This is a genomic window from Brevibacillus sp. (assembly GCF_003521185.1).
GTDB lineage: Bacteria > Bacillota > Bacilli > Brevibacillales > Brevibacillaceae > Brevibacillus > Brevibacillus parabrevis.
The window spans coordinates 1-53,103 of sequence record NZ_DOTK01000038.1 but is presented as its reverse complement, the minus strand read 5'-3'; the positions used below and the strand labels follow the sequence as shown (position 1 = coordinate 53,103).

Here is a 53,103-nt window from a genome sequence, read left to right as displayed (position 1 = left end):
TGGCGGAAGCTTTGTGCCGCCGCAGCTTCAGGAAGTGCTGGATTATTTGGCGGAGCAGTTTGAGAAGTACAAGGACGATCCCGAATTTAACGAAGAGTTCAAGTATTACCTGAAAGAATACGTGGGGAGGGAAAATCCGCTGACCTACGCCCGTCAGCTGACAGAAAAGCTCGGCGGCGCGAAAATCTACTTGAAACGCGAAGATTTGAACCATACAGGTGCACATAAAATCAACAACGTCATCGGGCAAATCCTGTTGGCAAAGCGCATGGGCGCGCATCGCATTATCGCGGAGACTGGCGCGGGGCAGCACGGTGTAGCTACCGCCACAGCTTGCGCGATGTTCGGCATGGAATGCATCATTTACATGGGTGCAGAGGACATGAAGCGCCAGTCCTTGAACGTGTTTCGGATGGAGCTTTTGGGGGCAAAAGTCATCGGGGTGTCCAAAGGACAAGGCCGACTGAAGGACGCCGTCGATGAAGCGCTGAACGACCTCGTGGAAAACTACGAAAATACGTTTTACTTGTTGGGCTCCGCTGTAGGGCCGCATCCATTCCCGACGATGGTCAAGCACTTCCAGGCGATCATCAGCGAGGAATCCAAGCGCCAAATTTTGGAGAAGGAAGGTCGCCTGCCTGATGCCGTGATCGCTGCGGTAGGTGGCGGAAGCAACGCAATCGGTGCGTTCGCGCATTACATCGACGAGCCTTCCGTGCGCTTGATCGGCGTCGAGCCTGATCAGGCACCGACTTTGAACGAAGGGGTTCCGGCAGTGCTGCACGGGTTCAAATGTCTGGTGCTGCTCGATGAACAAGGGGAACCGAAGAAGACGTACTCGATTGCAGCCGGTCTGGATTACCCGGGAATCGGCCCGGAGCACAGTCAGCTCAAAACGAGCGGACGAGCCGAATACTACACAGTGACGAACGAAGAGGTGCTGGCAGCTTTTCAGGAGCTGTCCAAGGCGGAAGGCATCATCCCAGCGCTGGAGAGCGCCCATGCAATTGCCCATGCCCTCAAGCTCGCCCCGACGCTTTCGCGGGAGCAGATTTTGATCGTCAATCTCTCGGGTCGAGGCGACAAAGACGTCGAGCAAGTGTTCCGTCTGTTGAACGAATAGTTGCCCATATAAAAGAAAAGAGCAGCCTTCTTCCAGCGAAGAGGCTGCTTTTTTATAACAACGTATCTATAGCGTTTTGACGATGGTCACGCTCATCCAGTCTTTGTCGTACAGGTTGATCTCAAAAGGAGAAGCGACCTCTGAGCCGTCCTCGTTGGTCAGGATGCGAATGATCGGCCGATTGACCGCGAGCGGATTGACCCGCGAGACGACCCCTGTATGCCCGGAACTGAGCAAGACGGTAGAGGAGATCGGAAAAATCGCGACATGCTGCAAGAACAATTTGAGCAGGTCGAGGTCAAAATACGTGTTCCCCGAAGCAAACAAATACTCGGTCGCATCGCTCGGCGAGTAGCTTTTGCGAAAAGGACGCGGGGAGATCAGCGCATCGTACACATCCGCGATCGCGACAATCCGCGCGTATTCGTGGATGTTTTTTTCACAGAGCTGACGGGGGTAGCCTGTCCCGTTGTAGCGCTCGTGGTGTTGCAGCGCACAGTGCGCGGATACGACAGAAATATTGTGCTGGCTGCGCAAAATGTTGAAGCCGTCTTCCGTGTGGTATTGCAGGCGCTGCCGTTCTTCGACGGTCAGTTCCTTGCGCAAGCTCCACAGTTCCTTTGGCACCTGCGTCATTCCGATGTCGAACAGCAGAGCGCCAATCCCCAGCTCCATCATTTGCTGCTGGTTGTAGCCTTTGGCCAGACCGACGACTCCTGCGAGCACAGCAACGTTGACGGCGTGGTGAAAAAAATAGCCGTCCATGACATGAAGATTGGACAAATTGACCAAAACGTCTTTGCGGCTGCTCAAGTCCTGCATAATTTCCCGGAACACCTTTTGAAAGGTGCTCCCGAAATCAGGAAGGGATGTGCGGCGCTTGATCTGCGGCTGATCCATCAGCGTCGTCATTGTTTTGTAGACGGTATCGACGGCTTCTTTGCGCGTCTCGTCGCGGATCGTGTCTTCGGGTATGATGTCTTCGGTGCGCTTGTCCTGAATGTAGAGCGTATCAATCCCCAATTGTTTGAGACGTTCAATGTAGCGTTCAGTCAGTTGTACACCCAGACCTAAGAGGACGTTTCCGTTTTCCTGAAAAATGCTTTTGGCAATGATATCTCCCGGCTTTACTGAAGTAATATGCAATTTTCTCACAACGAAAGCCCCAGTCCTTTGTCGATAGAATGTAAATAGTCCTGATTTTCAGTCACATCGTATAGTCTAATTCTATCATATGGAAAGACCGGGACACTACCGCTTCCTGTCACTTCGCCAAATTGTCGTTTTTTTCCACTTGTTACTGCTCGGCGGCGCGGTCGGAGCGGGTAAACCAGCGGAACGGATTCAACGACCAGCGCGGCTCGTGACGGGCGTAGCGCTCCTTGCGACGAGTCAGGCGCTGCTGCATCAAATCCATTTCAAATGTGACGCGGCGCATCTCCAGGCGCAATGATTCCTGCATTTCCTCGATATCCGCGATCTTTTGCAAAATGGTCGATTGCATGCTGTTCAAAGACGACAGCTGCGTCAGTTCCTGCTGAAACTTCACCAGCGTCTCGTGGACGGCAAGCTCCATTTCCCGCATGCCGGACTCCACCTGGGTGCCCGCACTGAAAGCTACAGCCGTTTCTTCCGCGCTGGCGCACTCCTCGACTGCCAGCATTTCTTCCGACAAACGGCCTTCATCTATGAGCTGTCGCTGAATTTCTTTCAGGGAGCTGTTTCCGCTATCTTTGCGCTCTTTTACTTCTCGCAGCAGGGCGAAGCCTGCTTCACTGATCAAATAGTGACCCTGCGGATTTTTCAGACGTTCCTTGACAGGTACGAACAAGTCCAGCCAGTTGCGCAGCGTACGAACGTGCACGTCAAGGCGATCAGCTACCTCTTTCGAAGCCATCCAAACTTGTACATCCATCCCGAATCACTCCTTTTTCCCCTGGGTATTCCCGGTGGACTCATTATAGCACCATTTTTTTCCGGGTAAGAGAGAATCGACAAAGGTTCTAAAAAGTAGTGGCATTTCGTCTGATTTGGACAGACCGTTGTTTTTTGTCACAGAGTCGCGAGCAGGACGAAATGGCTGCTTCCACTCATAATGGCCCGGACAGGCGCGTACATATGGAGGGAATACACGTCCCATACTCATGCGGGATGAGGAGAGGACTGGATGATGCAACCTGTCTTTTGGGTAGTTTTGCTTGCGGCCGCGCTGGCAAGCTGCGTGGGCGGACTGTTGCTTTGTCTGCGCGTCTGGTCGCAAAAGGCATTGTTCGCCATGATCAGCGCCGGAGCGGGCCTGCTTTTGGCGATTACGTTTCTGGACTTGATGCCGCACGTGCTCCAGGGCGCGAATATGCGGATGATGCCGTTTGTGCTCGTCGGTTTTGCGGCGATGTTTGCCCTGGAATTGCTCGGGAAAGCCGGAGGAGAAATCGGTTCGACAAGCATCATCGGTGTCGTAAGCGGATTTTTGCTGCACGCCTTTGTCGAAGGAGTGTCGCTTGTGGCAAGCTTGACGGTGGATTCGGAGGTAGGCATGTCCGTCCTTTTGGCTATGCTGCTGCACAAAATACCGGACGGGGTCACGGTCGCTTCCCTGATGCTCGCGGCTACAAACTCGCGGAAAAAAGCGCTCTGGGCCGCGACCTCCCTGGGGATTGCCACGATTGTCGGAGCTTGCAGCTTCGGAGTTGCCGAGCGTATTTTTCCGCCGAACTGGTCGGATGTGATGCTTGCGATGACCACGGGAATTTTCCTGTACGTGTCGGCCAGTCATCTGGTGCCATACATTGTGCAGGCGAGGCGAGCGGAATACGGTGTCTACTTTTTTGGTTCCGTCCTGGTCTATATCGTGTTGTCTGCTTACTTGCACGCGAATCATCTTCATGCATAAACCAGGGCGCTCCTTGCCAGCCTAATGAACAGAATGGCATGACAGATTGACGCAAAGGAGCCTTGGTGAGCATGAATGAACAAAATCGTAATCAAGTCGACGAAACCGCGCAGGCGGCGAGCGAGTTCCCGGTCATGGGAACTTCCCTGAATCCTTTTGACGAAGCGTGGGGGACGTTCGTTCCCACCCCGAGCGAGTCTTCGGCGGCGACCGAGTAGTTCGCCAAAGCTGATGAAGCCGATGTCGAAACGAAGCGTTTCCTGCTCTTTTCACGCGCCCCTCTCGTAACGAAGGACAAGATCGGTTATAATGGCGGGGAATAGCTTGGGAAGGGGCGAATACATAATGAATACACTGTTGCAAGGCAAAAATATCGTAATCATGGGTGTAGCGAACCACCGCAGCATCGCTTGGGGCATTGCCCAATCTTTGCACAACGCGGGAGCGAACCTGATTTTCACCTATCAGGGAGATCGCCTGCGCGAAAACGTAGCAGAGCTGTCTGCCAAATTGGGCAAGGAATCTTTGCTGGTGAACTGCGACGTGACCAAGGACGAAGAAGTGGAAGCAGCATTCGCGACGATCCGGGAAAAAGTGGGCGTCATTCACGGCTTGGCACACTGCATCGCGTTTGCCAAAACAGAGGAGCTGGAAGGCGAATTCGTCAACACTTCCCGTGACGGATACGCATTGGCACAGGATATCAGCGCGTTCTCGCTGGTAGCGGTAGCGCGTGCTGCTCGTCCGCTGATGACAGAAGGCGGAAGCATCGTGACCATGACTTACCTGGGTGGCGAGCGCGTGGTGCAAAACTACAACGTCATGGGCGTGGCAAAAGCGGCGCTGGACGCATCTGTACGCTACCTCGCGAACGACCTCGGCAAAGAGAACATCCGCGTGAACGCGATTTCTGCTGGCCCGATCCGTACGCTGGCGGCAAAAGGCATCCGCAATTTCAATGCGGTCCTGAAAGAAATCGAAGAAAAAGCTCCGCTGCGTCGCACGATTGACCAGACAGAGGTAGGCGACACGGCCCTCTTCTTGTTCAGCAATCTCTCCCGCGGCATCACGGGCGAAATTTTGCACGTAGACGCTGGCTACAGCATCATCGGCGGCTAAACGAATAACAGGCTCCCTCCGCTCGCATACTATACAAAAATGCGACGAAGGGAGCCTTTTTATGTTTCCGTTGATTACAAACATGGAAGAATTTTTGATTTACATGGGCGGCGGCTTTCAGTATTTACCTGCCCATTTCGGAGACGAAGCGGGAGGGGCGGGTCTTCCGGCCGAAGCGCTCCCGGGGGATACCGATACACAAACTGCGCCGGGCACGGGTAATCGCAACGTATAGGAGACGGCGTTCTTCTTCGATGGCGGTCGTCTGCCCTTTGCGCAGTTCATCCAGCGTGTACTCGTGAGGGAGAGCGCCTTCCACCAGGTCTGGCAGGAAGACATGGTCGTACTCCAGCCCTTTTGCCCGATGAATGCTTAATACGTGAACAGCTTCGCCCGGGAGTGGCCGCATATTGCGCCACTCTTTTTCTTGTCGCGTCATCTGCTCGATGTAAGCCAAAAAGTCGCTGATCGTGGCGTGCCGCTTGGCGGCGGCGAGAATTTGTTGCAGCTCGTCGCTCCAGCGTTCCCGGCCATCTTCCCGGTCACGGGCCCGCTTTTTCAAGTAGTCGCGCAGCTTTCCGTCTTCGTAAATCAGTTCCAGCGCCTGGGCAGGAGGGCAATCCTTGCACGCGGCGAGAATGTCGTTGATCACTTGCATATGCTTGCGCTGGTACGGTTTGAGCTGTGTCAGGTGCGGGAGGATATGCAAAACGGGCTTGTCCTCCAAAATGGATTGGCTGCGCACGGCATTCCATGTCTCGCCGGAAATGTACAGCGTCGGCAAGATTTCCCTGAGCGCATCCGTGTCGTCCGGATTGAGCGCCAGCCGCAAGTAGTGCAAAGTCCAGCGAACCGTCTGACGCTGGTAAAACGACTCTTCCTCCTGGGTGTAGTGAAACGGGATGCCCGCCTCGCTCAACCGCTCCAAAAGCGGGCGCGTCGACTCGTTTGTCCGGTAGAGGATGGCGCATTCGCCTAAAGCCGTTCCTTGCTCGCGCCGATGGATGATTTCATCCACGATCCGGGATGCCTGCTCTTCTTCGTCGTCCGGTTCAAACAAAAACGTGTCGCCTTCCTCGCGGTGGAACGAACGGCACGCCTTGTCCCAGCGGGCGCGATTGTGGCCGATGAGCGAATAGCCGAGACTGACGATGGAAGAGTGAGAGCGGTAGTTCACTTCCAGTGTAATCGTAGAGGCTTGGGGAAAATCTTTGGTGAAGCCCAATATGTACTGGGGATCACTGCCGCGAAAGCCGTAGATCGACTGATCGTCATCGCCAATGACGCACAGGTTGTTTTGCGGTGCGCACAGCAGCTTGACCGTCTCGTACTGGATGCGGTTAATATCTTGAAACTCGTCGATCATGACGTGGGTAATCCGCTCCTGGTAGCGCTGCAGCAAGTTTTGATTGTCGCGCAAAAGCTCGTAGCAGCCGAGCAGCATGTCGTCGAAATCAAACCATTGGTGCTTTTTCTTCGCTTCCTCGTAGAGCGGATACAGCTGCGCCGCCCGCTTTTCCGCATCGGTCGCCAGTTCACGGTAGGCAACCTCACGCGGGAGGATGTATTCGTTTTTCCAGCGGCTGACGATGCCGAGCGCTTCGGTGATGTCAGTTTCTTTTAAGGCAGCCAGCTCGTCGTGTCCGAGCAGCGACCCGGTTTCGCGCAGGAGCCGCCACTTTTGCCAGTCTTTTTTCAAAAGCCGCTGCTGATCCCAATTGTTCGGCTGATGGTGCAAGAGCATGCGGTAAAAAATACTGTGAAACGTTCCGGCAATCAGCTCGCGGGCCTGACCGGACGGAAGCTGTCTGGCAATGCGCAGACGGATTTCTTCCGCGGCTTTCGTGGTAAAGGTCACGACCATGATCCGGTTTGGCTCCACACCGAGATCTTTGATCAGGTGGGCGGTGCGCGCTGTCATCACGCGGGTCTTGCCGCTGCCGGCTCCGGCGAGAATCAAAAGCGGCCCATCTGTCGCATGCACAGCCTGCTGCTGCGTAGGATGGAGCGGTTGGTCAAGCTGTTGCTCCGCCAAGTGCGCAATCGTCTTTTTCGGCATGAAGCGCTTGCGAAAGACCGGGGGCTTTGGCGGAGGCGGAGCTGGTGTGACGCTGCTGCCAATCGTCCGTTTTTTCGGGAGGCGAAAGGAACCGATCGTTGTGGTGTCGGTTTCCGTTTCCGTGCGATCGTCTTCGCCGGATGCTTTTTCCGTCGCGCGGCCGAGCGAATCGTCAGCTGGTGCGCCAGTTGCAGAGCTTGTACCATCTGCATCTGCTGGCGTATGCTCTACAGCTGCGTCAGTGCTGGCGACAGCAGCGGTGCCAGTGACGATAGGGTGGAGCGCAGCCGCGGCCGTCTCGTCCAACGCTTGCAGCCACTCAAAAGTGGCAGGACTGTTTTGCGGCAAAAGCGGACAGTCTGTTTCCAGCGAATGCGCGAAATAAGGCTCAAAGCTGATGCCCGCAACCAGGCGCAACGGGGAGCCGCAGGCCGGACAGCGAACCTTGTCCTGTCGGGCTGCCATGCGCCAAAACGGTATGCGGTTGTAAGTGTCAGGCTGCAACAGGATGGGTTTGTTGTCTAGTAACGCATAGTTCATGTAGGCACCTCGAAAAAACAGCTTCTTTGTCAACGGTCTGACTGTGGAAACAAGAAGTGCCCCCTGGCTTGAAGGGGACACTTGCCAAATGGTGTTCGCTATGACTGGGCGTGCAGCAAAATCGTGTCCTCCGGAAGTGCGGCCGATTCTTCCTCATCCAGATGGGTGATCGCCACGCGTGTGATCCGGTGATTTTCCAACTCGCTAATTGTAAACAGATAGCCTTCGTACATGACGGCTTTGCCTGATGCCACTTCTTCGTTCAGTTGGCTGTAGAGCCAGCCGGCAATCGTATCGACCTCATCGGAGACGATCTCGATCGTCAGAAAATCGTTCAACTCGCTCAAGAGTGTTTTTCCAGAAACCGAGAGGGCATTGCTCGCACTTTCTTCAATTTCAGGCCGTTCATTTTCGTCAAATTCATCCTGAATGTCGCCGACAATTTCCTCCAGGATGTCTTCCATGGTCAAAATCCCTGCTGTGCCGCCATACTCGTCGATGACGATCGCGATTTGCGAGCGGCGCTTTTGCATGAGCCGCAGCACGTGGCTGATTTCCATGGACTTTGGCACCGTAAGCAGGGGACGAAGGAAATCGTTTAACTCGGCTTTCCCGGTTGTCAGCGCCGACAGGAAAAAGTCGGAAGTGTGCACGAAGCCAATCAGCCTGTCTTTGTCTTCATGGGCGACAGGGAAGCGTGAGTGGCGGGATTCCCGGATGATTTGCAAATTTTCGTCAAACGTGTTGTCATCGTACAAGCAAATCATGTCGATGCGCGGGATCATAATTTCCCGGGCAAGTCGTTCGGAAAAATCAAAGACGTTGTCCACCAGGGCCATTTCTGTCTGGTCGATGTGGCCGCTCTTATGGCTCTGATTGACCAGCAAGCGTATTTCTTCCTCCGTGTGGGCCGGGTCGCTCTCCGTAGCAGGCTCGATGCCCAAGCGGCGGATGAAGAGGTTGGCCGCTCCGTTCAAAAACCAGATGAGCGGGTAGCTGAGCTTGTAGAAAAACATGAGCGGAGCAGCTGTCCAGAGCGAAGTCGCTTCCGCTTTTTGAATCGCGAGCGATTTGGGTGCAAGCTCTCCGAAAACGATGTGCAAAAACGTAATGATAGCAAACGCGATGGCAAGAGAAACAGGGCCTACCATATACGGCGGGAATTGAAAGTATGCCATCATGGGTTCGACGTAATGGGCGATTGCAGGCTCACCAACCCAGCCTAATCCAAGCGATGCCAGCGTGATGCCGAGCTGGCAGGCAGACAAATAGGCGTCGAGCTCCCGGGTGACCTTTTGCGCGTAGTGGGCACGCTTGTTGTTGCCCTCACTGACGAGCTGGGCCAAACGAGTTTGGCGAACTTTAACCAGCGAGAATTCTGCTGCGACGAAGAAGCCGTTCAAAAGGACCAAAAACACCACGAGCAGCAGATTCAGCGTAATCTCCCCTATCGGACTCTCCAAGCGCACCTCCAGCCTTCCGCGGTGCGAAAGGTGGAGAATTCACCTCCGTTACGCTAATTGTATTTTAAATGTACGAACCAAAAGGAATAAACATTCGTAACTTCCTTGTTACAGGTAAGTATACCAATAGGTCAACCGAAGAGTCAAAACGTTCCGATTTGCCCGGGCGCATTTTGCACATTGTCCGGACATACGGGAATCCCTCGATTCATACACATAAACGAGCAGTTGTCCGAGGGAGGGGAGGCGTGTGTACTGGCTGCAAAAAAGCGTGGCGATCGTCATGGGGAGCGTACTGGTTGCCATTGGCGTCAATCTGTTTTTGGTGCCGCACCGCCTCATGGACGGAGGGATGATCGGGATCGGGCTGTTGGCGACGTATTACATGCAGTGGCCGCCCGGGATAATCATGATTGTCGTCAGTATTCCGGTGTATGTCATCGTGTTTTTTTACGATCGTCGGCTGTTTTTTCACAGTTTTCACGGGATGCTGATCTCAGCCTTTTTGATCGATGTCCTGTCCGATTTGCGCGATTTCAACAGTTGGTCTATGGCGATTTCGTCTGTAACGGGGGGCTTGCTGATCGGCATGGGAGTAGGCTTGATGCTCGCCTTCGAAACGAATACCGGAGGAACGGATCTGGTAGCGCAATTTTTGGCCCGGCGCTTTCGTCTGCCTGTGGCTTTGCTGATCCTGGTGATTGACGGTCTGATCGTGGCCTGCTCGCTGCATACGATCGGACTTGTGCGCACCGCCTTTTCGCTGCTGACAATCGTCGCCGTCGCAGCCACGACACACATGTTCAGCGGGATCGGGCGTCCGCACCCGCCCTATACCATCGTTGGCCCGCTGCACACTTTGCGCGCAGAGCGGAGCAAAGAACGGTTGCGAGCCTTTCCTGTCTTGCCGGTTTTTTACAGGAAAAGACAACAGCTCGCATCTGTACGCGCAAAACAAACCGGAAGAACCAGGGCAGGGGAAGCAAAGTTTTTGGAGAAAATAAATAGGAAAAGGATGAAATGAGGGGCGAACATTGTGTCTACACATACACCGCAAATGATTACGGAGCGGGTCGGCTATTTTCCCGGTCACGTAAACATCGGGTTGGTGATAGGGGAGAGCGGGGCCATCCTGATTGATTCCGGGCTGGAGGCGCAAACGGCGAAGAAAATCAAAAAAGGGCTGGACGCGATAGCCCAGCCCTTGTGCGCGATCATTCAAACACACGCTCATGCCGACCACTTCGGAGGAAACGCCTACCTGCTCGGATGCTGGCCCGAAGCCAAAGTATACGCACCACCGCTGGAAGAAGCGATCATTCGCTATCCGATTCTGGAACCCATCTACTTGAACATGGGAGCAGAACCTCTTGCCGATTTGAAAAACAAGTTTTTGCTGGCGCAAGCTTCCCGGGTGGACCACCTTCTTCCATTAGAAGGAACGATTGCAATCGACGGTGTGCCTTTTACGATCCTTTCTCTGCCGGGGCACAGCTATCAGCAGGTCGGTCTGATCTGCGACGACATATGCTTTGCAGCCGACAGCTATTTGGGTGAAGAAGTATTGGAAAAGCACAAATTGCCGTTTCTTGTGGATGCGCATGAGACGATGAACAGTTTGCACAAGCTCCTCGCGACCACATGCACAGGATATTTGCCAGGTCACGGAGCGTACACCACCTCCTCTCAAGGTGCGGTGCACAAAAATATGGAATGGCATGAACGGATTTACGCTGTCATCGAAGACATTTTAAGAGAGGAGCGCGGAGTAGAAGACGCTCTCGCCCTCCTGTGTGAACGCTTGCACATTTCCATAGAAAACGCCGGAAGCTACGCCTTGTTTCGGACGGCTTTCATGGGCTATCTCGTCGGACTGGTAAAAGAAAAGAGAGTGACCTATCGGTTTTGTGCCAACAGATGGTTGTGGAGCACGGTTCAGGATGGACCAGACGAAGAAGAGAGATAATCGGCAATTTCGGCCAATTTATGCTCGGCTGCTTCCCGAACGGATTTGGGGATGAAAAAAATCTCTTCAGAGGTGTTCATATAAAATTTTGCTTCCAGATACGGATGGCCCAGCTTGACTGTCATCTCGCCTTTTCCAGTGGACGAGGTGGTAAAATTGGTGGGAATGCGCAGGAAATACGTGCTGCTGCTGGCAGAATCGTACATGACGACATCGTACGTGGGCATGCCGTCCCCGCCTGATCGGTGAAACCCCTGCTGTCTGAGCATTTTGTCGACATAGGAGAGTGGCTGCACGACACCGGTCAGGGTCTTGTTTTTTAACCGCATGGACATCCTCCTCGGCTCAACCTGTGAGAAATTCGGGTTTGCTACCATCCTATGTGCGGTGGGCAGATTTCAGACTTGAAGAAAAAGAAAAGAAGGAGTGGAGAAAATATGCTGTTGCAAGCAGACTTACATACACATACGAAGGCGTCGGACGGGACCTGCGAACCTGCGGAAAACGTGCGCCTGGCGAAAGAAGCGGGACTTGCCGCTCTGGCGATTACCGACCACGATACAGTGGCGGGCGTGGCAGAAGCGATCGAAGCGGGAGCGAGGCTCGGGGTGGAAATCATTCCGGGCGTGGAAGTAAGCTCGGTAGGAAACGGGCAAGACATTCACGTGTTAGGCTATTTTGTTCCATATGAGGATCAGGCGTTTCAAGAGCGACTTGTGGGCTTGCGAGAAACGCGCCACCAGCGCAACGAGTTGCTGATTGCCCGCCTGCAGGAGCTGGGTATTTCGATTACGCTGGAAAACGTCTACCGCCGCAAGCAAGGCACAGATAAAAACATCGGTCGCCCGCATATTGCCGAAGAGCTGATCGAGCTGGGCGTCGTGGCCACAATCGAAGAGGCGTTTGACAAGTATTTGGGCAAAGGGGGAGCGGCTTACGTCAATCCTCCGCGCATCTCGCCTCAGGAGGCGATCACGCTGATCAAGGAGGCGGGCGGCGCGGCTGTGCTGGCGCATCCAGGTTTGTATGACGATGACGAGCTTGTACGCGAGCTGATCGTCTTCGGGCTGGACGGCATCGAAGTCAACCATCCGGACAACGATGAGCTGCAAAAGCTGCGCTACAGCAAGTGGGCACAAGAGCACGGCCTCGTCGTAACAGGCGGTTCCGACTTTCATGGCTGGCGCGGCGAGGAGCCTTTTCACGCCATGCTCGGCTCGCACACGGCGCCGACAGAGGCGGTAGAGCAGTTGCGTGAGATTGCTCGGAGGCGGAAGGGGTAATTGGAGCAGATGGGTTTATATGTTGGAGTGAAAGGTAATAACGCAGTAGTTTAGTCTGCCTGTTGGAGTGAAAGGTAGTAACGCAGGGGCTTGGCCTGTCTGTCGGAGTAAAAAGTAATAATGCAGGGGCTTGGTCTGCTTGTTGGAGTAGAAAGTAAGAACACAGCAGTCTAGCCTGTGCTGGTGGGGTAAAAAGTAATAACGTAGGGGCTTAGCCTGTCTGTTGGGGTAAAAAGTAATAACGCAGGGGCTTAGCCTGTCTGTTGGAGCGAAAAGTAAGAACGCAGGGGCTTGGCTTGTCTGTTGGAGCAAAAAGTAATAACGCAGTAGCCCCCCTGCCTGTTGGAACAGAAAAGTAGAAAAGTAGCCCCTTATCCGTCAGACGATTGGCTGAACCGGATGAAGGGGCTTTTTTGTCTGGCAAATTACATATTGCCTTGTGCCTGGGAAATGTCGGCAACTACCGTGACTGGCGGATTACAGAACCGTCAGCAAAAACGCCATTCCGAGCCACAGGCAGAGCGGAGTGAACAATCTGGTGTCTTGGCGGCCGAAGACGGTGTGCCGGACTTTTTTAAAGAAGCCCACGTAACGAAAGTCGCCGACAGCACGCAAGAAAAAAACGGCAGTACCGAAGATGCAGCCCCATTGAATCAAGGCGGGCGCAATCAGCGGCGCAAGATAACCGCTTTGTGTGAGCAGCAAATAGTCGGCGAAAAGCAGCAGGCCAGCGACTATGAGCGTCCCGATCTTTCCGGGACGAAATAGCGGGCGGGAATCGTGCGCAGTAACGGGGATGGCCGCAGTGCTTCCCCAACGGCCGCCGAATGCCCAGTACACATGCAACAATGACAGAACGGCCAGGATAATCGCAGTAGATAAGACGACGAATGTGGTCATGCGAGTGCCTCCTTGGTGAAAGCTTCGTGGACATTTTTTTGCAAAAGATACGTAAGCGTATGTTTCGGGCGCGAGAATCCCCCTGTGCAGGGAGGGGGCTGAAAGGGACGTTCTCAGGTCGTCGGATAGAGCCATATGGTCATCATCGTGCCTAGATCGAGGAAGTTCCGCAGAAAGGAGGCTTTCATGTGTCAGATGAAGCTGTACGGTACATCACCGTGCCCAGCATGAGGAAGTTCGCCGCAGATAGGGACTTTCTCAGGTCGTCAGATGGAGCCATATGGTCATCATCGTGCCTAGATCGAGGAAGTTCCGCAGAAAGAAAAGATGCTTTCATGTTGTCAGATGAAGCTGTACGGTACATCATCGTGCCCGGCACGAGGAAGTTCACGCAGAAAGAAATGTTCTTATGTTGCCGGATGGAGACCATACGGATCATCATCGTGCACAGCCCTACCTCTACGAAGTCTCCACAGCAAGGCAAGCTTCACGTTGTCCATTTCAAAAAATGCTGCAACGGCGCAGCGATGTCAAACGGCTCGTCCAGCTCCCCGCGCACCAGCCAACCGATGTAGACGAGGTAAGCGAGGTGAGCGCGGGCATTTGCTTCGTCCGGGGAGAGTCCTTTTTTGGCATACAAGGCAGCTACGTAGCCGATTCTGCGTTTTTCAATCCCGGCAACGCGCTTGCCCAGCTCCGGGTTTTGCTTGGCCCAGGCGTACATCGCTGCTTCCGTCTTGCGCTCGGTTGCATATACGAACGACAAGAGCTGCTCCAACGTAGCCTGCTCGGCTTCCGGCGCGGAAATGATCCGCTCCGTGGCGTGCAGCTCCCAGTAGTCGATCATGGCGTGCAGCAAATCTTGGCGGTCGGCAAAATGGTGGTAGAAGCTCCCTTTGCTAATGGACAACTTCCGCGCAATGGCTTCCACGCGCACAGCTTCCACTCCCGCCTCCGCCAACGTATTCAGCCCTGCGCGAACCCAATCTTCTCGCGTATATTGCATGCTTCACCTCTAAAAATACGGTTGCGTATGTTTTGCTTCCATCCTAATTCAGATGGCAAAAGTCGTCAAGAGCAAAACGCCCTCCGCCTGCTTTGACAAAGAGGGGAGGGCAAAAGAAAAGCTCAGGTTGCTAAGAAGGCGACCTGCCAGTGGTTTATGTAGCGCAAGGAACGTCTGTGATGCCTGGGGCAACGCATCTATCGCAAAGCTTTGACCATCGCGATATGCTCAATGCCCGCTTCATCAAAAACGTCTCCGTGCGGCTCGTAACCGAGCTTTTCGTAAAAACGCTGCGCGTGCGTCTGGGCGTTTAGTTTGAGGCTGTCGAAGCCGAGTTCTTTCGCCGCGTCTTCCATCACGAGCATGATCTGGCGGCCAAGTCCGGTTCCGCGTTCGCTTTGCAGCACAGCGACGCGCTCGACTTTTCCAACGCCAGGCGTGTACGGACGCAAGCGGCTCGCTCCGACTGGTTCCTGTTCGTTGTAAGCGACGAAGTGAACCGTGCCGCTGCCCTGCTCGTCATGCTCATCGATTTCCAGCTCGGCAGGAACCTGCTGCTCGTCGATGAACACTGCTTTGCGCACCGTGAGCGCATCTTGCATTTCTTTTTCCGAGCTTACTTTTTGAATCGCATAAGATTGTTGTTTCACTGTGGGGACACGTCCTTTGCTGGTGGCAGTAAAAAGATCCCTCCCGGCAAGTCAGGCTCGCGAGGAGGGGAAGAGAAATGCTTTATTTGTTCAAGAGGAATGTCTGGTAAACGCTCCAGATTCCGTCTTCCAGTTGATAAATCAGGTGGAAGCGATCGATCTCGCTGGTCAAATCGATTTTGGCCATGCTCAATTGTCCGGTTACATCACGCAGCTCATCGTCGGACAGATCGCGCCCGATGGTCAGATGCGGAACGTACGCATACGTTTCCTTTTCCGAAACACACTTGTTCACGATTTGCTCGTGCAGTGCGGTAAAAGGCTCTTTGTTTTGCACAGCCAAGTAGATCACGTTTGTTGTAGGATGGAAAGAAGATACCCGATGGAAGTGCGCTGTAAAGCTCTCCGAAGAAGAGGCAACCTGCTCCAGGTGACTCACCAGTTCTGGCAGCTTGGCTTCATCGAGGTCAAAAGCTTCTTTCAAGCGGATATATGGAGGGACCAATGCGTATGCCGGGTCATAACGCTTCCGGTAAGAGTTGGCTACTTCCTGCACCTTGCTGGATGGAAAGACTACGATACTGTACAACATAAGAACCACTCCTCCTTACTATCTATCATGCTCTACAAGAAACTATTTTAACAGAAAATTCTTCATTTGTGTAATGTTATGCGCCGATCCGTATATTCCAGCCGCGTCAGGAAACACTGTGTAGTGCAAGGAGGTGCCGCGCTGCATGTACACGGCCATGATGATTACATTCATTTTTCTCGTCCTGCTTTTGTTGTCCGTCCTGACCTTCACCATTTTGACAGCGATCCGCAAAGGAGAGTTCGAAGAAGCACTCGTCTCGCCTTTAAAAGATGAAGGTCCCAAGGAAGAACAGCCACGGTAAGTTTACCCGTAAAGCGTCCGTAGCATGCGCGGTAAATTTTTCTGCCAGTGGCCCCATGTATGGTCACCCTCGAATGTTTCGTAATAGAGGGTGGCTTTTTTCGTTTGCAAAATCGCCCGCAGCTCCTCGTTGGCTGCGTACAGGTTCAAGACGCCGCGAGAAGAGTTCACGGCTGTTTCTTCTGTCCCAATCTCCAGGTAGAACGTTTGGGACACGGTGAGATCAGCTTGGGCGATCCGGCGGTTCAACTGCTCGTCCACAGCACCTGACTGGCTGGCAACTTGTCCAAACGTATGCGGGTAAGCAAGCGCGGTGAACAGCGAAACGACGCCGCCAAGCGATTCACCCAGCAACGTGCGTCCGTTGCCCAATGGATGCGTGGAGTAATGCGAATCAATGAAGCTGACCACTTCATCCGCGAGAAAACGGGAATAGGCAAGATGCTCTTTCCCATCCGGATGGTAGCGGTCGAAGCGTTTGGCTTTGTCGACGGGAAGAAAAACGGCGAGCAGATCAGGGATTTCTTTGTCCGCAATCATCTGATCCAGCAAGGTCGCCATTCTGCCCATTGCCAAGTAATCGTCGCCATCCTGCACGTAAAGAACCGGATAGGAGTAAAGCGGCGAGTAACGTTTCGGGGTATAGACAATCAATTTTTCCGGCGTTCCGAGCAGCCGGCTGTCCAAGACGATTTCCTCAAGGGCCACAGCAGTGTCCTCCTTCTGGGTGTTCTTCGCAAAATTTATTATACAGGAGAGCACATAACCTGCCCAATGCTTTCGTGTGCTCCCGCGCATCGTCGCGAGCTAGTTTGCCCTTCAAGCATTTTGCTGTGGCTCGGCGGAAGGGCGAATTACCAATTATTTGGGCGAAAGATTGTCGCAATTTTGTCACCATGTGATACTATGGTAGGAAACGACTTCACTCGATTTGTGGAAGGGGTTGTCTCTTATATGAAGAAGCAAGTACACAGCATCGAAGTCAGAAACGCTGCTCTCAACCGTCTGGCAGAACGTGGCGTCACGGTGGAGGATATCGCTGAGATTGTCTATCTCATGCAGGCTCCCTATCACCCTGGCCTGACGATAGAACCGTGCATCGAGAGCGTAAAAGCCGTCTTGGAAAAAAGGGAAATGCAGCACGCCATTTTGGTAGGCGTTGAGTTGGATACGCTGGCGGAAAAAGGACTGTTGTCCGAGCCGCTCCAATCGATCATCGCAACGGACGAAGGCCTGTTCGGATGCGACGAGACATTGGCACTAGGCTCCGTCTTCGGATACGGCAGCATCGCAGTTACCACTTTTGGTCACTTGGACAAACATAAAGTGGGCGTCATCAAAAGACTGGACACCAAATCGGAAGAGGGCCGCGTCCACACCTTCCTCGACGACCTCGTAGCCTCCGTGGCCGCAAACGCCTCCAGCCGCATGGCTCACCGCATGCGGGATGAGCAGGAAGCAGAACAAGCCCGCTTGGAAGCCGAAGCCCTCAAGCGCGGGGAAGCCAAGCTGCGCGTGGAGGAAAAGGCCGGGGGAACCGAGCAGGCGGGGTAAATGCGTTGCTGCGTAGGTTGGCGGTTTTGATGGTTGAGAGGATTTAGGTGGCTTGGATTGTTACCTACCTATCTTTGTGTGGTTGTTTTGGGCAGGGATTAGGGAGGTAGGGGGAAAGCAAGGAAGAGCAAGGAAGCGGAATTTTGTTGGCGGGATTGTGAAAAGCCTGTCGGTCTTGAAAAGGTAGTAGATGGTAAAAAGATAGAGTGTTGTAAAAATCTAGTGAAGATCCAAAAATAGTAAATTGTATAAAGTAATCAAGAGCCATTTTTTCGTTGGTGCTGTTCCCATTTGGGCTGCCGCTTGCAGGAGCGAGTGGCAGGAAGGGTGGGGAGAGGAGCGGCGGGNNCGGGGGGTGAGAGTAGGGGGAGGGGGAAGTTAAAGTGTTGGAGTAGGGGAAGAAGAGGGATAAAGAGCAAGGACAAGAGCAATGCGACGGCACTCCCTCCCGACCCCCACTTTTCATTCCCCAAGCCCCAGAATTGATGAATGTAGCAATGATTTAGGAGGGTACTTAGAAAAGGAGGGCAGTCAGTAACAACTTGGAAAAGTAGAGGAGTGGAGGGCGAGGAAAAATTTATCGGTTATTTTTCAGCAGAAAGGGGAGACAGCTTGATTTTTACAGGGGGTGAATACGCAATAAAGCCAGGTTTTAAGCGGGCTTTTCAAGTTCTTTTGGTCAGAGTGAAAAAAATTACAAGAAATTATTCATTTCCTCTTGAAATCCAATTTAGGATGCTGTATAGTAATAAATGTGATCGACGTCCGGTGCGATTGGGGCCCTTAGCTCAGTTGGTCAGAGCGGTCGGCTCATAACCGATTGGTCGTAGGTTCGAGTCCTACAGGGCCCACCATTAAGTGAGTACATACGTTTCACAAGGTCACATACATATATACATATCCCATGATCCGGTAGCTCAGTTGGGAGAGCACCATCTTGACAGGGTGGGGGTCGCTGGTTCGAACCCAGTCCGGATCACCATACATAAGACGTTGAAACCCTTGATATTCAAGGGTTTTTCTTATGTCTCCGACCATCCACCCTGACAACATAGTGCCTACATGTTGTCGCTTGACAACATTTTGACAACCTTTATTCGACTAAAGTCATTTTGAGCGTTTCTGCTTCATCATTTTTTCGAAGTTGTCAGCCGCATCTTTTTGCATGTCCGGCATGACATGGCTGTACACGTCCATCGTGATCCCCACGCGGCTGTGACCCAGGCGTTCGGATACGACTTTGGGATGCTCCCCCATTTGCAGCAGCATGGTTGCGTGCGTATGGCGCAGATCATGAAAGCGGATAGGAGGCAGGCCACTTTTCTTTGTGATTCGCTCGTAATGTCTAAGCAGGTTTCGTGGGTCTTGTGGACGTCCGTCATCGTAGCAGACAACCAGATCGTAGTCCTGATAGCCCTCGCCGTACTCGAAACGCAATTTGTTCTGTCGAGCTTTATGCCGTTTCAGCTCCTGGAGCACAAATTGGGGAATAGCAATCCGTCGCTTCGCGCTTTTGGTTTTGGGTTCCTGGAAGATGATTCCCTGATTGGCTGGCCGGTATAGAGTTTGCTGGACACTGATTTTTGCTTGTTCAAAGTCAATGTCCTTCCAACGTAAGCCAAGTATCTCGCCACGACGCATACCGGTATAGATAGCCAATACAAACGCAATGTGGTACTTGTCCTTTTCAGCAAAGGACAGGAACTCGTTCGCCTGCTCTGGTGTCCATGTAACGATTTCCTTTTGTGAAAGGCGTGGGGGATCAACATTATCCATGATGTTTTTAGGAATCAGCTGCCACTTTACTGCTTGGTTCAGAGCCTTCTTCAACACAGCATGAATGTATTTGATATAGTCGGCAGATAAATCTTCCTTTTGCAGCTCAGTTAGATACTTCGTCACATGGATCGGGGTGAGCTTATCCATCTCAAACTTTCCGAGAGCCGGAATGATGCGGCTGTTAATAACCGTCTCGTGATTGGTGTAACTCGACGTGCGCAAAGATGATTTCGCATGGTTCTCTAGCCAGAACTCCAAATAGCTGGACAAAGTTTGTTTTTTGGAGATAACCAGTTCACCAGTATCGTATTTAGTTATCATCTCTGCGCAGGTGATCTCTGCCTCTTTTTTGGTTTTGAAGCCCGACCTCGTAATTTGTCTGCGTTTCCCTGTTTCATCAGTGCCAAGTGTTATTGCAAAAGACCATGTAGATCCACGTTTTCGGAAATGCCCTTTCATGTAAGCTCAACCTTTCTATTCAGCGCGAAGTCCTGTTTCAAAGAAAAAGAATCTAAGTAATCGATTCGTTTCCTGATAATTGGGGTTATTCCAACTGCTTTGTTAGTAATTGGCGAGAACTCTACCAGATCACCATTAATAACCTTATATATTTTTGTTCCAGGAAAAATTATTTTGAAGAATACAGAATCGAGATGAATTTTTCTGTCAGAATCCGCGCGGTAGGCATCCACAATATTAATACTGTCTTTCCGTCCTAGAGAATACTTTGTCATTAGGTAACTTACTAATCGCCAACGCAAGCATTCATAAGAAGCTCGAATTGATCTAGCGATTTTAAAAAAGCTGTATCTGTAACCGATCATAAGATTAATTACTGACTCAGGCAAAAGTAATTCAGCTGCAAAAGCATTCGCTTGGAGTTCAAATTCATTAATAGTGTTATCTAGCATGTTATCTGCTCGGTCAACAAATTGAGATTGTTTGTTTCTATGAAGGAAATAATGCCCCAATTCATGAGCTATCGTAAAGTTCCGACGTTCTGGTGAATGGTTGCTATTATACACAATGGTTGTTTCATACTCATCGAGGACAAGCATCCCACAGAAATTCTCTTTCTTAAATGGAAAGTTATCTAGTCTTATATTTTGAGCTGAGAGGAGTGTTACTAACATCGCGTCGCAGCGGTATTTCAAAGCGTCGTAACCATTGCGAGCGTAGTAATCTATATACATGTTGTAGGCTAACCGAATTGGCTCATCAAAAATTGGAATTTTTGTTGTATTCACTTTGCCTTACTCCCCTTTTCTATCCCTTTCTTTTAATATCCGTTGCTTTCTAAGCTGAAAATAGTCTTCAAGTTCACTTGCAAGGTCTTCTTTTTCTTCTTCAGTAAGATCGGGATTCCCAGCCCTGAGCCAAGCTTTAATACTGCTTGGAGTTTCAGAGGTTTTAATAGATGAATCTTCTGTTCTACAAAGGAGATAATCTGTATTAGTTTTAAGAATATCAGCTATTTTTTCTAAATCTGCACTAGAGGGAGTAACTCTATTATTTTCAATGTGGCTGTAATTTGCCCTCCCCATCCCAAGCTTTTCAGCCATTTCTGCTTGAGTAAATTTAAATCTTTTCCGTAGGCTCTTGAGACGATCACCTAACGTAGTCATAAGTAAACCCACTTTCAAAAAAAGATATTTAAAATAACTTGACGATATTGTAAATATCATTTATAATCAAAATCACAAACTGGAGGTGAAAAAATGAAAAGAGAGCTTCTACGACATCTAAGGGAAAGAATTGGAAATAGACCTGAAGTGGCTCTGAAACTTGGGATTTCAGTAATTCATTTGAGAAAGTTAGAAAACGGTGATGTTAATCCTAGTATTAAATTAATGGTTAAGATATCTAACTTCTTCAATGAATCACCTGAAGATTTATTTCCAGATGTAATGGAAACTCAAAAGTGATATTTACAATATCATTCCTTAGTTACAGTATATGTTTTTTGTGTGATATTGTCAATATCGCAATTGGTTATTTGTGTATTTAAAATATACATTATTTTTTTGTGTATAATGATATTTTAAATAACAAATTTTATATTTTTGATATCTTTAATATACACACGAACGGAGTTGAAAAAATGTCACTAACTAATACTGAACTGCCAATAATTCTCACGGCCAAACACATCGCCAACTATCTTCACATCTCAGAACGTCGCGCCTACGAGTTGATGGATCTAAAGTCATTCCCACTGATCCGCCTAGGCCGTAGTAAGCGAGTGAATCGGGAGTCATTCATGCGGTGGCTGCTGGAGAATGAGAATACGGGGGCTTGCTGATGACGATGAACATTCGCGTGGAGAGTTGGATGGGGCACCCAATCCGTTTTGTGGAGAAGGAGCCAGGGGAGTGGTTTGGCGTGGCGCAAGATGTTGCCAGGGCTTTGAATTACAAGCACACCCCACATATGCTTCGGTTAATTGATTCGGAAGAAAAAGATGATGTCCACTTAACGGACAGCATCGGTAGAAAACAAAAGATGGCAGCGATCTCGGAAACAGGGATATACGATGCGGTTTATAACAGCCATCGCCCGGAAGCTAAGGAGTTCAAGAAGTGGGTGAAGATGCTGCTCAAGCAACTGCGCCAGCAAACGGGACTCGAAGGATTTCAGGTATTCCGCATGCTTGATAAGGAGCATCAGAAGGAAGCGATGAGCCGATTGAAATCCAGTCTGGCACAACCTGTTAAGGTGGATTTCATCAAGGCAAACACCATTGCCAATAAAGCAACATCGTCGGCCTTCGGGCACCCCAAAATGATTAAGAAAGAGCAAATGACTCCAGCGATGCTGGTTCATCGCGAACAGGTTCTGGACGACACGGTTGATTTGATGTCAGTCAACGAAAAGTTTGGGTTGGGGCTGTCTGTTTCCAAAAAGATCTACGGAAAGTACCTGGGCCAATCGAGCTTGGCTCAATAACTGACCCCAAAATTGGGGTGAGTGAGGGGAGGTGAGAGGGATGGAAGGTGGAGCAATATTAAAAACTCCTCAAAAACCGCGCATCAAATCCTTTTCTGAGGAAGAAGCCGCGATTTGTAAGGAGTTGGTCGAAAAAATTATCGGTTTGTTCGCAGAATCAAACTTAACTTTCGACGAGGCGTACAGAATTCTTGAGATCACCAATGAAACGCTTTTGTATCGGTCTAGGTTCGTTCGTTTTTAGGAACTGTGAACTCGACTGTCCACTGTGTGCCACTAGCGTGGTAAGTGGATAAAAATTCATTCAATTCAAAAGCGACATTGTTTGGGAAGCTTGCGCCGCAGGCTTGGCATCGAATTTGAGAATTTCTGTCATAGCGGACACGCTCAACAAACTTTGAAAAATGAAGGTTCATTGTAGATTCGCACTCACCACATTTGAAGTTTACAAACATGATCTCACCACCTTCCTGTAACTGGGAGTCTCGACAACACCAGTATTCGACAGGAAAGGGAGTTTTCCTACAACGAAAGGAGACAAGTGGAATGGAAGAGCGTCGTATATGGGATGAGGCGGAGAGGTTGCGCAAGACAATCCATGATGGCACACAGACAGTAAACCAAGCTCGTGAGCAAACATTCACACCAGCATTTCCAGAACTGGAACTGGCGGTCACAGAATTGCTCAACGCAAGGACGTCTATAGGGATTCTCGCCACGATTTTGAGCGACAAAACCACTAGCGTATCAGGAGGAAATATCTACAGCCGAAAAGTCGTGATTGCGGACGAAATGGGCCTGCACACAGTTCATCAGTTCTGCTACCAGTCGCCAAGTGGCGAGAGCGATTCTTTTGGACTCAGTAAAGATAGCGTCAATGAGGTGGATATCAAGAAGTACATGCAGTATTTGGAGGGGAGGAAAGCAAAGGTATGAATCAATTGTCATTACGCGAAGCCCGACTGAACTGCCGATTGAGGTTGCAAGAGGTTTCGAATAAAACCGGAATTTCCGTCCCAACTCTCAGACGCTGGGAGGCCGATAGCAGGGAAATAACACGCAATGCGATTTACAAGCTCTTAAGTTTGTATGGCTTTACATCACTGAATCATATTTATTTCGGCCCAGAAGCTGATCTTATGGCACTGAGGCAAGCGGTACTGATGAATAATCAGGAACTGATTTCCTTAAAGGAAATGGGTCAGGAACTAGCCTAAATTTGAAAGGGGGTTGGAAAGAGAATGGAGAACCTGGCTACCCCAGCGGAAATGGTCGAGGATATCTTGGTCGACCCCGTTTTGCAGACGCGTATCAGTGCAGAGGCTTTTATCGGCCTGCTGATGATGGCGAACGCGCCAGAAAATGAAAAATCCACCTGCTGCGAACAGGTGGAGTAACACCGTCATTTCCCCGATCCGGCAAGACAAGTGGAAATGACAACCGATCAAACGGAGGACAAGCCTCGCTATTAATCATTATAGCGAATGTTACAAAAATGTATACATAAAAGTTTGTCCTCCGGCAAAAAAAGGAGGGATAGAGCATGAAGAGGGCTGCGGCTGGTTTTCATGAGTTTATGACAAGTGTGGATGCAATATGTCAAGCGCATGGTATTAATCGGCAGGACTACTCGAATCCAGCAGAATTGTTTTATGCGATGTGCGCAGCATTCTCGGTGGATACGCTTCTGTACTTGGATAAACGGTTGGGTAATGAATATTTGCAGGATGACATACCAGGGATGATACACCAAGCGGTTCGCAGAAGGCTGCGAGAGCTGGGGCTGATCAGCCGGGAAGGAGTGCTGCCAGCATGAACATTGCAGAAAAGTTTGTAGAAGTAATCCTGCGTGCTAACCAAGGTGATGTGGAAGCAAAACTAATTGTCGGACTCACCAAAGTAGTAGTCGATGGCATCATCACGGAAGACCAGTTGCAAAAGCTGGTTGACGTGTATCAAACCCAAGGAAGGCAAGAAAGTCATGCTTTGCTGGAGCAGTTCCTGAGTCAGAACGAGAGTCAAAAACAACAGGAGAGGCGGGGCGCATAATGGTTTTGGAAATCATCCATGGCACGATGGATGAGAATATCACGAACGGGCAAGCGGAATCGGGGGGAGAGAACCTTGAATACAATCATGCAGCACAGTCTACTTCTTGATGAGGCGCCTCTCGTCATCATTCCCTCCCTCGCAAAGAGGATCGGGTTGAACGAGGCAATAGTGATCCAGCAGCTGCACTACTGGTTGCAGAAAAGCGCGAACATTCGAGGTCGTCGGAAATGGGTATACAACACCTACAAGGAATGGCAAGAGCAGTTTCCGTTTTGGAGTGAAATCACCGTTCGCCGTATCCTGACTGGGCTCGAAAACAAGGGGATCATCGTCACAGGAAATTACAACGAGATGAAAGCTGACAAGACCAAATGGTACTCCATCGATTACGAAAAATTGAGGGGTGTGATCAGTCCATCTGATCAAAATGATCAGTCCATGCGATCAGATCGATCAGTTGCGTGTGATCAAAATGATCAGAGCAATACCAGAGATTACTTACCAAAGATTACTACAGAAGTAGGAGGAGTAGGAGAAGGAGAATACGCGCAGGGTGTGATCAGTCCCCCTAAAGCAGACCCAATCGCCTTCTACATGCAGAACATCACCGCATCCATACCAACGATGATTATCCAGGACATCGATCAGTGGATAGCAAGAGGCCATTTCGATGAGCCGGAAGAGATCATTGTCGAAGCTCTCAAAGAGACGGTAAAAAACGGTGCCCGTAGTTGGAACTATACGACCAAGATTCTCATCAACTGGGCCGATCAAGGGCTACGAACGATTCAGCAAGTACAAGCTGCCATAGCTGAACATGAACGGAACAAGACAAGCAGCTCACACAGAGCGACCAAAGGCAAATACTCCCGCGATCAACCGAAGGAAATGTCTGCTGCCGACAAAGCCTATTTGGACAACCTTCGCGGAGAACAAGCGCCGCCGGATGATCCAAGCTATGACCCGGCGCAAGATGATGAATTGCAGAAACTGATGCAGCAACTCCAAGCAAGGGGGGCCGGACAAACATGAAGGCAATCGGTGATGTTCTCTCGGGTGACGAAAGATGGCAGCGTCTCATGGAAAGGGCCAAGCAATCAGAAGATGATCTTTACAACCATGAGTTGATTCAAAAGCTTATGGGGCAGTTCCCCGATGCAAATTTTTCGATGTTTGACCTTTACGATTATCGAGATACAAACGTGCATTGCACTGGATGTCAAGGCATAGAGTCATGCCGCAATCTCTTCAAAGGGCATCGACAGACGCCAGTTGAGGAAAACGGACGGGTGCGGATGGTATACGCTCCATGCGATCATCAACGCAACTACGAGCGCCAACGCAGGCTAAAATCCCTGATCAAAAGCCAATTTGTTCCTGATCACATCATAAACACCACTTTTGAGTCGTTGGAAAAAGATGCAGGCAGGATTGATGCCATAAAAGCAGCCATTAACTTTTGCGTCGCTTTTGAACGCGGGAAAACAACAAGAGGACTTTACATACATGGCCCGTTTGGTGTGGGGAAAAGCGCAATAGCGGGCGCAATGACTCAGGAGCTGGCAAAGCGCGGTGTGGATGTTTTGATGCTGTATGTACCGGATTATCTGATGGAGATTAAGGCATCGATTGAGACAGGCGGCATGGAGCAAAAGCTGGAGGCTCTGAAAACGGTATCGGTGCTCATCCTGGATGATATCGGGGCAGAAGCAATCACAGCATGGACGCGCGATGAAGTGCTGGGGCCGATTCTTCAGCGGAGAATGGAGAAGCTACCCACCATCTACACATCCAACCTGAAACTCAATGAACTGGAACAGCACTTTGCTAGGGCAAAGAACAGCGAGCCGAACTATAAGAGCGCAGCGCGGATCATGGAGCGGATCGAGCCTTTTGTGGAGTATTGCGAAGTGAAGGGCCGGAACAGGAGGCGGGAGCGGAAGTGATGGTACAAAATGTGTAGACTGGGAACACAAGCTCAATTATGTTAAATCGAGGTGAAAATCATGATGTGTTGTTACCTAACTTGCAGCAAAAATGGTGCATGGGAAATGCTTGAAGGAAGCAAGGTGAATGTCGTGACAAGTCTTCCTGTATCAAAAAAATAGGGGTGGATACAGTGAGCTACAAAGAAAAAACGCTCGAGCCATCGGCAGAATTTCTGAGGGCTTACACGGACCCTGCTGATCAAGGTTGCTGGTACATCGCCTACTCAGGCGGCAAGGATTCGACGGTAACAGCAGCCGAGATTATGCGGATGGTGATGGCTCTGCCAGCCGAGAAGAGGACCAGAAAGATTCACATTGTCACATCACAAACTGACCTCGACTTGACCACTGATCCGACAAAGCAGCGAGAAATCGAACGAATGCGAATAGCAATTCAAAAATACAACCTGCCTTTTGAAATTCATGAAGTGAAGGCAGATATAAAGAATCATCTACTTTTTCAAATCCTTGGTCTTGGATATCCATTGCCGTCCAAGAACCGACTCTATTGCACTGATCGGATGAAGTTAGAGCCAATGGAGAAGTTTGAAGAAGAGCACCGACCAACTATGAAACTTCTTGGAGCCAGACGAGTCGAGTCGAAGGCGCGGGAAAAGAGCGTTGAGAAGCATCTGTCCAGTAAGTATTTCAGCGAAGAGGTTACGAAGAAGGGCCGGACTATCCGAACATTCATGCCAATCGTAGAGTTCACCATCGAAGACGTGTGGGGCTATCTGGCTGAGAAAAAGACTCCATGGGGCGATGCAGAAGAAATCAGCCAGATATACAAGGACGCCACCGGAGAGTGCGGGTTGTCAAAGCGTAAAGCAGGCAAGGGAGAGACAGCAGAGGCATGTGGGGCGCGGTTCGGCTGCGTGATTTGCCCAGTGGTGACCATCGACAAGAGCACGAAGGAAACAGCCAAGAAAAAGCCGTGGTTTGAACCATATGTTGAGCTGCGCGAGCTGATCATTTCAATGTACAAAGACCCGCGCAACAGGGCTGGTCGAATGAGAAATGGTAAGGTCCTCTGCTATGGGGAAGGAACGTTCACAGTGAAAGCTCGCATGCAACTGTTCGAAGCAGTTATGGAAGCACAGCGTATGAATGAACGAATTGCCAAGATGTACGGCGCCGATCCGCAAGCTCTTATCAGCGCGGAACTGGTCGAAGCAATCCAGCAGCAGTGGATTGATGACCTACAAGAAAGACCTTGGCTGGAGGATGCAACAGAGCTCGGATTGTTCTATGAGGAACGCATCAAAGGCAAGAACGACAAATGGTTTCAATTGACCTGGAATCACCTTTACGAAGGTGCTTAACAAAATGTGTAGGGAGATAAGGAGGCATTTTCGATGAAGTACACGGTATGGGAAGAGTTCTTTCGTTGGCGTTGGATTGTTCGTAAAAACGTGGGAAAGCGTACTGCGGAAAAGCTCGTTGCCGAATGTCCTGTTGGTCGACATAGATGGATTGAGCCGATTTGACTTATCAAAATAGTTATTCAGGAAAGAGGGCGGCAATTTCATGAAGAAATTCACAATAGAAGTCGAAATGCAAGAAAGATGGATTCCGCACTTTATGTCCATGCTGGAGTACATGCAGCAGTTAGGTGAGATTGGATCGAGTCGGAATGTAACACTTTATTCAGACGGAGACGGTGACTTTAGACCAAAGTTTAAGGCGGATATTGAATACGAAACGGTAAAACCAGTGCACGATAGCGCGGGGAGCAGAGTATACGATGCAGGGTAACTTAACACATCGGTAATTATGTTAAACAGGGGGTGCAGGCGTGATACCGGTAGGTTCTTTATTCTCAGGTGCGATCGATGGAATGGCGCTGGGCTTCCAGAAAGCATCTGATCGATTCCAGATGCTCGTATCCAACGAAATCGACTCAGCTGCTGTAAAGACTCACCAGCTGAACTATGGGCACGAAATTATCACCGATGATATTCGGAAAGTGAGCGTTGATCAATACGTGAAGTTACGTGATGGGGTCTTGGTCGGCACCTTTCCATGCCAGGAGTATTCAAAGGCAGCAGCGATCCACAAGAAAGGCCGCGAAGATAACTGGAAGCAGGCTTACCATCATGCGATCATCCAAGACTTGTTTCTGCACTTCTTCCGTTTCGTGGCTCTTGTGCAGCCAGAAGTATATCTGTGGGAGAACAGTCCTGAGATACGCAATTATCCGATCGTGATGGAGACCTTCCGTAAGCTACCGCCTTATGACTACTACGAAATGGAACTGGATACAAAAGACTTTCTGCTCCCGCAACGGCGTAAACGTCTTTTCGTAGTCGGATTCAAGCGAAAATTCACTCCTGTCTCACCTGTTAATTTTCAAGTATTCGATCGTCAGCAGACAATCAGGGACATTCGTGAGGAAGCTCCGGTTATCGATATACCGGATTACGTGAAGAAGCGAATTGACGGGGGCTATCGTGACCTGCCAAGTGTGAAATCAGATGATGACATAGGAAACACATGCGTTGCACACTATGCCCGTGACCGAGGTACAACACTCATCCATGCACGCCCAGGTGAACCGGAATACAAAGGACTGCGACCGATGACCAACCGGGAATATGCACGGCTTATGGGGATACCTGACAGCTTTCAGTTCGCCTGCGCAACGACAACGAACTACAGGCACATAGGAAACTCTGTCAGCCCGGTAGTGGTTGAAGCGCTGGCCCGGATGATCCTGCCGTACTTTGGATCAGGGCAGCTACAGATGGCAATTTAACACTTTGTGTAGGGAGATAAGGAGGCATTTTCGATGAAGTACACGGTATGGGAAGAGTTCTTTCGTTGGCGTTGGATTGTTCGTAAAAACGTGGGAAAGCGTACTGCGGAAAAGCTCGTTGCCGAATGTCCTGTTGGTCGACATAGATGGATTGAGCCGATTTGACTTATCAAAATAGTTATTTTGGAAAGGACAAAATAGCATGAACAGAGCGGAGCGACGGCGGCTAGGTGTTGGCAAAGAAACAGCCTGGAAACGTGCAATATCACCAAAGGAACGTGGTGTCGGGGATGGTTGGTTCAGCCAACTGTCCCAGGCTTGGAGTAACGGTAAATATGCTGTTATGGCACGGGATGTATTTACTGAGAGCGGGATCGTCAAGCATGTTTGCATACGCAATGCGGCCGGAACGGATATTCCTTGGCGAGAAAAGCAGCGGATCAAAAACGAGTTGTTTGGGTCAGAAGCAACAGCAATCGAATTTTTCCCCAAGGAAAGTGAATTGGTTGATGAGGCAAACATGTATCATCTATGGGTTTTGCCTATTGGGTATACCTTACCTTTTGGGCTTACAAAGTGAGGAGGAAACAGCATGAGGGCAAGACGTGAGCAGGACTCGAAATCAGAAAAAAGAACGGGATTGTACCTTGATGGATTTATCGCCGCTATCCCAAGTGTGTTGGATAATGACAAAGCTTTGGAGCGTGCCATCTTCTATGGTGTTAAGTATATGGGACGGGCAGGAGAGAGCACGACCATTGAAGAGTTGGAACGCCGCTTCTCCATATCAGAGGCGCTCATGGCGCTTATCGCCATGGTCACCCCAAGAAGGTTTGTCGAAATCTTCCCAATCAACAAGGAATATGACGGTGAGCGCTGGGGCTTAAAGGATTATTTTTATACGGTTGAAATGATCACTAAGCATGGATGGGATAAGCCGATTGGCGAGTCGTCTGAGGGAGCATTTGGCTTCCTGTGGGACTACCAGAATTGGGACATAAATTTATTCCTGGTCAATCACATGAGCCTTGTAAGCGAAATGGCGCGATCACAAGGACAGCCTGGCCCCATGGAACAATGGGCGGCAGAGAACGGCATCCAAATCTACACTCTCAATACTACGCCTGATGGCAAGCAATACCTGTTGGATAGTAACGGAAGATCAACACCCGTCCGGAAAAAGCGTCCGAGGCATTTGAGATTGATGGTTCCGAAAAGAAGGAGGGGGCAATGAGCAAATTGCAGGTGCTTGATTATGCTGGGCAAAGGGTACTGACAACGGCTCAATTGGCCGAATCTTACGGGACAGAAAGCGACCGAATCAGCAAGAACTTTCACGAAAATAAGGAACGCTTCAAACTCGGGAAGCACTTTTTCAAACTCGAAGGCGAGGCATTGAAGCAGTTTAAGAACGACTTCCGAAATTCGGAACTCGTTGGAAGGAACGCCTCAGTCCTTTATATCTGGACTGAAAAAGGAGCATGGATGCACGCCAAGTCACTGAATACCGATGAAGCGTGGGAAGCCTACGAAATGCTGGTTGATGATTACTACCGGGTCATAGAAGAACCCGGAGCCTACAAGAACCTAAGTCCAGAAGTAAAAGCAATTTTCTTCTTGGATAAGAAAACACAAGAGATCGAAAACCGAGTTGAAAAACTGGAGGTAAGTAAGACGATCGATTACGGCCAGCAATTGGAACTGCAAAATCTGGCGCGACGAATGGTACTGGAATCACTCGGCGGAAAGGAAGGGCAAGCCTATCGGGATAGCAGCTTGCGTGGGAAAGTGTTCTCGGCCATCTGGAGGGATTTCAAAGATTACTTCAACATCGAATCGTACAAAAACACGTTGGTGCGTGATTTGGACAAGGCAAAGGAGTACATCAGTAGCTGGAGGCCACAAGGGAAGTTGCTGCGCGAGATTGAAGACGCCAATCAACAATTGTCATTTTGAGAAAGGGGATGGGACACGATGATTTGCGGGTTTTGTGACCATGAAATCGAAGCGGACAAGCCAGAATGGGTACTGGTGAGCAAGAAGCCGTCCGTCAAGCACTTCTGCTGCTTGGGATGCCTCAGCGGGTATGTAGATGAGCTGGAACTGGATTTGAAAGAGAAGACTGGCCTATTGAATTAAATGCGGGGTGGTTTCGTGGCTGCGCCAGAAGTTGATCGGAAAAAGCAAAGGGAAACGCGAATAGCAATCGGCGACTTGATTGAGCGACATTGCAAAGGATGCTCGACATACGCAGAAAATCACAAGCAGTTCGGACAGTCCCAAGCTCAGGGAATGTGTACGGCTAATTGTGGTATCGGAAAGCAATTATTTACGCTCGGACAGAGTTTACTTACAGAGCGAACCGCTGATTGCTCCATTGAAGCAGATGTGTCAATGGACGAGCGAAAGAAGGTGAACGGCTTGGATAAAACACTAACCAAAGAGACGTATCTTGGACTGTGTGCATCAACGCCAGATTACAAAATTGCAAATCAATACAACATTTCTACGCAGACCTTGATTCGATGGAAGAAAGAGTGGGGAATCCAAGATCGGCGCAAACATCCAGCGAAAACTCCAAGCGCGCATCGTTCAGCCGATAATCCGCTGCCGAATCACTCATCTGACCAAAAACAACATAAGGAGGCGAAACGAGAAGTGAACTCACGAATGGCAACTCTGCAAGAGGTGCAAAAACACGGAATCAAGACAATCTTGGATCAAACGGAATGGTTTTTGGACTCCAAACTCCCTACGGTTCCGTCAATCAGTTTGAACAAGCAAGGCATTTGGTTTAATGCAGCGGCTACAAAAGAGATGGGGTTGATCGAGGGAGAATTGGTGCAGGTGGGTATCTCCACAGACAAGAATTGCTTGGTTTTCCGGAAAGGCAGCACGGGCTTGAAATTGAAACTTGCGAGTAGCCCAGACGCTTTGCAAATTACCAACAAGAGATTAGCGGCTTGGCTTGACGGAAAACGTGTGAAAAACAAGCAATATGCGTTGGAAAGAGATCAGCTCACAGGTGTATGGATATCCAGGACGGAAACCGTAGCGGGTTAAAGAAGGTAGGTGGTGTAGGTGAAAGATAAGCTGATCGAAAGGGTATGCGAAAAATGCCCGGCAACCCAGTGGGGCAGAAAGTCGATTTGCAGCGTCCATAACCTTCACGTCGGGAAAATAGAAACCTGCCCGGAATGGGACAAGCACCTGGTTGATAATCAAGGGCTATTGGATCGGGACGGTCAGCTCGCCTTCCTCAATCTGGAGCCAGCCTTGGAGATCGTCCAGAAGGTAGAAGAGGAAATCAAAGCTTTTAACTGGATGGTTAGAGAGACAGATCGGCTACGAAAGCAAATCGACAATGCGATCATTTCCAATCCCGCTATCCAGCAACGACTGACTGCCTCTTACGGCGATGAAGCGGGGATGCCAAGTGGTAAAGGGCTTCGTCTCTCTACGATGACCATTCCAGAAGAACGTTACGAAAAGCAAATCGAGCGATTGAAAAATCTCGAAGACAAGCTGCGGCAGATGAATGATTTCGCTATCAGCTTGGGTAATAGCAAACACCGGACAGTCCTGGAGTGCATGATGGATGGAATGCGAATGAATAGCATCGCAATACATGTCGGAGTGTCCAGGCAGCGACTCAATGAGATAAAACGGGAAATCGTGAATCGATTGGCAGTTGCCATGTATGGTGACGAGTTGTTCCGTTCGTGACAGGTTGACATTTCTGACACATCTGACGTTTTGGACGTTTTATGCAAAAATAACCAACCTGTCTGTATAATTAGGTCAGCATCATCTTCACGAACCCCTCTAGCGCCGCCTGGGAAACCGGGCGGACATTTTGTTACAATGGGAACAAGAGAGGAGAGTTGAAGATGAATATGATCCAGCAATTTTTGCATTTGGAACACTCGGAAGATGAGGTGTTCGCAGCCACACTAGGAAAAACGGTCAGGCAGATGGAGAAAGCCCTGCCGTTCAAACAGATTGTAGTACGACAAGTGGTGGCGCATGATAACGGGACATATACCGTAATCTTGGATTGCCACTATAACGACGAAGTAAGCATCGATCATTAGGTAACGTAGACCGCTCTGGAAAGGGCGGTTTTTTAATTGGGCGAGGTGATTGAAATAGCACTCAAAAAGTTCTGCCAGAAAGTAGGCTGCTCCAAGCTTACCGAAGACAAATACTGCGAGGATCACAAGCACCAAGAGCAACTGTACAACCAGGAGCGGGGCACGGCAGCTCAGCGTGGTTATGATGCGCGGTGGAGGAAAGCAAGAGCCAGATACCTTCGCGAACATCCTTTGTGCAAGAGCTGCTTTGAAGCAGGGCTGGTGATTGCAGCTACGGTCGTTGACCACAGCGTTCCCCACAAGGGTAACATAGCTTTGTTTTGGGATGAGAAGAATTGGCAGAGTCTATGTACCTCTTGCCACAGCAGAAAGACAGCGAAGGAGGATGGAGGGTTTGGTAACGGATCGTCCGTTTGAACAAATCGGGGTTACGATTGATACAGCTCCTTGGTTTACCACTTTTACCGAAGCTATGGTGGAGGCACTGACGAAGGCTGTACAGGCTGGTATGCCCGAGCATCTGGCCTTGCACCTGATGCGTGCGGCGACCTCAGAGGCTTTGGCAGAAGCTATTGTGGTTACGAAAGGGAAGGGTGAAAGCAATGGAAAGTGTTAACGTCATTGAGCATATGAGCGTGTTGGAGGTAAAAAGCGGTGATGTAATTGTGGTGAAGGTAAACCAGCCTATCTCTCTGCAACAAGAAGAACTGATATCGTCACGCTTGAAGCAGGCAGTCGATCCGCATGACGAGAAGGACATTCGATTTCTTGTTTTAGGCGAAGGAATGGAACTGGGAATTCTGAATACCCCCCCACCCCAAAAAATCTAAAAAAAATTTAAAAGTAGACCGCGCGCCCCTTTATTCGCGCAAAAATTCGTTTTATCAAATTCTCGGAGGTGACCCGATGGGATGGGACGGAATGGGAAATCAATTTCTCTGCACATCGCGGAGGGGAATCCGAACCGACTCACGAAAGCGCAAATTCAACATCGCCAAGAAAACGAAATCAAGCTGGGAAAGAGTGATCTGGATAAGCTAAAACCCCCGTCATTTGTGAAAAATGATGTGGTTGCCTACTCTCACTGGAAACAGTGTTTGAAGGAGTACAAAGCGGCAGCCGAACAAAATATTGAGCTGCTGACAAGCTCTGATGTGGGCCTGCTGGCGATGTACTGCCGGACATACTCAGAGTATGAAAAGCTGCTCAACCAGTATCAAAAACTGGAGAAAATTGCAATCGATCAGGATGTTTTTGAGGAATATTTTGATGAAATTTACGCGAAAGCGGAGGCAAACGAAGAAGATGCAAAGGTTTTCGGACTAAAGGCTCAAATGTATCTCTCGCAGTTGGCGTCCATCGAAGGAATCCTGAAAATCGAAACAGCGATCAACAAGAAAATGGATATGCTGCTGAAAATGCAAGATCGGCTGTTCCTGAATCCGTTGGCCAAAGTCAAAAATGTTCCGAAGCCGAAGAAGGAAGAGAAGCCAGCCAGCAAGTTTGGTAAGTTTGGAGCGGGGCGAAGTGGGTAGCGCACAGAGATATCCTTACAACACGGTACAGGAATGCGACCGAGTTACCGCCTACGCTCTTGCTGTCGTAAATGGTGAGATTGTAGCGGGACAGACACAACGGCAAGCGTGTGAGAGGCACTTGAACGATTTAAACAGGCAAGGCACCGAAGAGTTTCCCTACTTCTGGAATCCAGATAAAGCGCATGAGATTATCGAATTTGCCGAGTCTCTCACGATTGCAGAGGGAGAGGAAGCACAACCACTTGAACTGTGGGGCTTCCAAGACTTTATCTTCGGGAGCTGGAATGGCTGGGTAACAGAAGAAGGGTACAGGCGCTTTCGTACCTCATACGTCCAGGTAGCGAGGCAGAACGGTAAGTCATTAGGAAATGCTGTACCTGCCCTATATTATGGGAATTTCGACGGTTACAACTACCCACAAGTTTACTGTACAGCAACCAAGGAACTGCAAGCGCGCATCGTTTTAAAAGAGTGCATCAAATTCATTAACGCGGATGAAGAATTGAGTGGTACGAAGTACGAAGCGGGGTTATTCGTGGTCAAGGAATATGCAGCGAAGATCGAGTGCAAAGTTACCAATGGAGAAATTCGAGCCTTAGGACGGGACACGAAATCGATCGACGGATTCCGGCCATACTTCGCCAGCGTGGACGAGTACCATTTGCACAAGGATAATCAAATGTACAAGCTACTTGCTGACGGGACGAAGAAACTCAAGCAGTGTCTTATTTCTGTCATCACGACAGCGGGCTTCGATATTAACGGCCCGTGTTATGAGCTGTACGAATACTGCAAAATGGTGTTGTCCGGTGCTCATCGGGATGAAACGCAGTTTGTTTTCATCTGTGAGTTGGACAAAGACGACGATGTTTGGGACGAGGCCAATTGGCAAAAGGCAAACCCACTATGGACACCTGAAACACTGGTCAGTTTGCGTGCCGATGCGGTAAAGGCGAAGCAGATGCAAGGAGCGGAGCTGCGCAACTTCTTGACCAAATCGCTGAACCGCTGGGTGATGTACGCGGATAACCAATACATGAACATGGAGCACTGGAAGGCTTGCGAATCCGATACAACACTGGAGGATATGGCCGGGCGCGAATGCTATCTGGCCTTTGACTTGTCTTCTGGCGGCGACCTCACATCTGGCGCTTTGGAGTTTCCTCTGACTGATGGTGGGTGCCGCAAATATTACATTCACTCGCATAGCTTCATACCAACTAAACGTGTCGCAGAGCATGTGAAGACGGATCACGCGCCCTACGACATGTGGATCATGGAGGGTTTGCTGACGCCGACCGAAACGCTGGGTGGTGTCAAAACGGACTACAAGTACATCATCCGGTACTATCGTGACTTGATAGCCAAATACGATTTGAAACTTAAAGGAATCGCGTACGACCCGCACAATGCGGATGCCTTTTTATCTGATCTGGAAGAGTTCGGCGTGGACTGTGTGGAGATCACGCAAAGCGCAAAAAGTCTCAATGATGCAACAGTAGACTTTAGGCTCGAAGTGGAAGCGGGCAACGTCATCTATGACAAACGAAATAAGCTACTGACCTGGAGCATAGCAAACGCGAAGACGGTCAGCAACAGTTTCGGAGAAATCAAGATCGACAAAGACCCGATGGCGAAAACCAAGCGTATCGACCCGATAGACGCCGTAATCGACTGCCACAAACTGGTCATGTCACATCGAACAATAGACTTGAACAGTCATATTCTGAGCGATGACTTTTCGTTCTGATGCATGTAGGAGGGAGGAGGTGAAGCATGAGAGGAAAAGGAAAAGGATACTTCCGGCGATGGTGGGAGCGGCGGTCAAGCGATTTGTCGGACTTTCTGAATCCGAAGCAATGGTTTGTTGACCTGCTAGGCGGTGGGAGTAAGACGTCGAGTGGTGTTCGGGTTACCAGCTCATCAGCATTGCTCAACAGCAACGTCTATACGTGTGCCTCTATCTTGGGTGGAGACATTGGAAAGCTGCCTATCCAGGTTTTCAAGAAGCGTGGGAGCGGGTTAGAAAAGGATGACTCCCATCCGGTTTCCAAACTGTTAGGAATCAGGCCCAATCCACACATGAGCGCCTATATTTTCAAAGAGCTGCTTCAAGTTCATATGGTTGCCTGGGGCAACGCATACGCAAACATCGAATGGTACGACAGCGGCCCCTGCAATGGTCAACCTAAAGCGCTGTGGCCGCTTGACCCATCCCGAACGGACGTACATCTTGATCCGATTACAAAGGAGTTGTGGTACGTTACTACCCTGCCGAGTGGAGAGCAGCGTAAGATACGGCCGGCTGACATGCTACACATAAAGGGCATTAGTAGAGCCGGACTGAAAGGGATTACACCTATCGCGGTTATCCGAGAAGAGATCGGAGTACAACAAGCCCAGAAAAAGTTTCTTGGCTCTTTTTATGAAAACGGGACTACGACACGAGGAGTGTTGAAAGTCCCGGGCAGTCTTGACAGGCCAGCAAAGGACAAGATACGGGATGAGTGGCAGAAAGTAAATTCTGGACTCGGCAACGCCCATCGTATAGCGATTCTTGATTCTGGCCTTGAATATCAGAGTCTGGGTATGAATCTGGACGATGCACAGTTTATCGAGACACACAAATTCGGTATCGGTGAGGTTGCGAAAATCTACAAGATTCCGCCACACAAACTCGGCCTAATGGACAAAGCGACGTTCTCCAACATTGAGCATCAGTCGTTGGAGTACGTCAAAAATACATTGCAGCCGATAATAACGAATTGGGAGCAGGAGTTGACCTACAAGCTGTTCACAGAGCTGGAGCGAAAACGTTACTACCTAAAGTTCAACCTTGCAAGCGAGCTGCGCGGGGATAGCATCAGCCGTGCCCAGTTCTACCGCGAAATGATTGCCATGGGTGTTATGAGCATCAATGAGGTGCGCGAGCTGGAAGAACGAGACAACATCGGAGACATGGGTGACAAGCACTTTGTCAGCTTGAACTTCGTGAGCCTGGACAAAATGGATCAGTACCAAATGTTGAAAGCGGGACTCGGAAAAGAGGCACCGAAAGGAGGTGACAGCGGTGGATAAAAAGGAAGTTCGGTATCTTCCAGTCGAGAGCATAGAATTTCGAAGTTCACGCGAAGAGGGAGCGGCGGCAAATACCATATCCGGGTATGTCGTCAAGTTTAATCAGCGAAGCCAGCTGATTTGGGGCGAGTTTTACGAAAAAGTTGCCAAGGGCGCCTTTGCTCGGAGCCTGTCAGAGAATGTCATCAAAGCACTGTGGAATCATCGGAGCGACTATGTTCTTGGTTCGACCAAAAATCAAACGTTGAGACTGTGGGAAGACAATATCGGGTTACGATTCGAATGCGATTTGCCAAACAACTCCTGGGGGCGCGACGCGTCAGAGTCGATTCAACGTGGAGACGTGGACGGAGTAAGTTTCGGATTCAGTGTCAGAAAGGATTCGTTTACATACCTCAAAGAAGAGGATGTCTACGAACGGACTCTGATCGACATCGACTTGCGAGAGGTATCCCCTACACCTTTCCCGGCGTACCCGGACAGCGAAGTTTCCCAGCGCAGCATCGAGCAAATGGGAATCAAGACCAAAGAACAGCGAAAACTCGAAAAGGAAAAATTGCTACTCGAAATCGACCTGCTGGCTATCGGCTGACGGTCGATTTTTTGTTACCAAACAAAGGAGGCATTACCATGGATGAAAAAGAGCGTGAACTGCGACAGCAACTGGCGGCAAAGTTGGAGGAGGCCCGCGGCCTCGCCGGAGAAGGAAAGATTGAAGAAGCTCGTTCTGCTGCTGATGCTGCTAAAAACCTGCGGAAACAAATTGATCTTCTCCAAGAACTGCGCCAGACAGATACTCCGGGAACGACCGTACCTGCCGAACCAGAAACGCGCGACGAGCAAAATGGAAAAGAAATGCAATACCGATCAGCCTTCCTGAAAACACTCCGGCATAAGCCTCTGTCGATGGATGAGCAGCGCTTGATTGAAGAAGCAGAAGCGGAAATCCGGTCAGGTATGCAGGGTGGGGTGGCGGAAGACGGAGGACTGATTGTACCACAGGATATCCAAACCACCATCTATGAGTTGAAGCGTCAATTTGTCTCGTTGGAGCAGTTTGTTACCATTGAACCCGTTACTACTCGATCCGGCTCTCGCGTCATCGAGAAAAATGCGGATATTACGCCGTTTACGGAGATCACTGAGTTGACAGACCTTGATGAGTTGGACAATCCGAAGTTCAAACAGATCACTTACGCGATCAAGGATCGCGGGGGCATCCTTCCTATTTCCAACTCACTCCTTCACGACACAGACCAAAATTTGATGCAATACATTGCAAAGTGGATCGCCAAAAAGTCCACAGTCACGCGTAATAAGCTGATTTTGGACTTGATCGGAACCTTGCCCAAAAAGGCTATTGCTGGCTTAGATGCAATCAAAGAGGCGTTGAATGTGAGCCTCGATCCATCTATTGAGCTGGGTGCTATCATCATTACCAACCAGGACGGCTACAACTTCCTGGATCAACAAAAAGATGCAGACGGACGGCCTCTCATGCAGCCTGATCCAACTCAGCCGACACAAAAACTTCTTTTTGGCAAGCGCGTAGTACGCTTGGCGAACCGTTGGTTGCCGACAACTGGAACAACCACGAAGAAAGCGCCAATTATCATCGGAGACTTGAAAGAAGCCGTGGTCTTATTTGATCGACAGCAGTATTCGATTGCTTCAACCAATGTCGGAGGAAAGGCGTTTGGCCGGAACTCGACGGATGTTCGAGCGATTCAACGGGAAGATGTGCAGAAGCTCGATGATGCTGCTGTTATTTACGGCGAGCTGACGTTGGCATAAAGAATCGGGAGGAGTTTTATGCTGACAACTCTCATGAGATTGAAAGGCGTTATGCAGTTGCCACCAGAAGATACAAGTATGGATGAAACACTTCTACTTCTGGCGGCTGCTGCTTCTCAAGCTATCGAGAACCATTGCAAGCGATCCTTCCGGAAGAAAGTTTATACGGAAACGTTGAGTGGTCACGACTCCCTATATTTGAACCTTAGAAATTACCCCATTCATCACATCGAAGAGGTGCGGGCCGAAAAAGTTCTTGCTGACTATAAGGAAATTGGGGATGGCAGATTGTATCGGGCGAACGGATGGCCCATCGGAGAACACAATATCACTGTCACCTATTCAGGCGGCTACGTTTTACCGAGTGAAGCAACCGAAGCGGAGCCACGTACCTTGCCAGAGGGTATCGAGCTTGCTTGTCTACTGTATATCCAGATGCTCGGCCGCAACCCGGGCACGAAGACAGAGAGAGTCGGAGACATATCTGTCACATACAGCGATGACTCTCAGGCGTTGCCTGCACCCGTAGCGGCGCTGCTGACCCCTTACGTTGGTAGGTGGGTGTAATGGCAAGGAGAACAAGGTCGAGGCGGGCTAACGTTACGATATCTGAGGTCAGCCGGATACCGGAGATTCGAGCGAAGCTGGAAGAACTTGCAGAGAATGAAGTACACATCGGTATGCAAGGGGACGCGGAGCTGGCGATGATCGCTGGCGTGCATGAGTACGGCTCAATCAAGATGAAAATTCCGGCGCGTAGTTTCATCGGGGTCGGGAAAAAACGGGCGACGTCGCCTATTACAAAGCGCGTGAAATCTGGAGTGCAGGCCATAGCGGAGTCGGCAGAAACGGCGAGGGACTTGCTACGAGATATTGGCGAGATCGGATTGGAACGAACACTCAAACGGTTTGATTCCATCCGCCAGCCGCCTCTTTCGCAAGCGTACAAAGCGGTAAAGCGCGGTAGCAAGAAAATTCTACTCCGCGACAAAGACCTGCGGGACTCGCTCACCTACAAGATTGTCCGAAAAGGAGGCGGCGCATGATTCCGTTTCGATTTGGCTCCTTGTTGTCACGCTACAGTGGCGTGTATTACCTCGTCAGGCCCGGATCAGGCGGCGCTTACGACCCTGATGGTGTTTGGATACCAGCGAATGAGGAAAGGGTGCCATATCAGGGCCATATTCAGCCTGTGAGCGCGAAAATGCAGCAGAAAGAAGGCGGCAGGTATACAGAGGAGGATCGAGCCTTGTATACCACGCACGCCCACCTTGTAGGTGACTTGATCGAGTATCAAGGAAAACTGTACACCGTCCACGATTCAGAGGAGCGAGACTACTGCGATGTCAATAAATACATGCTAAAGAAGGTGGTCACCCGTGATACCATTTAAAGCCATCCGGTCAGCCATCGTCCAGGGGCTTGCTGCTTACCTCGCTATCCCTGTGATCGAAATGAATGGTGGGGGGGATATGCCGGATCAGCCTTTCCTCACCTATGACTTTACTGATTTTGGTGATGCTAGAGGCTTCCCGGTAGAATACCAAGAAGGCGACATACTCCGGCAAGAAGGGACGGTTACAGGAACCGTCTCTTTTTTGTCATACGCGGACGATAAGGCTACCAGCATCGAGAACGCGATACGTGCGCGGGATTGGTTCAAGCGCGAGGGGCGCGAGCTGCTGAAAGATCGCGTCAATGTCGTCGTCTCCGAGATCAGTCCGATAGACAATCGTGACGTTTTACTTGCGGACGAGTGGGAGCGGCGACAAGGGTTCGAGGTGACATTCCGTACCACAGATGTGACGGAAGGTGAGTATGTCGTGATAGAAAAAGCGAGCGTGAAAGGAGAGGAAGGATTTGGCGGTTAAAAGCGATGTAACCGTAACGATTGATATTCAGCGGCCTACGCCGAAACTTGGCTTTGGGAAAACCCTGATCATTGGCTCCAGCGCAGCAGGGATGGATTACAAAACCTACTATGATCTGGAATCCGTTCAGGTGGATTTTGCGCCTTCTACTGAGGTATACAAAGCAGCTCTTGCTTTGCTGAATCAAGGAGACAATTCCCCATCAGAGATTGCAGTCATGCTGTATAAGACAGAAGGCGAAACGCTGGCAGATTTCTTGCCCAAGATTTTCGAGAAAGACTGGTACTTTCTCGTGTCCACCAGTAGTCAAAAGGCAAACATCCTGACTATCGCGGATGCAGTAGAACAAAACAACTCCCGTCAATTCTTTGCAAGCACATCGAGCCTTGAAGATTTGGCCGCAATCAAGGCAAAGAAATATACCCGAACGACAATGTTCTATCACACAACAACGGATAACTACCCGGAGGCAGCTTGGCTAGGTGTCTGCGCCTCTTATGATGTGGGGAGCATTACATGGAAGTTCAAAACGCTAAAAGGAATTGACGTTCTTGACATCAGTACCACTGAATTGATGGCGATTCATGCACTCGGAGCCAATACCTATGTGAAAAAGGCTGGTGACGATGTGACCAGCGAAGGAAAAACGGTGTCTGGCGAATACATCGACATCATCCACGCACGAGACTACCTGGTGTTCAGTATTCAGTACGCCATTCAAAAGCTGCTGAACCGTTCGCCAAAAATTCGTTACGACAATACAGGCATCGCGCAGCTTGAGTCAGAAGTGCGTACCATCTTGAAGCGGGCCGACCTGAATGGAATGATTGCGCATGATGCAGATGGACAAGCACTTTTCAGCACTGATTTTAAGGGCCGCGGCGAGGTAGACCCGGCCGACCGAGAAAAACGCGAATACAACGATGGTACTTTTCGTTTCGAGCTGGCAGGTGCGATCCACGCCGCAGCGATAAAAGGAACCATCGTACTGTAGAGAGGAGGAGAAGACTTTGAAAGCAGCTACGTATGATCCGGCTGATCTTGCCGTCATTGTAGACAGTGTGTATCTTACCGGATTTTCGGAGGATATGGTGGAGATCGAAAAGGCAGAGAACAACTATGAAACCAAAGTGGGGGCACAAGGTGATGTTGTCCGCACAAAAGTGAACAATCCCCTCGGCACCATCAAGGTGACGCTACTTCCGAGCAGCCCACAAGTTGCCTATATGGACAAGCTTGCCAACTCAGGCAAGTTGGTTCCTGTAAGCGTGATTTATTCTGGTACGCCAAAGGAAACCACTACCGTGACAGAAGCCTTTGTCACGAAGCCCGCGACACGCACATACGGCAATGAAGCAGCAGACCGCGAGTATGAGATCCAGTGCCTTGATCTTGACATGCAATAGCAAAAATAAGGGAGACGATAAAACATGACTGCATTTAAACAAAAGCTTTTCACGTCAGAAGCAGGAAACACCTATACTTTCCAGCACCCAGGCGTTCGCATGGTATCGAAAATCAATGATGCCAGTAAGAACAAGCATGGTGTCATGATGGAAGAACGGCTTTCCGAAGAAATTTTGAAGCACGTCATCGTTCAGCCAAAAATGAAGATCGATGACTTTGGCGACTACCAGGAATACCAAGAGACGATCAACGCCGCCTATGCCTTTATCTCAGGTCAAGACAAGGACGATGACCAGGCGGGTGACAATCATGATCGACAAGAGTGAAGCAAAACGGCGTGCTAAGGAGAGGTGGCCGTACTGGAGACTGCTCCTTTCCGATATGAACATCACCTATAGTGACTTGGACAAGATGGATGAGGATGATATTGCCGAAGCAAACGCGGCGCTGGACATTCACATTGAGCAACAGAACGCACTGAAAAATAAGAAATGAGCGCCCGGCTGGGCGCTCTCTTTTGTTGCCGAAAGGCAGGTGGAGAATAAGTGGGTGTCATCAGCAACTTAATGTTTGCAGTCGGTTTTCGTGTTTCTGATCGCGGTCTACAGGACGCTGATAACCAAGTTGAGAACTTGAAAGCAAGTGTCATTGGTCTTGGAGTGGCAGCGGGAGCAGCGTTGGCAGGGTTTGGTATTGCTGCCGTCCATTCTGCATCGCAGTTTGAGCAGGCGATGTCGCAAGTGAAGATGGCAACAAACTCGACGAATGAGCAGATGATTGCAACTAGAGAGATTGCCAAAGACCTTTACACGCAGAACTTTGGCGAGGACTGGGCTGACTTGGGAAATGCCATAACCATAGTACAGCAAGTCACAAGTCAGACAGGCAATCAGTTGAAAGAAACGACAAAAAACGCGTTGTTGCTTCGGGATGCTTTTCAATTTGAAGTCAATGAGTCTGTAAAAACTGCTGATACCATGATGAAGAACTTCGGTATCACTTCGGAACAAGCATATAATCTCCTTGCCCAAGGTGCGCAAAAAGGACTTGACAAATCCGGTGACCTGCTAGATACCGCGAATGAATACAGTGGATACTTCAGCAAGCTCGGATTTTCGGCGAATGACATGTTCAACATTTTTAGTTCTGGACTGGAAGCGGGCGCGTTTAATCTTGATAAAATCGGTGACGGAATAAAAGAGTTTGGTATCCGAACAAAAGACGGTTCAAAAACTTCCATGGATGCATACAAGTCTATTGGCTTGAATGGCGAAGAAATGACCAAAAAGTTTGCGGCTGGCGGAAAAGTCGCACAAGAAGCTTTTCTGAAAACCGTCAAGGCTATCAATGAGCTAGACGATCCTTTTGAAAGAAATGCCGCATCGGTAGCACTGTTCGGCACACAGGCCGAAGACTTGGAAGAACGGGTAATTAAGGCGTATGGCAACGTGAAAAAGACTTTCGACATGACCCGAAACACCATGGATGAAATGAATCAAGCAAAAATTGATTCTCCAGGTCAAGCATTGTCCTTGATCGGTCGGCAAATTGAAACAGGGCTTCTCATACCGATAGGACAATTTTTGCTCCCGGTCCTCATGGAAGCGTCAAAAGGGATAGGCTTCTTTATTGAGAATATCGATGTTATTGGTCCGGCGCTTGGTGGGATTGCTGCTGTCGTCATTGGTGCGTTAGTTCCGGCCATGTGGGTTGCAGCGACAGCGGGCTGGGCTTTCATTGCCCCGTGGCTTCCGTTGATCGGACTTGCTTTGCTGGTAGGAGCTGCTATTGCTGGCGTGATCCTCGTTTTCAAAAACTGGGGAACAGTCGGGCCATGGCTGGCTCAAAAATGGCAAGCTTTCAAGGTGTGGACGATCAGCATTTTTAATAGTGTAGTTGAGTTTTTCAAAGCGTGGGGGCCAACCATACTCGTGATCTTGGGCGGCCCGGTTGTATGGGTAGCAGCTCTGATCGTAAAATACTGGGATCAGATAAAGGCTTTCACGATTTCGATATTCACAGGAATCTGGAACTGGCTTGCAAACACTTGGAACAGTATCATCACCACGGTTACCAATGCCGGGACAACGATCTGGACGAACATCCAGTCGATGTGGGGCCAAATCACCGGGTTTCTTTCTGGGATCAACCTGTTCGAAATAGGACAAAACATCATCCAAGGTATGATCGATGGGGTAGGCTCAATGGCTTCGGCGCTCATGGACAAGATGAAAGCCATCGGCGATGGAATAACCGATAAAATCAAAACGATCCTGGGCATTCACTCGCCGTCGCGTGTCATGATGGAAGTTGGTTTCTTCACTGGCGAGGGATTAGCTCAGGGTATCGAGAACACACAGGCGCGGGTGGCAGCAGCCTCTACTGGTCTTGCTGATGATGTCACAGCTCCATACGGCGACGAAATGATGCCGGAAGCGAAACTGCCGCCAGCGAGCGCAGGTGGCGTAGAGCCTGGCGCAAATGGTGGAAATGTGATGAAGGTGGAAGTTACGATTAAACTCGACGTAACGGGTGGAGCTGACGCCAAACAAACCGGAAAAGCGATTGCGACCGAGTTGAAGCCTGCTTTGCAAGACATCATCCAAAGTGCCGCGAGACGCCTGGGTGTTTCGCTGGAGGTGGCAGAAGCATAGTGGCATCGATCAATGGAATGTACGTTCTTGTGGAAACCGAAGACCCAAAGTTTGAAGTTGAAGTCACCGATCAACCTGTCGAGGATGGAATCGACATCAGCGATCACGTCCAGCGAAAACCGCACACTATGGATATCAGCGGATTTATCGTCGGAGACGACGCTGCGCAGATACGCGAGAAAATCAAGGCGATTGCGGAGAAAGGCGAGTTGTTAGAGTTTCAAGGCAGGAATTTATTCTCCGGTCTGATTGTCTCTTTTTCTACTAACCATACCAACCGAATCGCGAACGGATTTGCTTTTTCGCTTTCGATGAAAGAGATTCGTACCGCAAAATCATCCTACGTAGAGACGTTGCCAATGCCGATCAAAGCGCAAGTCGCACCTGTTGTCAGCGCAGGCAGGAAACAAACGAAGAAGAAGCAAGGGGCGGCAACAACGAAGGTTGAAAAGGTGAAATTCAAGGCAGGCACTCCCTGGGCCGAGTAGGTGAAATTATGGAGTACATTGAAATCGAAAAAGGCCAAATACCGTATCGGTTTGAAATAGCTCTTTCTGGTACGGTATTTACCTTCGAAGTGAATTACAACAGCGAATACGACTTTTTTACAGTCGATTTAGAACAAGATGGAGAGGTACTCGCAACCGGGAACAAGCTGGTTTATGGGGAGCCTCTTTTTTCGTATAGTGCGGACGATAGGTTCCCACAAGTAGAGATTATCCCCTATGACGAGGCAGGGATCACACAGGAGGTTACTTGGTCCACGCTTAGCGAGACAGTCTTTTTGTATGTGCTTGAAGAGGGGGAGGGCAATGATTAATTTCGGTAGAGTGGTTGAGGTTATGGTCAATAACATGACTTTCTCGATGGACCACTACGCCATGGAGGGTACTATCCCCTTTGACAATGACTTGCTGCCAAACGAATCAGAAGTGAAGCTCTGGAATCTCTCAAAAGATACTCTCAGCCGGATCAAACGAAACGATGTGTTAATGATTAACGCCGGGTATCGCGGAGACGTCGGAGTTATTCTTCATGGCTTTATTTCGAGGTTACAGACAAGGCGTGAGGGAGTCGATGCGATTACAACGATAAACGTCATGGACTCACAAGACCTTTCGAAGCGGAAAGTCGATGATATCGCATACGCACAGGGCACACTTGCAAGCTACATCCTGAAACAAATGGCGGCACAACTGGGCTTGCCTATTGCGCAGTTTCAACTGAATCAAGATTACCGCTACGACGAAGGGTACACAGCCAGCGGTGAAGTGACCGAAATCATCAGCAAAGTAGCAGCGGATTGCGGCACCAGCGCTTATATTAACAAAGGAAAACTGTACATCCGAAATCTTCGGCGCGGCGCTGATGATGTTTTTGCCCTTTCCGCCGAAACGGGCCTGATCGGATCACCGGAGGCTTTCGAAGAGGAAAAGTTCAAAGGCTACCACGTTAAATCACAGTTGCAGTACCGGATCACGACAGCATCCGTTGTTGATTTGAACTGCAAGTCATTTCAAGGTCGCCTGCACGTACGGAGTGGCACACATACTTTCAGCAGGACTGGCGACTTTACCACGGAAGCGGAGGCGATTCTACCATGAGTGCTGATGCAGCAGGCGATCTTGCGAAACTGATCGATAGAGTCATAGCTAAACGACTCTCGGAATTGGCCGTTGCTCAACCGTGCAAGGTGATATCGTTCGATGAGTCAACGGGAATTGCAGTTGTGTTGCCTCTCATTCAGCTGGACGATAAACCGCCAGCCCCTATTCAGACGGTGCCTGTCTTGGGTCATAAGTATAAAACGGACAGCGGCGCTATCAAGCGCGAGCGGCACTTTCTGGAGCCGGGTGATACGGTTTACATCGTTTGTGCGGATAGACAAATCAAAGCCGCCGCGAAAGGCGAAGCAGGAAAGCCTAGCAGCTCCCGGAGCCATGACAAAAACGACGCTGTGATCGTGGGGGTGTTTCCGTGCAGTCTTTGAAATTGGTAAACGGTGACTTGGTGTTTGATGATAGCGGGGAGCTGGTCATGATCGAGGGAGAAGAGGAAGTCGCACAATGTGTCGCGTGTGCCCTTGGAACGAATAAAGGCGAATGGTTCCTCAATGATCAAATGGGTATTAAGTTTCGAGCATTCCTCGACAAAAAGCAGACGGACGAGGAAATGCGTGAACAGATTCGCCAGGGGCTTTTTCAGGAGCCTCGAATCAAAACAGTTGAGTCCATTGATTTCACGGTTGATCAGAAAGAAAGAACAATCGTGGTGCGTTTTGTAGCGACGGCTGAAACGGGCGAGACAATTGCAGAGGCGGTGAGAGTGAATGTTGGATGAGAAAGGCTTCAAGCGAAAACGCTTTGCCGACATTTTTGCTGACATGGAGGCGAAAGCAAAAGAAGTCTTTGGCGAAAAAATTAACACATCGGAGCGCTCACCACTTGGTATCATCTTGCGGATGTTTGCCTGGTTTCTGGGCCTACTGTGGCAACAACTGGAGAACGTATACAACAGCGCATACGTGGATAAAGCGTCGGGCCGAAGCTTGGAGTCTGTCGGCAAGTATGTCGGGATCAAAAAGCGCGGCGCAGAAAAAGCATCGGGTGTGGTTGTTGTATCCGGCGACCCGGGCATACCCGTTGTAAGCGGGAGCCGCTTTGCAACCAAAACAAATATTGTTTTTGAAACGACGAAGGATGCCGTTATACAGGCCGATGGAAAGGTTGACATCCCGGCGCGGGCTTTGCTGGCCGGACCAAGTGGTAATGTGCCATCAGGCGCAGTTGATGTTGTGGTAAATCCTACGATGGGCATTTCTGAGGTGACGAATCCATCAGAAATGACAGGCGGGCGCGAGAAGGAAACCGACACCGAGTTCCGTCAACGTTACGATCGTTCTGTTGCTGCAGGCGGTAGCAGTACAACAGAAAGTATCGTTGCAACCTTACTTGCCTTGCCTGGCGTGCGAGACTGCCAGGTCGAGGAAAACGTAACTATGGAGACAGTCAACGACGTTCCGGCCAAGTCGGTCGCCCCATTCGTTTTCGGAGGCGAGGACAACCAAATTGCGCAGGCAATCTATAAAACCAAAGCGGGGGGCATACAAGCGTGGGGCGAAACGGTTGTGCAGGTGGTCGATTCAAGAGGCAAAATGCATCCAGTCGGTTTTACTCGACCGACGGAACTGGATGTGTATGCAGCGATAACGCTCGAAACAGACCAGAACTTCCCGGTATCCGGGCATGCCTTGGTCCGTACTGCTCTGATACAGTACATTGGCGGGCAGGATCAGGACGGAACTATCTATAGCGGCGTGGGGCTGGGGCAAGATGTCATTTATTCAAAGGCGATCAGTGCGTTATATAAGGTGCCTGGTATAGTAGATGTCCAACTACAGCTTGGTCTTTCTCATGAGTCCCTTTCGCCTGGCAATGTTTCAATAGGAGCAAGGCAAGTAGCAAAAACGGATTGGCAGAAAGTAGCGGTGAGTTGATATGAGTATCTCGCGATACTTGTTGCAACACTTGACGGATGTGTATCGCAAAACGCCAACAAGTAATCTTGGTAAGTTGTTTCGCGTAGCCGCCGCCGGGCTGCAAGAAGTCAAAGAAACGATTGACACGATGGAGCAGTATCGTGATATCGACCAGGCAACGGGGTACACACTGGATCGGATAGGTCGTAACGTACTCCAAGCGCGCGGAGCAATGGATGATGACGAGTACAGGCGCATGATCAAAACGAAGATTCGTGCAAACTTATCACCAGGCGATTTGGAAACAATCATCGAAATGGCGACGGTCCTGATCGGCGATGGCTTCTCAGGCGTGGAAGAAATGTGGAGCGTGAACGGACATCCACGTTCCGGCGAGCCTGCTGCCATTCTCTTGCTTGTTCATCAAAGCAGGCTGACCTCTCTACCCTACCAAGCCATCAAAAGGGTTGCTGCCGGGGGCGTCAGTGTTTACTTTCAAACGATGGAAGACGCCAGTACGCTAGAGTTCACTTCTGGCCTGACCTCACCGATTGCCCACATAAGCACCTGTCAAGCATGCGACACTTTCTCCGCAGGAGGTGAGTACGAACTATGATGACTCCGTTTGCGCTTGAAGAACAGGCAAAGCGGTTGCAGGAGATGTGTAATAACGCCGAGATCGAGATAAACGGCACTATCATACATGTCAGCCTCACCAGTGCCCGAGAAGGCGCCAAGGTGAGGTTTTTTATTGACGTGCCAGCCAATGTAGTCGGCCGGATTACGAAGCGGATCATTAAGAACGCGGCAGGTCAAGTCTGCTGGTCAGACCCGCCAGGCAAGCTCAACATCGACAAGCCGGACACCGATTTGCGGTTTGAAATTCCGATCCAAGCCACATGGAAGGAGGTAGCTGCCACATGATGCAGCCGTTTGTTGATAGGCGCTACAACTTGGGCGACGAAAAAAAGTACCAGATGATGCACCAGGACGGTACCGTTGAAGTTGTGGAGTTGGAGAAGATCGGCATAGTGGAGCCGGGCAGCCGAATCAATGCGGCGGCGCTTAACCCAATCGTCGATCACGTCAACAATCAAGATTTGCATGTGCCTCGCTCACAATATAACGCCCTCGAACTGCGCGTCCAGACGCTCGAAAACCAGCTGGCCAACGACTTACGAAACAACAACTTCGCCTTTGACTTTTCTTCGACGGTGGGCCTGCAGATCGACGCAGGATGGGTGGATGCCTCGAAGGGCTGGCTGGTGATAAAGGCATGAGTGTAAGATCATGGAAAGATGCCGATAACGGCCATTTTGAGAAGGAAGGGGGAGGAATATGCCGGTAGTTACATTAACGAAAAGTAATTCTGTCGTAAAAGATTGCCGTTTGGATAGCCAAAATCCAACAATTAATGATAACGGCTCAACAATCGGTTTAGGAAATTCAAGCGGTGTAATTCGGAGAACACAGTTGTTTTTTGACTTGGGTCTGATTCCAAACAACGCAATTATTAATAGTGCGGTTTTGAATTTTAACATAAATGCAGGCCCATCAGTTCCTTTAACTGCCGACGTTTATCCACTTACAGCAGATTGGGTTGAAACAGCGCCTACGTGGAATTCACCCACCAGTTATGACTCAACAAGAAAAGTATCGTCTCCAATTGCAGCAGGTACAGGAACAAGAACGATAGACGTAAAAGCACTGGTTCAGGATATGGTGGATGGACTATATCCAAATCGCGGATTCTTAATAAAGTCCGCTGATGAAAGTGTGTTAGGGACTGGTGTTGGTTTCGACTCATTTAACAGCGCCGGAATTCCGCCAACCCTCACCATCGACTACACAATACCGACAACAGGCAAAAAACAGGTGGAAGTTATTGCTGTAGCTAATGCATCTGGTGCTTCCGCAACAACCTATTCGCCTACCATTCCAGTATCTGCACAGCCCGGAGATTTGATTGCAGTGTTGCTGACTTCTGGTAGCAACACTGCTGTGACTGCATCAGCAGGATGGACGAAGCAGTATGAAGTAATTTCCGGCTCCAACACCGAGTCATTATTTGCAAAAATCATTGGAAGTGGTGAAGCTGCGCCTGTCTTCTCTAGTTCTGTTGCACGGACTTGGAATGCAACTTCCATGGTTTTCAGAAACGCCAAAAGCGTTTTAACTACATCACGACAGGCAATTACTTCGGGTGTAAGCTACACACCTAGTCCAAGCGGCGCATCCGTTTCTTCCACCAAGTCATTGTATGTTCTGCTGAACACAGCTGCAGGTGGAACGACATTTACTCCGCCACTTAGCTATATCGAGTTGCAGGACACAGCAGCTGGACTCTGGCAACACGAGATTGCATACAGGTATATGCACGATAAGCTCACGCAAACTGGTGCTGAAATGACAAGTGCCGCATCCGTTTCTACTAACGGTTTTAGTGGGCTTATTGTATTAGAACCGCTAACCAACAACCCGCCAACGATCACACTGACATCACCCACCGATAATCTTTCATTAGCGGAAGGTAGCACGTTTCCAATCGCGGGCGAGGCCAGCGACGCCGACAACGGCAATGTGGTTACTGTAAAGTACAAGATCAACAACGGCACAGCGAGGGCTATCGCCTCCGGCGTATCGGATGGCAGCAGTCCTCTTTCTTTTGCCAAAACGCTGACCTACAGCAACAAGCGCCTATGGGACGGAGCAGTCGATGTCACCGGGGCTGACCTGGCCGAAAACGTTGACCACGTCCTGACCGTTTGGGCCGAGGACGACCAGGGCGGCAAGAGCGAGGAAGTCACCCGCAAATTCCGAGTGATTTGGAACCGCCCGCCTACGATCAGCGGCGAAAATGGAGACCTCGGCATCATGGAGGAACCGCCATCGGTCGAGTATACCGTCACAGACCCGGAAACCAACCCGTTTACGATCACCGAGAAGATCAACGGCGAGGTGATCCGCACGTTTGCTGGCGTGGCCGGACAGCAAGAGACGATCACCATACCGCATGAGTTGTGGATCAGGCTGGAACCGGGCGTGCAGCACGCGCTGACCATCGAAGCAAGCGACGACCAAGGCATGATGTCCACGCGCACATACACACTGACTCGCTTCGTCGACAAGATCGTTTTCTCGATGGACTACGCCACCATGTCGCCGGAGACCAAGGACTTTTTTACGACAGACGTTGCCGCGAAAAGACTTTTGCTCACGCCGAGTTGGGACCTGCCGCCCGGCGCGGTCCTGCAAGTCGAGGTCTGCAACAACGCCTACGACGAGGACCCGAGCTGGGAAGACGCAACCATCGTGGTCAAGCTCAACCGCGCGCATCTGTTCGCAAACGAGACGAAGACGGCGGACAAGTGGGGCATCAACTTCCGAGTAAGGATCGAGAAAGGAACAGCAACACAGCCAGTCTACTTGAAAGGCATCGGGGGTGCTTTCGATTGAACATCCAGACATCAAATGAGAGGCCAGTCAGCGAGATTCAGCAGAAGCGTCAGGAGCTGGAGCAAGAAAAAGCAGCGCTGCAACAAAAGGTATCGCAGCTCACAGAAGACAAAACTACGCTTATGCTGGCTATCACGGACATGTACGAGCAGAACCTGGCTCTTGAAGAAAAGAACAAAAACGTCATGCTGGCGATGACGGAGGTCTACGAGCTGCTGCTGCCGTTGTTGCCGGAAGAAGGAGGAGGAACAAACTGATGCACCCTATGTCGCCTATTTATGCAGACCTGATCCGCGAAGGTCTGAAAACCATCGAGCAAGTACCAGATAAAATTCGCGCCGAAGTCGAGGCGCTGGTAAACGCCAATGCAGAAGCTTAAACGGGCTGCTGAGGCGTTTTTATTATGGCTTCTGCTGCGGATGGGAGGAGGTGAGCAAAACATGGCAATCGCAACAATCTACGTCACGTTGATCATCGAAGGCAATAAGACATTTGCCCAGGTGCCGAACCAGCAGAAACTTCGGGCCGAGGTAAAAAGCCAACTGGAAGTGCTGGGCTTCCTTGAGTTGGCCCAGTAAGTTTTTCTATGACACCAAGACCGAGAGCCAGCCCCGAGCCGACCGGGGCTATTTTTACTGCCCCGAGGGGGAGAGAGGAAGAAGAGCAAATGGACAACTTTATCAAAGCAGGAATTGCTATCGGAGGCGCAGCAGCCTCTTTTCTTTTTGGCGGCTGGTCAGCATTGCTCAGTGTGCTACTCGC

At 50.1% G+C, this 53,103-nt stretch carries 75 protein-coding genes and 2 tRNA genes (1 of these 77 only partly in view); 64 read left to right on the top strand and 13 right to left on the bottom strand.

The genetic code is table 11. The features are described 5' to 3' along the window. On the top strand, positions 1-1,123 hold the 3' portion of the coding sequence (gene trpB / locus DEP07_RS11485) for a tryptophan synthase subunit beta (protein ID WP_063230105.1). It extends 44 nt beyond the left edge of the window; 1,123 of the gene's 1,167 nt are visible here — the last part of the coding sequence; its start codon lies beyond the left edge, outside the window; the stop codon is at positions 1,121-1,123. A gap of 66 nt (positions 1,124-1,189) precedes the next feature. Here the strand turns inward: trpB and DEP07_RS11480 are convergent, their stop codons facing one another. Both DEP07_RS11480 and DEP07_RS11475 read right to left on the bottom strand, forming a co-directional pair. After that, positions 1,190-2,278 (bottom strand): HD-GYP domain-containing protein, encoded by a 1,089-nt coding sequence (locus DEP07_RS11480; RefSeq protein ID WP_173597778.1) that lies wholly within the window; start codon positions 2,276-2,278, stop codon positions 1,190-1,192. A 142-nt stretch (positions 2,279-2,420) separates the two neighbouring features. Further along, positions 2,421-3,038 carry a MerR family transcriptional regulator gene (locus DEP07_RS11475; RefSeq protein ID WP_122964828.1) on the bottom strand — a complete coding sequence of 206 codons (618 nt, stop codon included), beginning with the start codon at positions 3,036-3,038 and terminating at the stop codon, positions 2,421-2,423. 252 nt (positions 3,039-3,290) lie between these two features. On the opposite strand from DEP07_RS11475, the gene DEP07_RS11470 reads away from it, so the two are divergent. The 3 genes from DEP07_RS11470 to fabI all read left to right on the top strand — a co-directional run bounded on the left by DEP07_RS11470 (position 3,291) and on the right by fabI (position 5,135). Then, entirely contained in the window at positions 3,291-4,016 is a 726-nt protein-coding gene (locus DEP07_RS11470) for a ZIP family metal transporter (protein ID WP_242775018.1), read from the top strand. A gap of 71 nt (positions 4,017-4,087) precedes the next feature. Next, positions 4,088-4,234 (top strand): hypothetical protein, encoded by a 147-nt coding sequence (locus DEP07_RS11465; RefSeq protein ID WP_167470312.1) that lies wholly within the window; start codon positions 4,088-4,090, stop codon positions 4,232-4,234. 127 nt (positions 4,235-4,361) lie between these two features. Beyond that, on the top strand, positions 4,362-5,135 hold the full coding sequence (gene fabI, locus DEP07_RS11460; RefSeq protein WP_063230109.1) for an enoyl-ACP reductase FabI: 774 nt from the start codon (positions 4,362-4,364) through the stop codon (positions 5,133-5,135). Between the two features lie 124 nt (positions 5,136-5,259). Here the strand turns inward: fabI and DEP07_RS11455 are convergent, their stop codons facing one another. Both DEP07_RS11455 and DEP07_RS11450 read right to left on the bottom strand, forming a co-directional pair. Then, the gene (locus tag DEP07_RS11455; protein WP_281868020.1) at positions 5,260-7,734 is read right to left on the bottom strand and encodes a UvrD-helicase domain-containing protein; all 2,475 of its coding nucleotides are present in this window, start codon (positions 7,732-7,734) and stop codon (positions 5,260-5,262) included. A 98-nt stretch (positions 7,735-7,832) separates the two neighbouring features. Continuing rightward, the gene (locus DEP07_RS11450) at positions 7,833-9,203 is read right to left on the bottom strand and encodes a hemolysin family protein (RefSeq protein ID WP_281868021.1); all 1,371 of its coding nucleotides are present in this window, start codon (positions 9,201-9,203) and stop codon (positions 7,833-7,835) included. A gap of 244 nt (positions 9,204-9,447) precedes the next feature. Between DEP07_RS11450 and DEP07_RS11445 the strand changes: the two genes are divergently transcribed. Then, complete coding sequence (locus DEP07_RS11445) at positions 9,448-10,221, top strand: YitT family protein (protein WP_281868022.1); 774 nt, start codon at positions 9,448-9,450, stop codon at positions 10,219-10,221. Positions 10,222-10,254: 33 nt separating this feature from the next. Further along, the gene (locus DEP07_RS11440; protein ID WP_122964832.1) at positions 10,255-11,163 is read left to right on the top strand and encodes an MBL fold metallo-hydrolase; all 909 of its coding nucleotides are present in this window, start codon (positions 10,255-10,257) and stop codon (positions 11,161-11,163) included. On the opposite strand, the gene DEP07_RS11435 is transcribed toward DEP07_RS11440, so the two are convergent. After that, complete coding sequence (locus DEP07_RS11435) at positions 11,133-11,492, bottom strand: hypothetical protein (RefSeq protein ID WP_122964833.1); 360 nt, start codon at positions 11,490-11,492, stop codon at positions 11,133-11,135. The genes DEP07_RS11440 and DEP07_RS11435 overlap by 31 nt on opposite strands. Before the next feature lie 108 nt (positions 11,493-11,600). Here DEP07_RS11435 and DEP07_RS11430 point away from each other — a divergent pair, with 108 nt between their 5' ends. Beyond that, positions 11,601-12,446: a PHP domain-containing protein gene (locus DEP07_RS11430; RefSeq protein WP_122964834.1), complete on the top strand. Its 846-nt coding sequence runs from the start codon at positions 11,601-11,603 to the stop codon at positions 12,444-12,446. A gap of 477 nt (positions 12,447-12,923) precedes the next feature. Here the strand turns inward: DEP07_RS11430 and DEP07_RS11425 are convergent, their stop codons facing one another. The 4 genes from DEP07_RS11425 to DEP07_RS11410 all read right to left on the bottom strand — a co-directional run bounded on the left by DEP07_RS11425 (position 12,924) and on the right by DEP07_RS11410 (position 15,594). Next, complete coding sequence (locus DEP07_RS11425) at positions 12,924-13,346, bottom strand: DUF3995 domain-containing protein (RefSeq protein ID WP_281868023.1); 423 nt, start codon at positions 13,344-13,346, stop codon at positions 12,924-12,926. Between the two features lie 487 nt (positions 13,347-13,833). Then, on the bottom strand, positions 13,834-14,352 hold the full coding sequence (locus DEP07_RS11420; RefSeq protein ID WP_287102519.1) for a TetR/AcrR family transcriptional regulator: 519 nt from the start codon (positions 14,350-14,352) through the stop codon (positions 13,834-13,836). Positions 14,353-14,549: 197 nt separating this feature from the next. Continuing rightward, a complete protein-coding gene (locus DEP07_RS11415) occupies positions 14,550-15,002 on the bottom strand; it encodes a GNAT family N-acetyltransferase (RefSeq protein ID WP_122964837.1) in 453 nt (150 codons plus the stop codon). Positions 15,003-15,084: 82 nt separating this feature from the next. After that, positions 15,085-15,594, bottom strand: a complete 510-nt coding sequence (locus tag DEP07_RS11410) for a YjcG family protein (RefSeq protein WP_063230116.1) — start codon at positions 15,592-15,594, stop codon at positions 15,085-15,087. 145 nt (positions 15,595-15,739) lie between these two features. Between DEP07_RS11410 and DEP07_RS11405 the strand changes: the two genes are divergently transcribed. Further along, positions 15,740-15,898 carry a hypothetical protein gene (locus tag DEP07_RS11405; RefSeq protein ID WP_167470313.1) on the top strand — a complete coding sequence of 53 codons (159 nt, stop codon included), beginning with the start codon at positions 15,740-15,742 and terminating at the stop codon, positions 15,896-15,898. Positions 15,899-15,900: 2 nt separating this feature from the next. On the opposite strand, the gene DEP07_RS11400 is transcribed toward DEP07_RS11405, so the two are convergent. Next, positions 15,901-16,605 (bottom strand): alpha/beta hydrolase, encoded by a 705-nt coding sequence (locus DEP07_RS11400; protein ID WP_173597768.1) that lies wholly within the window; start codon positions 16,603-16,605, stop codon positions 15,901-15,903. Between the two features lie 246 nt (positions 16,606-16,851). On the opposite strand from DEP07_RS11400, the gene DEP07_RS11395 reads away from it, so the two are divergent. From DEP07_RS11395 to DEP07_RS11385, 3 genes are all read left to right on the top strand, one after another. After that, positions 16,852-17,451 carry a phosphatidylglycerophosphatase A family protein gene (locus tag DEP07_RS11395; RefSeq protein ID WP_122964839.1) on the top strand — a complete coding sequence of 200 codons (600 nt, stop codon included), beginning with the start codon at positions 16,852-16,854 and terminating at the stop codon, positions 17,449-17,451. 777 nt (positions 17,452-18,228) lie between these two features. After that, positions 18,229-18,305: transfer RNA gene (locus DEP07_RS11390), tRNA-Ile, on the top strand. A 52-nt stretch (positions 18,306-18,357) separates the two neighbouring features. Continuing rightward, a tRNA-Val gene (locus DEP07_RS11385) sits at positions 18,358-18,433 on the top strand. 125 nt (positions 18,434-18,558) lie between these two features. Here the strand turns inward: DEP07_RS11385 and DEP07_RS11380 are convergent. Genes DEP07_RS11380 through DEP07_RS11370 form a run of 3 tightly spaced genes read right to left on the bottom strand, consistent with a single transcriptional unit; the run spans position 18,559 to position 20,855 of the window. After that, the gene (locus tag DEP07_RS11380) at positions 18,559-19,689 is read right to left on the bottom strand and encodes a site-specific integrase (RefSeq protein WP_287102518.1); all 1,131 of its coding nucleotides are present in this window, start codon (positions 19,687-19,689) and stop codon (positions 18,559-18,561) included. After that, on the bottom strand, positions 19,686-20,477 hold the full coding sequence (locus DEP07_RS11375; RefSeq protein WP_287102517.1) for an ImmA/IrrE family metallo-endopeptidase: 792 nt from the start codon (positions 20,475-20,477) through the stop codon (positions 19,686-19,688). Before DEP07_RS11375 ends, DEP07_RS11380 begins: the two co-directional genes overlap by 4 nt. Before the next feature lie 6 nt (positions 20,478-20,483). Then, positions 20,484-20,855, bottom strand: coding sequence for a helix-turn-helix domain-containing protein (locus DEP07_RS11370; protein ID WP_287102516.1), 372 nt, complete (start codon positions 20,853-20,855; stop codon positions 20,484-20,486). A 93-nt stretch (positions 20,856-20,948) separates the two neighbouring features. On the opposite strand from DEP07_RS11370, the gene DEP07_RS11365 reads away from it, so the two are divergent. From DEP07_RS11365 to DEP07_RS11105, 53 genes are all read left to right on the top strand, one after another. Next, positions 20,949-21,155, top strand: coding sequence for a helix-turn-helix transcriptional regulator (locus DEP07_RS11365; protein WP_287102515.1), 207 nt, complete (start codon positions 20,949-20,951; stop codon positions 21,153-21,155). A 176-nt stretch (positions 21,156-21,331) separates the two neighbouring features. Beyond that, the gene (locus DEP07_RS11360) at positions 21,332-21,532 is read left to right on the top strand and encodes a helix-turn-helix domain-containing protein (protein ID WP_287102514.1); all 201 of its coding nucleotides are present in this window, start codon (positions 21,332-21,334) and stop codon (positions 21,530-21,532) included. Then, the gene (locus DEP07_RS11355) at positions 21,532-22,176 is read left to right on the top strand and encodes a BRO-N domain-containing protein (protein WP_353772873.1); all 645 of its coding nucleotides are present in this window, start codon (positions 21,532-21,534) and stop codon (positions 22,174-22,176) included. Before DEP07_RS11360 ends, DEP07_RS11355 begins: the two co-directional genes overlap by 1 nt. A gap of 40 nt (positions 22,177-22,216) precedes the next feature. After that, complete coding sequence (locus tag DEP07_RS11350) at positions 22,217-22,420, top strand: hypothetical protein (protein ID WP_287102513.1); 204 nt, start codon at positions 22,217-22,219, stop codon at positions 22,418-22,420. Positions 22,421-22,722: 302 nt separating this feature from the next. Then, positions 22,723-23,112: a hypothetical protein gene (locus DEP07_RS11345; RefSeq protein ID WP_287102512.1), complete on the top strand. Its 390-nt coding sequence runs from the start codon at positions 22,723-22,725 to the stop codon at positions 23,110-23,112. Then, on the top strand, positions 23,109-23,393 hold the full coding sequence (locus tag DEP07_RS11340) for a helix-turn-helix domain-containing protein (RefSeq protein WP_287102511.1): 285 nt from the start codon (positions 23,109-23,111) through the stop codon (positions 23,391-23,393). Before DEP07_RS11345 ends, DEP07_RS11340 begins: the two co-directional genes overlap by 4 nt. Before the next feature lie 24 nt (positions 23,394-23,417). Next, complete coding sequence (locus DEP07_RS11335) at positions 23,418-23,573, top strand: hypothetical protein (RefSeq protein ID WP_287102510.1); 156 nt, start codon at positions 23,418-23,420, stop codon at positions 23,571-23,573. A 146-nt stretch (positions 23,574-23,719) separates the two neighbouring features. Beyond that, the gene (locus tag DEP07_RS11330) at positions 23,720-23,992 is read left to right on the top strand and encodes a hypothetical protein (RefSeq protein ID WP_287102509.1); all 273 of its coding nucleotides are present in this window, start codon (positions 23,720-23,722) and stop codon (positions 23,990-23,992) included. Then, positions 23,989-24,225, top strand: coding sequence for a hypothetical protein (locus DEP07_RS11325; RefSeq protein ID WP_287102508.1), 237 nt, complete (start codon positions 23,989-23,991; stop codon positions 24,223-24,225). The genes DEP07_RS11330 and DEP07_RS11325 overlap by 4 nt, the downstream gene beginning before the upstream one ends. Before the next feature lie 75 nt (positions 24,226-24,300). After that, entirely contained in the window at positions 24,301-25,260 is a 960-nt protein-coding gene (locus tag DEP07_RS11320; RefSeq protein WP_287102507.1) for a DnaD domain-containing protein, read from the top strand. After that, on the top strand, positions 25,257-26,174 hold the full coding sequence (gene dnaI / locus DEP07_RS11315) for a primosomal protein DnaI (RefSeq protein ID WP_287102506.1): 918 nt from the start codon (positions 25,257-25,259) through the stop codon (positions 26,172-26,174). The genes DEP07_RS11320 and dnaI overlap by 4 nt, the downstream gene beginning before the upstream one ends. Before the next feature lie 173 nt (positions 26,175-26,347). After that, positions 26,348-27,538, top strand: coding sequence for a phosphoadenosine phosphosulfate reductase domain-containing protein (locus DEP07_RS11310; RefSeq protein WP_287102505.1), 1,191 nt, complete (start codon positions 26,348-26,350; stop codon positions 27,536-27,538). A 33-nt stretch (positions 27,539-27,571) separates the two neighbouring features. Further along, positions 27,572-27,703 (top strand): hypothetical protein, encoded by a 132-nt coding sequence (locus tag DEP07_RS11305; protein WP_287102502.1) that lies wholly within the window; start codon positions 27,572-27,574, stop codon positions 27,701-27,703. A gap of 40 nt (positions 27,704-27,743) precedes the next feature. After that, on the top strand, positions 27,744-27,971 hold the full coding sequence (locus DEP07_RS11300) for a hypothetical protein (protein WP_287102504.1): 228 nt from the start codon (positions 27,744-27,746) through the stop codon (positions 27,969-27,971). Between the two features lie 40 nt (positions 27,972-28,011). Further along, a complete protein-coding gene (locus tag DEP07_RS11295) occupies positions 28,012-28,971 on the top strand; it encodes a DNA cytosine methyltransferase (RefSeq protein WP_287102503.1) in 960 nt (319 codons plus the stop codon). 33 nt (positions 28,972-29,004) lie between these two features. Further along, complete coding sequence (locus DEP07_RS11290) at positions 29,005-29,136, top strand: hypothetical protein (RefSeq protein WP_287102502.1); 132 nt, start codon at positions 29,005-29,007, stop codon at positions 29,134-29,136. A 37-nt stretch (positions 29,137-29,173) separates the two neighbouring features. Beyond that, entirely contained in the window at positions 29,174-29,551 is a 378-nt protein-coding gene (locus DEP07_RS11285) for a DUF7694 domain-containing protein (RefSeq protein WP_287102501.1), read from the top strand. A 12-nt stretch (positions 29,552-29,563) separates the two neighbouring features. Beyond that, a complete protein-coding gene (locus tag DEP07_RS11280) occupies positions 29,564-30,205 on the top strand; it encodes a hypothetical protein (RefSeq protein ID WP_287102500.1) in 642 nt (213 codons plus the stop codon). Beyond that, a complete protein-coding gene (locus tag DEP07_RS11275; RefSeq protein WP_287102499.1) occupies positions 30,202-30,927 on the top strand; it encodes an ORF6C domain-containing protein in 726 nt (241 codons plus the stop codon). The genes DEP07_RS11280 and DEP07_RS11275 overlap by 4 nt, the downstream gene beginning before the upstream one ends. Before the next feature lie 18 nt (positions 30,928-30,945). After that, positions 30,946-31,110 (top strand): hypothetical protein, encoded by a 165-nt coding sequence (locus tag DEP07_RS11270; protein WP_287102498.1) that lies wholly within the window; start codon positions 30,946-30,948, stop codon positions 31,108-31,110. A gap of 15 nt (positions 31,111-31,125) precedes the next feature. Continuing rightward, positions 31,126-32,034 carry a zinc-finger domain-containing protein gene (locus DEP07_RS11265; protein WP_287102497.1) on the top strand — a complete coding sequence of 303 codons (909 nt, stop codon included), beginning with the start codon at positions 31,126-31,128 and terminating at the stop codon, positions 32,032-32,034. Positions 32,035-32,052: 18 nt separating this feature from the next. Next, positions 32,053-32,697, top strand: a complete 645-nt coding sequence (locus DEP07_RS11260; RefSeq protein WP_287102496.1) for a hypothetical protein — start codon at positions 32,053-32,055, stop codon at positions 32,695-32,697. 164 nt (positions 32,698-32,861) lie between these two features. Beyond that, complete coding sequence (locus tag DEP07_RS11255; protein WP_287102495.1) at positions 32,862-33,065, top strand: hypothetical protein; 204 nt, start codon at positions 32,862-32,864, stop codon at positions 33,063-33,065. A gap of 45 nt (positions 33,066-33,110) precedes the next feature. Then, positions 33,111-33,482 (top strand): HNH endonuclease, encoded by a 372-nt coding sequence (locus tag DEP07_RS11250; RefSeq protein WP_353772874.1) that lies wholly within the window; start codon positions 33,111-33,113, stop codon positions 33,480-33,482. Next, entirely contained in the window at positions 33,460-33,681 is a 222-nt protein-coding gene (locus tag DEP07_RS11245; protein WP_287102494.1) for a hypothetical protein, read from the top strand. Before DEP07_RS11250 ends, DEP07_RS11245 begins: the two co-directional genes overlap by 23 nt. Further along, complete coding sequence (locus tag DEP07_RS11240; protein ID WP_287102493.1) at positions 33,668-33,895, top strand: hypothetical protein; 228 nt, start codon at positions 33,668-33,670, stop codon at positions 33,893-33,895. Before DEP07_RS11245 ends, DEP07_RS11240 begins: the two co-directional genes overlap by 14 nt. An 81-nt stretch (positions 33,896-33,976) precedes the next feature. Then, complete coding sequence (locus tag DEP07_RS11235) at positions 33,977-34,600, top strand: terminase (protein WP_287102492.1); 624 nt, start codon at positions 33,977-33,979, stop codon at positions 34,598-34,600. Then, positions 34,593-36,353 carry a terminase large subunit gene (locus DEP07_RS11230; RefSeq protein WP_287102491.1) on the top strand — a complete coding sequence of 587 codons (1,761 nt, stop codon included), beginning with the start codon at positions 34,593-34,595 and terminating at the stop codon, positions 36,351-36,353. Before DEP07_RS11235 ends, DEP07_RS11230 begins: the two co-directional genes overlap by 8 nt. A gap of 26 nt (positions 36,354-36,379) precedes the next feature. Continuing rightward, positions 36,380-37,681: a phage portal protein gene (locus tag DEP07_RS11225; RefSeq protein ID WP_287102490.1), complete on the top strand. Its 1,302-nt coding sequence runs from the start codon at positions 36,380-36,382 to the stop codon at positions 37,679-37,681. After that, on the top strand, positions 37,674-38,273 hold the full coding sequence (locus tag DEP07_RS11220; RefSeq protein WP_287102489.1) for an HK97 family phage prohead protease: 600 nt from the start codon (positions 37,674-37,676) through the stop codon (positions 38,271-38,273). The genes DEP07_RS11225 and DEP07_RS11220 overlap by 8 nt, the downstream gene beginning before the upstream one ends. 38 nt (positions 38,274-38,311) lie before the next feature. Next, a complete protein-coding gene (locus tag DEP07_RS11215) occupies positions 38,312-39,475 on the top strand; it encodes a phage major capsid protein (RefSeq protein WP_287102488.1) in 1,164 nt (387 codons plus the stop codon). Between the two features lie 18 nt (positions 39,476-39,493). After that, positions 39,494-40,042 carry a phage gp6-like head-tail connector protein gene (locus DEP07_RS11210; RefSeq protein ID WP_287102487.1) on the top strand — a complete coding sequence of 183 codons (549 nt, stop codon included), beginning with the start codon at positions 39,494-39,496 and terminating at the stop codon, positions 40,040-40,042. Next, complete coding sequence (locus DEP07_RS11205) at positions 40,042-40,521, top strand: hypothetical protein (protein ID WP_287102486.1); 480 nt, start codon at positions 40,042-40,044, stop codon at positions 40,519-40,521. The genes DEP07_RS11210 and DEP07_RS11205 overlap by 1 nt, the downstream gene beginning before the upstream one ends. Continuing rightward, a complete protein-coding gene (locus DEP07_RS11200; RefSeq protein WP_287102485.1) occupies positions 40,518-40,868 on the top strand; it encodes a hypothetical protein in 351 nt (116 codons plus the stop codon). Before DEP07_RS11205 ends, DEP07_RS11200 begins: the two co-directional genes overlap by 4 nt. Next, positions 40,855-41,346: a phage neck terminator protein gene (locus DEP07_RS11195; RefSeq protein WP_287102484.1), complete on the top strand. Its 492-nt coding sequence runs from the start codon at positions 40,855-40,857 to the stop codon at positions 41,344-41,346. Before DEP07_RS11200 ends, DEP07_RS11195 begins: the two co-directional genes overlap by 14 nt. Then, on the top strand, positions 41,336-42,340 hold the full coding sequence (locus tag DEP07_RS11190; protein ID WP_287102483.1) for a DUF3383 family protein: 1,005 nt from the start codon (positions 41,336-41,338) through the stop codon (positions 42,338-42,340). The genes DEP07_RS11195 and DEP07_RS11190 overlap by 11 nt, the downstream gene beginning before the upstream one ends. Before the next feature lie 16 nt (positions 42,341-42,356). After that, positions 42,357-42,752: a phage structural protein gene (locus DEP07_RS11185; protein ID WP_287102482.1), complete on the top strand. Its 396-nt coding sequence runs from the start codon at positions 42,357-42,359 to the stop codon at positions 42,750-42,752. Between the two features lie 24 nt (positions 42,753-42,776). Next, positions 42,777-43,079: a hypothetical protein gene (locus DEP07_RS11180; protein WP_287102481.1), complete on the top strand. Its 303-nt coding sequence runs from the start codon at positions 42,777-42,779 to the stop codon at positions 43,077-43,079. After that, positions 43,063-43,248: a hypothetical protein gene (locus tag DEP07_RS11175; protein WP_287102480.1), complete on the top strand. Its 186-nt coding sequence runs from the start codon at positions 43,063-43,065 to the stop codon at positions 43,246-43,248. Before DEP07_RS11180 ends, DEP07_RS11175 begins: the two co-directional genes overlap by 17 nt. Before the next feature lie 50 nt (positions 43,249-43,298). Continuing rightward, on the top strand, positions 43,299-45,407 hold the full coding sequence (locus DEP07_RS11170; RefSeq protein WP_287102479.1) for a phage tail tape measure protein: 2,109 nt from the start codon (positions 43,299-43,301) through the stop codon (positions 45,405-45,407). Beyond that, complete coding sequence (locus tag DEP07_RS11165; protein WP_287102478.1) at positions 45,407-45,895, top strand: phage baseplate protein; 489 nt, start codon at positions 45,407-45,409, stop codon at positions 45,893-45,895. Before DEP07_RS11170 ends, DEP07_RS11165 begins: the two co-directional genes overlap by 1 nt. An 8-nt stretch (positions 45,896-45,903) precedes the next feature. After that, positions 45,904-46,227, top strand: a complete 324-nt coding sequence (locus DEP07_RS11160; protein ID WP_287102477.1) for a phage baseplate plug family protein — start codon at positions 45,904-45,906, stop codon at positions 46,225-46,227. Continuing rightward, positions 46,220-47,011, top strand: a complete 792-nt coding sequence (locus tag DEP07_RS11155; protein ID WP_287102476.1) for a phage protein — start codon at positions 46,220-46,222, stop codon at positions 47,009-47,011. The genes DEP07_RS11160 and DEP07_RS11155 overlap by 8 nt, the downstream gene beginning before the upstream one ends. Further along, positions 47,008-47,397 (top strand): Gp138 family membrane-puncturing spike protein, encoded by a 390-nt coding sequence (locus DEP07_RS11150; RefSeq protein WP_287102475.1) that lies wholly within the window; start codon positions 47,008-47,010, stop codon positions 47,395-47,397. The genes DEP07_RS11155 and DEP07_RS11150 overlap by 4 nt, the downstream gene beginning before the upstream one ends. Further along, on the top strand, positions 47,385-47,747 hold the full coding sequence (locus DEP07_RS11145) for a DUF2634 domain-containing protein (RefSeq protein ID WP_287102474.1): 363 nt from the start codon (positions 47,385-47,387) through the stop codon (positions 47,745-47,747). The genes DEP07_RS11150 and DEP07_RS11145 overlap by 13 nt, the downstream gene beginning before the upstream one ends. Beyond that, positions 47,737-48,903: a baseplate J/gp47 family protein gene (locus tag DEP07_RS11140; protein ID WP_287102473.1), complete on the top strand. Its 1,167-nt coding sequence runs from the start codon at positions 47,737-47,739 to the stop codon at positions 48,901-48,903. The genes DEP07_RS11145 and DEP07_RS11140 overlap by 11 nt, the downstream gene beginning before the upstream one ends. A gap of 1 nt (position 48,904) precedes the next feature. Then, complete coding sequence (locus DEP07_RS11135) at positions 48,905-49,501, top strand: hypothetical protein (protein WP_287102472.1); 597 nt, start codon at positions 48,905-48,907, stop codon at positions 49,499-49,501. Continuing rightward, positions 49,498-49,809, top strand: a complete 312-nt coding sequence (locus DEP07_RS11130) for a hypothetical protein (protein WP_287102471.1) — start codon at positions 49,498-49,500, stop codon at positions 49,807-49,809. The genes DEP07_RS11135 and DEP07_RS11130 overlap by 4 nt, the downstream gene beginning before the upstream one ends. Continuing rightward, positions 49,806-50,165 (top strand): hypothetical protein, encoded by a 360-nt coding sequence (locus tag DEP07_RS11125; RefSeq protein ID WP_173600026.1) that lies wholly within the window; start codon positions 49,806-49,808, stop codon positions 50,163-50,165. The genes DEP07_RS11130 and DEP07_RS11125 overlap by 4 nt, the downstream gene beginning before the upstream one ends. A 58-nt stretch (positions 50,166-50,223) precedes the next feature. Next, positions 50,224-52,341, top strand: coding sequence for a DNRLRE domain-containing protein (locus DEP07_RS11120; protein WP_287102470.1), 2,118 nt, complete (start codon positions 50,224-50,226; stop codon positions 52,339-52,341). Next, positions 52,338-52,598 (top strand): hypothetical protein, encoded by a 261-nt coding sequence (locus DEP07_RS11115; protein ID WP_287102469.1) that lies wholly within the window; start codon positions 52,338-52,340, stop codon positions 52,596-52,598. Before DEP07_RS11120 ends, DEP07_RS11115 begins: the two co-directional genes overlap by 4 nt. After that, the gene (locus DEP07_RS11110) at positions 52,598-52,720 is read left to right on the top strand and encodes a CD1375 family protein (RefSeq protein ID WP_287102468.1); all 123 of its coding nucleotides are present in this window, start codon (positions 52,598-52,600) and stop codon (positions 52,718-52,720) included. Before DEP07_RS11115 ends, DEP07_RS11110 begins: the two co-directional genes overlap by 1 nt. Positions 52,721-52,781: 61 nt before the next feature. Next, positions 52,782-52,919, top strand: coding sequence for a hypothetical protein (locus DEP07_RS11105; protein ID WP_287102467.1), 138 nt, complete (start codon positions 52,782-52,784; stop codon positions 52,917-52,919). Positions 52,920-53,103: the final 184 nt, after the last annotated feature.

What these genes read in the sequence shown, in the direction of transcription:
- DEP07_RS11275 (WP_287102499.1), top strand. Translation starts at nt 30,202, where the DNA reads ATGAGCAAATTGCAGGTGCTTGATTATGCTGGGCAAAGGGTACTGACA.
- DEP07_RS11345 (WP_287102512.1), top strand. Translation starts at nt 22,723, where the DNA reads ATGGAAGAGCGTCGTATATGGGATGAGGCGGAGAGGTTGCGCAAGACA.
- DEP07_RS11285 (WP_287102501.1), top strand. Translation starts at nt 29,174, where the DNA reads ATGAACAGAGCGGAGCGACGGCGGCTAGGTGTTGGCAAAGAAACAGCC.
- DEP07_RS11215 (WP_287102488.1), top strand. Translation starts at nt 38,312, where the DNA reads ATGGATGAAAAAGAGCGTGAACTGCGACAGCAACTGGCGGCAAAGTTG.
- DEP07_RS11200 (WP_287102485.1), top strand. Translation starts at nt 40,518, where the DNA reads ATGATTCCGTTTCGATTTGGCTCCTTGTTGTCACGCTACAGTGGCGTG.
- DEP07_RS11235 (WP_287102492.1), top strand. Translation starts at nt 33,977, where the DNA reads ATGGGACGGAATGGGAAATCAATTTCTCTGCACATCGCGGAGGGGAAT.
- DEP07_RS11395 (WP_122964839.1), top strand. Translation starts at nt 16,852, where the DNA reads ATGAAGAAGCAAGTACACAGCATCGAAGTCAGAAACGCTGCTCTCAAC.
- DEP07_RS11380 (WP_287102518.1), bottom strand. Translation starts at nt 19,689, where the DNA reads ATGAAAGGGCATTTCCGAAAACGTGGATCTACATGGTCTTTTGCAATA.
- DEP07_RS11365 (WP_287102515.1), top strand. Translation starts at nt 20,949, where the DNA reads ATGAAAAGAGAGCTTCTACGACATCTAAGGGAAAGAATTGGAAATAGA.
- fabI (WP_063230109.1), top strand. Translation starts at nt 4,362, where the DNA reads ATGAATACACTGTTGCAAGGCAAAAATATCGTAATCATGGGTGTAGCG.
- DEP07_RS11430 (WP_122964834.1), top strand. Translation starts at nt 11,601, where the DNA reads ATGCTGTTGCAAGCAGACTTACATACACATACGAAGGCGTCGGACGGG.
- DEP07_RS11205 (WP_287102486.1), top strand. Translation starts at nt 40,042, where the DNA reads ATGGCAAGGAGAACAAGGTCGAGGCGGGCTAACGTTACGATATCTGAG.
- DEP07_RS11225 (WP_287102490.1), top strand. Translation starts at nt 36,380, where the DNA reads ATGAGAGGAAAAGGAAAAGGATACTTCCGGCGATGGTGGGAGCGGCGG.
- DEP07_RS11335 (WP_287102510.1), top strand. Translation starts at nt 23,418, where the DNA reads ATGGAGAACCTGGCTACCCCAGCGGAAATGGTCGAGGATATCTTGGTC.
- DEP07_RS11135 (WP_287102472.1), top strand. Translation starts at nt 48,905, where the DNA reads ATGAGTATCTCGCGATACTTGTTGCAACACTTGACGGATGTGTATCGC.
- DEP07_RS11300 (WP_287102504.1), top strand. Translation starts at nt 27,744, where the DNA reads ATGAAGAAATTCACAATAGAAGTCGAAATGCAAGAAAGATGGATTCCG.
- DEP07_RS11125 (WP_173600026.1), top strand. Translation starts at nt 49,806, where the DNA reads ATGATGCAGCCGTTTGTTGATAGGCGCTACAACTTGGGCGACGAAAAA.
- DEP07_RS11290 (WP_287102502.1), top strand. Translation starts at nt 29,005, where the DNA reads ATGAAGTACACGGTATGGGAAGAGTTCTTTCGTTGGCGTTGGATTGTT.
- DEP07_RS11180 (WP_287102481.1), top strand. Translation starts at nt 42,777, where the DNA reads ATGACTGCATTTAAACAAAAGCTTTTCACGTCAGAAGCAGGAAACACC.
- DEP07_RS11340 (WP_287102511.1), top strand. Translation starts at nt 23,109, where the DNA reads ATGAATCAATTGTCATTACGCGAAGCCCGACTGAACTGCCGATTGAGG.
- DEP07_RS11475 (WP_122964828.1), bottom strand. Translation starts at nt 3,038, where the DNA reads ATGGATGTACAAGTTTGGATGGCTTCGAAAGAGGTAGCTGATCGCCTT.
- DEP07_RS11355 (WP_353772873.1), top strand. Translation starts at nt 21,532, where the DNA reads ATGACGATGAACATTCGCGTGGAGAGTTGGATGGGGCACCCAATCCGT.
- DEP07_RS11465 (WP_167470312.1), top strand. Translation starts at nt 4,088, where the DNA reads ATGAATGAACAAAATCGTAATCAAGTCGACGAAACCGCGCAGGCGGCG.
- DEP07_RS11440 (WP_122964832.1), top strand. Translation starts at nt 10,255, where the DNA reads ATGATTACGGAGCGGGTCGGCTATTTTCCCGGTCACGTAAACATCGGG.
- DEP07_RS11280 (WP_287102500.1), top strand. Translation starts at nt 29,564, where the DNA reads ATGAGGGCAAGACGTGAGCAGGACTCGAAATCAGAAAAAAGAACGGGA.
- DEP07_RS11425 (WP_281868023.1), bottom strand. Translation starts at nt 13,346, where the DNA reads ATGACCACATTCGTCGTCTTATCTACTGCGATTATCCTGGCCGTTCTG.
- DEP07_RS11420 (WP_287102519.1), bottom strand. Translation starts at nt 14,352, where the DNA reads ATGCAATATACGCGAGAAGATTGGGTTCGCGCAGGGCTGAATACGTTG.
- DEP07_RS11130 (WP_287102471.1), top strand. Translation starts at nt 49,498, where the DNA reads ATGATGACTCCGTTTGCGCTTGAAGAACAGGCAAAGCGGTTGCAGGAG.
- DEP07_RS11325 (WP_287102508.1), top strand. Translation starts at nt 23,989, where the DNA reads ATGAACATTGCAGAAAAGTTTGTAGAAGTAATCCTGCGTGCTAACCAA.
- DEP07_RS11210 (WP_287102487.1), top strand. Translation starts at nt 39,494, where the DNA reads ATGCTGACAACTCTCATGAGATTGAAAGGCGTTATGCAGTTGCCACCA.
- DEP07_RS11305 (WP_287102502.1), top strand. Translation starts at nt 27,572, where the DNA reads ATGAAGTACACGGTATGGGAAGAGTTCTTTCGTTGGCGTTGGATTGTT.
- DEP07_RS11435 (WP_122964833.1), bottom strand. Translation starts at nt 11,492, where the DNA reads ATGCGGTTAAAAAACAAGACCCTGACCGGTGTCGTGCAGCCACTCTCC.
- dnaI (WP_287102506.1), top strand. Translation starts at nt 25,257, where the DNA reads ATGAAGGCAATCGGTGATGTTCTCTCGGGTGACGAAAGATGGCAGCGT.
- DEP07_RS11455 (WP_281868020.1), bottom strand. Translation starts at nt 7,734, where the DNA reads ATGAACTATGCGTTACTAGACAACAAACCCATCCTGTTGCAGCCTGAC.
- DEP07_RS11255 (WP_287102495.1), top strand. Translation starts at nt 32,862, where the DNA reads ATGAATATGATCCAGCAATTTTTGCATTTGGAACACTCGGAAGATGAG.
- DEP07_RS11175 (WP_287102480.1), top strand. Translation starts at nt 43,063, where the DNA reads ATGATCGACAAGAGTGAAGCAAAACGGCGTGCTAAGGAGAGGTGGCCG.
- DEP07_RS11270 (WP_287102498.1), top strand. Translation starts at nt 30,946, where the DNA reads ATGATTTGCGGGTTTTGTGACCATGAAATCGAAGCGGACAAGCCAGAA.
- DEP07_RS11405 (WP_167470313.1), top strand. Translation starts at nt 15,740, where the DNA reads ATGTACACGGCCATGATGATTACATTCATTTTTCTCGTCCTGCTTTTG.
- DEP07_RS11160 (WP_287102477.1), top strand. Translation starts at nt 45,904, where the DNA reads ATGGAGTACATTGAAATCGAAAAAGGCCAAATACCGTATCGGTTTGAA.
- DEP07_RS11140 (WP_287102473.1), top strand. Translation starts at nt 47,737, where the DNA reads ATGTTGGATGAGAAAGGCTTCAAGCGAAAACGCTTTGCCGACATTTTT.
- DEP07_RS11470 (WP_242775018.1), top strand. Translation starts at nt 3,291, where the DNA reads ATGATGCAACCTGTCTTTTGGGTAGTTTTGCTTGCGGCCGCGCTGGCA.
- DEP07_RS11350 (WP_287102513.1), top strand. Translation starts at nt 22,217, where the DNA reads ATGGAAGGTGGAGCAATATTAAAAACTCCTCAAAAACCGCGCATCAAA.
- DEP07_RS11370 (WP_287102516.1), bottom strand. Translation starts at nt 20,855, where the DNA reads ATGACTACGTTAGGTGATCGTCTCAAGAGCCTACGGAAAAGATTTAAA.
- DEP07_RS11120 (WP_287102470.1), top strand. Translation starts at nt 50,224, where the DNA reads ATGCCGGTAGTTACATTAACGAAAAGTAATTCTGTCGTAAAAGATTGC.
- DEP07_RS11110 (WP_287102468.1), top strand. Translation starts at nt 52,598, where the DNA reads ATGCACCCTATGTCGCCTATTTATGCAGACCTGATCCGCGAAGGTCTG.
- DEP07_RS11410 (WP_063230116.1), bottom strand. Translation starts at nt 15,594, where the DNA reads ATGTTGTACAGTATCGTAGTCTTTCCATCCAGCAAGGTGCAGGAAGTA.
- DEP07_RS11360 (WP_287102514.1), top strand. Translation starts at nt 21,332, where the DNA reads ATGTCACTAACTAATACTGAACTGCCAATAATTCTCACGGCCAAACAC.
- DEP07_RS11150 (WP_287102475.1), top strand. Translation starts at nt 47,008, where the DNA reads ATGAGTGCTGATGCAGCAGGCGATCTTGCGAAACTGATCGATAGAGTC.
- DEP07_RS11105 (WP_287102467.1), top strand. Translation starts at nt 52,782, where the DNA reads ATGGCAATCGCAACAATCTACGTCACGTTGATCATCGAAGGCAATAAG.
- DEP07_RS11155 (WP_287102476.1), top strand. Translation starts at nt 46,220, where the DNA reads ATGATTAATTTCGGTAGAGTGGTTGAGGTTATGGTCAATAACATGACT.
- DEP07_RS11330 (WP_287102509.1), top strand. Translation starts at nt 23,720, where the DNA reads ATGAAGAGGGCTGCGGCTGGTTTTCATGAGTTTATGACAAGTGTGGAT.
- DEP07_RS11240 (WP_287102493.1), top strand. Translation starts at nt 33,668, where the DNA reads ATGGAAAGTGTTAACGTCATTGAGCATATGAGCGTGTTGGAGGTAAAA.